The following is a 50,432-nucleotide window of genomic DNA, read 5'->3' on the forward strand; positions in this document are numbered from 1 at the left end:
CTTACAGGACGAATATAATAGTCATGGTGTTAATAATATAAAGTCCGAATGGAACCCAGCGAGCCTTGTAAGAGTTTTTATGGATAAAGGAACGGCAATTTAATAATTAAGCGAGTCACAGAGATATTTATTTTATGTATTTAGTGACAATCTAAAAATAATTTGCCCTAAAAATGAATATTATTTTAGGGCAAACTATAGGTGGTACATCAAATAGTTTATTTCCAGAAACGATTAATTTGCTCACGCAACGCTTCCGCGGTTTTTTTGCCTTTTTCACCCACTAAGGCACGGCCAGCAATAAAGGCTTTGGCTTTAATGCCATTAAATAGGTGAATATCTTCAGGCACGATGCCACCAGTTATTGATAGTGCTAGCCCTAAACTAGATAACTTACGCATCTTTTCGATATCTTCATCGGTCCAGCCAATACCAGCGAGCTCGGCATCACGGGAACGGTGGTAAATAGCTTGAGTGATACCTAAATCTACCCAATTTTGTGCATCGTCAAATGTCCAATTGCCGTAAATTTCAATTTGAATTTCACGCTTAAATTCGTCAGCGACTTTTTTACAGGCCGCAATGGTGGCAATATGTGCCGCCGCTGACACCGTGATCCAATCTGCACCTGCCTCAAATGCCATTTTCGAAAGAATTGCGCCACCGTCAGTGGTTTTCATATCGCAAACCAGAATGTGATCTGGATATCTTTGGCGTAACGTCGACACTGCATTCATACCATCAGCAAACGCTAAAATTGTGCCTACTTCAATGATATCAACAAAAGTGTGTACATTTTCAGCAACTTCCAGTGCCGCAGGTAAGTTAGTTTGGTCTAACGCGATTTGGATCAACGGTTTAGTCATGGTTTTATCCTTGAATTTTTTCTCGTATCAAACGGGCGAGCCCATCGTGATTGTTATCGGTGGCACAGATAGCATTGGCTTGCGCTTTGACTGCGTCATCAGCGTGAGGCATCGCAACACCCAGCCCTGCGTATTGGATCATGGAAATATCATTATGGTTATCGCCGACGGCAATCACTTGCTCAGGCTCGAGGCCGAGTTGGTTAACGTATTGCGCTAAGCGCATGCCTTTGTTGTTGCCTTTACAGGCGATATCAATGCGGTTGACCCATGAACGTTCGGCAGTGAATTTGTCATTCACCCACGAGACATCCATTAATTGTTCAATGGCATTAGGGTCACCTTCAACAACAAATTTCCAAACGTAATCGGTATCACGAACCTGTTCTTCAAATGAATCAATACGGTAGATTTTAGGGGGATGAGCAAGGCTTGGATCCGCTGCCCACTGTTCCATATCTTTCATGTAGTCAATCGGTTGTGATTTTGAATAGGTCATTTCATTGGTGGTATACAGCACCAATTTAAATTGTTTTTTTTGTGCCAATTCAATAAAGGCTAAGGCATCGTCTTTGGCAATTGATGTTTGTGTGAGCACCTTTTCGTTTTGATAATCATAGATATAGGTACCATTACAGCAAATAACTGGCGTGGTTAACCCCAGTTCATCGTAATAAGGGCGCGCAGCGGTGTGGTGACGTCCCGTGACAATCATTACATGGCAGTGTTTCGCCGCATGTTGAATAGCAGACCTCACTTCTGGGTGGATTGTGTGTTGAGCTGTCAGAACCGTCCCATCTAAATCTAATGCGAGCACTTTATACATATCAATGAATCCTTTTAAGCATTTTTCGCGAGTGCCTCATCAATCACGCGATATACATCGTCGGCTGTGTGGCATTGGCGTAGTTTGTTAAGATCGACACCCGTTTCACTATCTTCATCGTCAAGAACTTGGGTGACCTCCATCAATCCTTCCATATGTTCGTCCGAAGAGCTACCCGCAAGTGTAATTAAAACGTCGACAGGTTCATCTTCCCCATCAAAAATAACGGGTTTTTCTAAGGTGACTAAGGCAAAAGCAGTGCGAATAACGCCATCTTCAGGCCGCGCGTGGGGTAGGGCTAGATGCGGGGCGATGCAGATATACGGGCCCAGTTTTTCAACACTGCTGATGATGGCGTCATGGTAAGTCGGTTTGATTGCACCAGAGGCAACCAGCATATCTGTGCCAATTTTAACAGCATCGCGCCAATGGGCTGCATTGGCATGGAGTTGAATAGAATTATTGTCGATTAATGATTGTTTGAATCCCATTATGACTTCCTCTTGGGTGATAATTGCCTCGATAGCTATGGGGGGACGTTTATCGAGGCATCAACATGATTAATTACGAATAAAATTGGTGTGAATGATATTTAGCAACTCGTCACCGAATGAATTAGGATTGAGCATGTTTTGTACGCCAAGGACGAACTTACCTTCACCTGGGTCCATTTCTGAACTTAAATGTTTTGACGAGACGATAATGTCTGTTGCTGTTAATTTCGATTTATAGTCGGATACCGCACAGGAATCCATAACGTGTGGGATACCTTTTTTCTCAAGGTATTGGCCAATTTTCATTTTCATCATCATAGAGGAACCTTGCCCATTACCACATACTGCTAAGATGCGCACTGGTTTAGCACCACTGTGTTCAAGTGGGGCTGATTCAACGTCTTCTTCTATTGTTTCAATGGCTGCTTCAAGGGCACCTTCGGCATCCTCTTCTGCTCGCAGTTTTTTCGCGGCAAAGTACATGTAGACAAGGGCAAGAGCGACAATCACAAAGAAGAACATTTTTGAGAATGACAAGCCTTGCATAATCACTGGGAACGCTAATGCCCAGTCGGCCATACCCATCCAGCCACTAAAATCCGTGCCTTGGCGGTTGATTAAGTCAATCGCCCATGCAGATCCTAAAATTTCGATGACGCCCATCACAAAACAGACTTTCATCACGGCTTTCCAACCGCCAAAGTGGTTAGCGAAAATACCGATGGTCGCATTGGAGAAGAACATCGGAATAAATCCTGGGATGATCATAATGGGTGAGTTGAAGGCTAACATACCCAATACAGCAGCAAACTGGCCGATTGCACCCCACATAAAGCCGAAGACCATCGCATTTGGCGAGAACGCATAGATAGCGGCACAGTCGATGGCGAGCACGGCATTAGGAATAACGCGCTCGGAAATGCCTTTAAATGCTTCAGACAGTTCTGCAACAAACATTCGCACACCTGTCACGATGATTTGAATAGCAACGGCAAATTTCAGTCCTGTTTCAATAATGTAGATAGTCCAATGCGTGGTGCCTGCCATGGTTTGCAGGTTAGTCAGACCAAAAGAAATCAAAATAACGCCAAAAAAGAGCGTCATTACAATGGCCGTCGCGGAGATGCTATCGTGGAAAATATGCAGCCATTTTGGCAATTTTAAGTTATCAACACTGTCTTTTTTATCACCAAGTTTTGGGGCAACCTTAGTGGCTATCCAGGAGGCAAACTGCTGCTGGTGACCGATAGAAAAACCAGCACCGCCAGTCACTTCTTGCGTTGGCTTAAACATAATATTGGAGGAGATCCCCCAGTACAGCGCCATCAAGACTGCAGAGTACAAAATAGTTTCCCACATGCTTGAACCTAGCACAAAATAGAAAACAGCAATCAAGCCAGCTTGCTGGAACATGATATGGCCTGTCAACATGATGGTACGAATACCCGTGATGCGGCGAAAGAGCACTAAAAGAATATTAATCGCGAGAGCTAACAACACGGTATAGCCGACCCACGAATAGTTATCACCCATGGTTTCCATGGTTGCCATCATTGAGGTGTATGGGTCGATAACTGAACCTGTGAGGCCATGATATTCAGACATTTTTTCAATAACAGGTTTAAAGCTAGATACCAAGGTGCTGGCTCCGACACCCACTAACATAAAGCCAACAATCGTTTTGATTGTTCCCTTGAGAATTGTTGTTCCATCGCGCTTTAGCAACCAGTAACCAATAAAAGTGACTAAGCCGAGTAACAGAGGCGCTTTAGTCATTACTTGGCTGTAAAAAATATAGAAAGCGTCGTATAAAAAATCCATATTTTTACCTCTAATCAAATTGTATTTGTAATTTATAGGGGTCAGAGATTAATCATATTGATCGTATCTGGTGTTATTGCGATATAATCATTTAAAATGGATAAACGGTCGCGCAAAAATCAATTATGATCAAATGTAATCACGAATTGCTCTTTTATGATTGTTTGCATTTGTCTGTTTTTTTACCAGTAAAAAAATAAATAAATGGCGACTTGATCACGTAAAATTTAAAATAATGTTTTAAATCAATATGATAATTTTATTTATATCAAATATCAATTTTTTGCTTAGGCAAAGGTTGACAATATTGGATGAGATAAATAGAATCAAAACTAATCACCAATAATCATTTTCAATCATAAGTTGTCATTGATGTGATTATTTCTTAATAAGGCGATAGTTATGAATGAAGTGCAAAGACACAATGAAATCTTGTCGTTATTAGAAACGCAGCGGGTGATTAACGTTTCTCATATTACCGAACAGTTTAATGTGTCTCCTGCTACTGCGCGTCGTGATATTTCAAAGCTTGACGAGCAGGGTAAGTTACGGAAAGTCCGTAATGGTGCAGAACGAATTGAAACGAAAAAGCGTAAGTGGACACCACTCAATATTAATAGTGCTGATCATTACGAGGAAAAATCAGAAATCGCGATTAAAGCGGCTGAACTTTGCCTACCAGGGGAAAGTGCAGTGATTAACTGTGGTTCAACCGCCTTTATGTTAGGGCAGCAGCTTTGTGGTAAAAACGTACAGATTGTGACCAATTATTTTCCACTGGCCAGTTATTTGATTGATGAAGACCATGAAGACGTCATTTTAATTGGTGGGCAGTATAATAAGGCACAAAACATCTTTTTAAACCCAGCCCTCAATACGCTGATGGGCTACGCAGGTAACTGGATGTTCACGTCAGGGAAGGGGCTAACAGAAGCGGGTTTATATAAAGCTGATATGTTAACCGCTGTGGCAGAGCAACAGATGCTAGATCAAATAGACAAGTTAGTGGTGGTTGTTGACAGTTCCAAAGTGGGGCATCGAACGGGAATGTTATTTTGCCCAGCTAATAAAATTGATGTTCTTATCACGGGAAGAAATGCCAATCCTGAGGTGATTAAAGGAATTCAAGCGCAAGGGACGCGAGTGATACTCGTTTAATCCCATCCACTACCTGATTTATTGAATTTAAACCAATTTGCCTTCATGCCTTAATTCTCTCATTAAGGCATCGGGCTCCCGACATCTAAAATTCTGGAAAAAGGTATTATCACTATGAGCAAAGTCAATGAAATTACACGTGAATCTTGGATTTTAAGCACGTTTCCTGAGTGGGGAACTTGGCTAAATGAAGAAATTGAAAAAACGGTTGTTGAGCCGAATACATTTTCAATGTGGTGGTTAGGTTGCACAGGTATTTGGTTGAAAAGCGCAGGTAATACGAATATTTCCATCGATTTTTGGTGTGGAACAGGGAAAAAAACGCAAAAAAATCCACTCATGAACAAGCAGCATCAAATGATGCGTATGGGCGGAGTAGAAGCATTGCAACCCAACTTACGTACAGCAATTTTCCCTCTTGACCCATTTGCGATTAAAGAAGTCGATGCCATTTTAGCGTCCCATGACCATGCTGATCATATCGACGTGAACGTGGCGGCGGCCGTACTGCAAAACTGCGGTGATCATGTTAAGTTTATTGGCCCACAAGCGTGCGTGGATTTATGGACAAAATGGGGAGTGCCCGCTGAGCGCTGTATTGTCGCCAAAGTCGGTGATGTACTCGAAGTGGGGGACATGAAAATCCGCGTATTAGATTCGTTCGACCGCACGGCGCTAGTGACACTACCTCAAGGGGTCTCTTCTTATGATAAGGACATTTTGGATGGCATGGATTCACGGGCGGTCAACTATTTAATTGAAACCACTGGCGGCTCGGTTTATCACTCAGGTGATTCACACTATTCAAACTATTATGCGGCACACGGTAATCGTTACAATATTGATGTCGCACTGCTTTCTTTTGGTGAAAACCCGCGTGGTGTGACCGATAAAATGACCTCATCGGATATTTTACGTGCAGCTGAATCATTAGATTGTGAACGGGTTATTCCATTCCACCATGATATTTGGGCAAACTTCCAAAATGACCCGCGGGAAATTGAAGTGCTGTGGAATATGAAAAAAGAGCGCTTGCAATACACCTTTGCACCGTTCTTCTGGCAAGTGGGGGGCAAATATACTTACCCAACGGATAAAGACCGTATGCATTATCAGCATTTTCGTGGTTTTAACGATATCTTTAAAAATGAACCTGAGTTGCCATATAAAGCATTTTTATAATTAACCTTGTTATTAAAAGCAGCATTTAAGGAAACTTAGGTGCTGCTTTTTTTATTGTATTTAAAAAAACACATATATTAAAATGATATGTATTTTAAATATATTTATTATTTATGCGGTGTTGTTTTTTATTAATTTGTTGGTATTGACTGCCTTAATTTAATGCTTTTTAATCTTAGTGTTATCAATATAGATAACACTAAGATTAAATTAAATTAATTCAAGGTGGAAATATGAAATAATATTGCATGAATTAACTGAACGCATCTCTTCAATTAGCGAAGAAATTGCGATGTATAATGAGGATGAAGAGATTGAATTAGACGAATAAATGTTAAATCAATGCCGCGGTAAGCGGCATTATAAAAGGGGAAGTAAATATGTATAGTTTAATAACAAAGCCAATTATAAAACGCTCTCATCATGTTATTGAGTCTGATAATGGGGATATTTGTATTGGTGAAATTCCAGGTAAGGCTAAAATAATCAAGTCTCCTCCGGAATGGGTGAAAGTTGTATTGTCTAAATTAGATGGCGAACATACATTACCGAGAATAATAAAGGAACTGTTAAATAGAAACTTAAATGTTGAAGAAAATGAAATAATAGATTTTATTAGGAAAATGATATCATGTGGTTTAGTTGAAGATAATATTATTTCATCTGAACTACTTACTTCTAGAGAAATTGAACTGTACGATCGTCAATTGCTACAATTTTCTTTAATCGATAATGATAATTTACCATCGATAAAGTATCAGGAACGTTTAAAAAAAAGTAGAGTTCTTGTGCTTGGCATGGGCGGGTGGGGAACATGGTGCTCATTACAACTTGCATTAATTGGTGTTGGAACATTAAGAATTGTTGATGGTGATGTTGTCGAATTATCAAATCTAAATAGACAGGTCCTATATACAGAAGATGATATCGGAAAAAGTAAAGTTGATTCAGCGGAAAGTGGAATATATAGGCATAATAAGTATACTAAAATAGAAAAATATTTTGAATTTTTAACACCAAATGAAAATAGAGTTAATGATTTACTTGATAGTGTTGATATGATTTTGCTCGCATGGGCAAGTTTAGGTTATTACAAAAAAAATACGGTTGAGGATATAATACATAAAGTTGCTATTGATAAATCGATACCTATCATTGAGCTAGGTGGTGATCCTCATGAAATATCTATAGGTCCTATTTATTTAAATAATAAAATAGGGAAAACATACTTTGATGTTAAACATCAAATTAAAAAAACATTTTATAGTGATGACTCGACAGTAAAAGATTTCCAAGAGGCGAGAATGAAGCAACAGTTTTTAAATGGGGTAAGAAAAGTTAATGCTTGGCAAAGCTCGCCGTCACTAGCTGCAATGTCGGGGTTAGTGGTTGATCAAGTAGTTAAAGCCATCACTAAGTATGACACTATCTCATTGGAGGGACGAAAAATCAAAATATCGCTTAGGGACTTTAGTTTTGCAGAGGAGATACTGTTTAATGGGAATCAATAGGCATAAAAAAGAGTTTTTGAGTAATGGGTATACTAGTTTTACAATAAAAGATTTTTTTCCTGACTTTAATATTGACTTGAATTTAATCAGTAGTATTGAAGAAGATAAATGGAGTTTTATTATAAGAAATAGACAGGGGGTGAGCGATTTTTATCTTTCTGATACTGATATAAATAGTATTAATGATGAAAAAAAAAGTGCATTTGAAGATAGAGATAATGGCGAGTTTTCATTTTCATTTAGAAGAATATGTTTTAATGAGATAAAAATAATTTATGCTAATTTAATTTCAGTTGTTAATGATGTTAAATTTAAAAGTTTTTTAGAAAACCTAACGGGAAGTAAAATAAATATTATATCAAACATGTACTTAAGCAGGTTTGATAAAGATGATTTTCTAACTACACATTGCGACTCCGATGATGGGATAGGTATTGTCATTAATCTAACCAAGGAATGGGAAGCAAATTATGGAGGATTAACGATGATTTTAGATAAGGATAAAAAGACAATTTTAGATACTTTTATCCCGTCATATTTAAATATTTTAATTTTTGATACAAAAAAAAGAAAAATCCCACATTTCGTTTCCGCAGTGACATCTAATAGAACAAGTAAAAGAATGGCATTAGTTGTGAGGTATAATGAAAAAAATTAAAGTACTTCTTTGTGCTGTTTTAATATCATTTATATGGGGGAGTGCATTTCCTATATCAAAACTAGCGATTGACCAAGTAGGTGTTTGGGCTTTTAGAATCTACTCACTAATTATCTCAGTTGTTTTTTTGTGTTTTGTTTTTTTCTTTTTTAGTCGGTGTCGGTTTAATTTGCGAGATTTTGTAAAAAGTATTCCACTTGGTTTTTTAAATGTTTTTTTAGTTCCTATATTAAATAGTTTGGCGTTAAAGTATACAGAAGCGGTAAAGGCATCTGTACTTGTTTATACAATGCCAGTAATGGCAACAGTTGTATTGGGTGTAATGAATAAACATATTGAAACTAGGTCAGTATTTGTATCTTTGTTATGCATTAGTGGTATTTTTATCTTTATATCACCAGTTGGTATAAGTATTGGTGAAGTGATAATTTTATTAAGTGCATTTATGTGGGCACTAGGAACTATTTTATCTGAAAAAATCACCTTGAAAATAAACCTAACTTCAAAAGTATTTTATCAAAATGTAGTGTCATTTGTTTTTTTTATTTTATTAATTCCATTTTTAAATGTTGATTTAAACATATTGAGCAATATACATTCTGAGTTTTTTATCAGTGTATATATACCAATTATCTATATGGGGCTAGCTAATGGCGTGATTGTTTATGTTCTTTGGTATTATATGATAGGGCATGGTGGCGCAAAGCTTTCATCATACTCAATCCTTATTTCACCAATCATTAGTGTGATGATTTCATCTTATCTTTTAGATGAGTCGATGACAATTTCAATGATAATTGGTATGTTATTTATTTTGCTAAGTATGTTAATTGTACTTTCAGAAAAAAATAAAAATTGATATTTAAGTCACCGATAATATGCTTTTAGTGATTATTTTCTTATGGGTGCACATTTCCCCTCCGCCCTTTTGGGCGAAGGGGAAATGTGCTATTCACAATGCTAAGTTTCCCTTGTTACCTAATGACATTTAGTATTATTCAAAGAGTGGGATATTACTCAAGAATAAACATGCCATATGGGTGGATCTGCAAATAAAGATTTTCGCCAACAGTAGGTTGTAACTGTATTGCATTGATCTGTAGCAACATGGATTGGCCATGCCAATCAACAGTAACTTCGTATTGAGGCCCCATATAAGCAACGTGAGTAACCGTACAACGTTGGCTATCTTCACCCTGTAAACTCAAGGTAATGGCTTCAGGGCGAACACCCACAGTGACTTGTGTTTGTGTTGAGGTAATTTGCGCAGGACGAGGCAAGCGATAATTAAAGATATCCACAGAATCCGCGGTCAATGTTGCAGGGAAAATATTGGCATCCCCCATAAAGCTCGCCATAAATTTCGACGCTGGCTGGCGGTATAACTCTTGAGGGGAACCTAGCTGCATGATTTTCCCTTTGTTCATCACCAACACCATATCAGACACCGCAAAGGCTTCACTTTGGTCATGGGTAACGTACAAGGAGGTGATGTTAAATTGCTGCTGTAGCTCGCGAATTTTCTCACGCATGCTACGGCGTAAGTTGGCATCCAAGTTACTTAACGGCTCATCAAATAACAGCACTTTTGGCTTGAGGATCAACGCTCGAGCTAAGGCGACACGCTGCTGTTGTCCTCCCGAAATTTGGTCAACAAAGCGGTCGGCAAAGCCAGCTAAATCCACCAGCTCTAATGCTTCATCAACGCGTTTTTTGATCTCAGCTTTCGGTAACCCTAACATTTTCAAGCCATAGCCTACGTTATCCCCTAAAGACATATGGGGGAACAAAGCGTAGGACTGGAACACCATACAAATATCGCGCTGTTGTATTGAACGGTCGGTTACATCTTCCCCATCAATAAACATACGGCCTTCGGTCGGCTTTTCGAGCCCTGCCACTAAACGTAAAACGGTAGTTTTTCCGCAACCCGATGGACCTAATAAGGTCACCATGCTGCCTTGGGGAATGGACAAACTTAAATCATCGATAACCGTGTTGCTACCAAAGCGTTTAGTCACATTTTTTAATTCAACAAAACTAGTTGTTTCACAAGAATTCGGTTGTGTCATGTCAGTTACTCCATGATTACTGTGCATTTTTGGCTTTGGAACGTGAAACACGGGCTTCGCCAATCAAATAGTCAAATAAGAAGATAATTGCGAGCATGACCACAATTAAAATGGAGCCATAAGCAATCGCAACACCATACTCACCATCCTCAACACGGTTAAGAATGTAAGCGGTGGCTACGCGTGTATCAGGAGTAACCAAGAACACAATTGCACTAACAGTGGTAATCGCTCGTACAAAACTGTAAATCAGCGCGGATAAAATCGCAGGGCGCAAGAGCGGCAGTAAGATAAAGAAAATAGTACGCATAGAACCTGCTCGTAAGCTCAGCGACGCTTCATCTAATGATTTATCAATTTGGCCTAATCCTGCGATGCCAGCACGGATCCCCACAGGAACGTTACGCATAGTCATCGAAATAATTACGATGGCCGCTGTACCTGTTAAATAGAACGGTGTGTCGTTAAAGGCTAAGATGTATGACACACCCGCAACTGTACCAGGTACGGCGAAACATAACATGGTGGTGAATTCGATGGTTTTCTTACCGCGGAAATCTTGGCGTACCACGATATAGGCAATTAATAGACCCAGAATTGCGGTGATCGGTGCGGCAATTCCTGCATACAGAAGGGTATCGAGCAATGAAGGCCATGCGCCATCACTCATACCTTGACCGAATAACTTAATAAAGTTATCTAACGTTAAGGTGTAATCCACACCCCAGTTCACCGTAAAGCTTCCGTAGAAAATGCTACCGTATAACAGAACGTTAAAGGCGACCCAAATCGCTAAGAATGTCGTGACAGTGGCAATTAAAGATGATGGTAAGGGTTGGACATCACCACGATAAGATTTACCCGAAACCGTGACGTACGAACGTTTACCAATCCACATATATTGCACACAGAATACCAACAGAGAGAAGACTAACAAGGAAGCGCCCAAGGTACTGGCTGCTTGGTAATCTAACTGAGAACCTGTGATATAGAAATAAATTTGCGTCGCTAATACATCGAAGTTACCGCCTAACACTAATGGGTTACTAAAGTCGGCCAGTGACTGAACAATAACAATTAAAAATGCGTTAGCTAATGCAGGTTTCAATAATGGCATAAACACATTAAAGAAGGTTTGGTAACGATTAGCGCGCAGGGTATAAGAGGCTTCTTCCAATGATGGGTGAATGGTTTTAATCGCACCATCCAAAATCATAAATGACATTGGGGTAAAGGCCAGAACCTGTGCGAGCCAAATTCCCGTAAAGCCATACAGCCAGTTGGTATTTTCTAACCCCATGTAAGTCGCGAGAAATTCAGTAATATAACCTGAGCGACCCATCATCAAGGTGACACCAAGGCCCACAACAAAAGGTGGTGTAACGATAGGTAGGATAGAAAATACGCGACCAATAATGGCAGAACGTTTCGCAATACGTGTGGTGTAGATAGCTAAAATTAACCCAAAGAAGGTACAGCCAGCTCCCACTGCTAAAGAGAGAAATACCGAGTTAATGATAACCTGAACAATATGGGATTGCGTTAAAATTGCCACAAAGGCAAATGGCGCGAAATCCCCATTACCATCGGTAAACATGGGGATAAAAATCGCTACACTTGGGAAGACGATAAACAACGTGATCAGTGCGATAACGGTGATAAGCGACCCAATGACGAATTGGTCGCCACCCAGCCACTCAAGGCGGGTTAACGCGTGCGTCATCACCATACCTAGGGCAATAAACAGCACAATGGCGGAATAACCAAGGCCCTTACCATCAAAGTAAGCCGTGATGATCACCACAACGGCAGTGATAGCCGCGACAGCAATATCGAAGTAATGGCGTGTTTTATGATAACGATCCGCTGGTGTTAACGGGCGAATAAACAGTACAGATGGCAAGAGATACCAAAGCCAACTAATGTTTATGCTGCTCCAACCATAAGCGGCGAGGATTTCATCTTGTGTTGAGTCAAGTAAGCCATAATCAAGGCTCCAAGACGGTAACAAGGCGAAACCAACCCATGCCAATAGCAGCCAAAAAAAGGTGCTATCTCGCTTTTTAGGTGGTGTCAGAGCTAGGGTTTGAGACATAGATCCCCCTAAGCTCGTCATATTTTGCGCTGTCACAGTGTTGGCTGCGCTCTGTTATCCTAGTCACATACTTGTGTATGCTCCTAGGAATAACGTCACTTACCGCCTTGTGACAACCCAAACTATTTAGAGCTTAATGATAATAGTTAGAATTTTTATCTAGTTATATTTTGCGCTGTCACGGTATTGGCTTTGCTTTGTTATCCTAGTCACATGCTTGTGTATGTTCCTCGGAATAAGGTCGCTTGCCACCTTGTGACAACCCAAACTATTTAGAGCTTAATTAAATTAATTTTTATTTTAGTTAAGTAAGTGCTCAGTGCGGCGCGTTCACGCCGCACAGGGTGGTTATTTGCTCATTTTGACTTCAGTAACCCACTTGTTGATTAAATTCTTACGGACATCGGCATCACCGTATTTGTCCATATCGTAATTAATCAGGTTCAGGTCGTTCAGTTTTAACGAAATTGGGGACGATTCCGCCGTAGTATTGGTGAGGATTTGGTAAGATTTACCTTCTTTCCAACTCAGCTCTTGGGCTTCTTTAGACAACACGAAATCCACGAACAGTTTAGCATTATCCATGTTACGGGCATTTTTCAGGATACTGATCCCGCCAATTTCATAGCCCGTACCTTCACATGGTGCGATTAATTCTAATGGTGCGCCATTTTCCACTTCTAATGAATAATCATGTAAGAAGCCGATACCAATGGCAGACTCACCACGTGCGGCATTACGTGCTGGGGCAATACCTGATTTGGTGTATTGAGAGATGTTAGAGTTTAATTTTTTCAGGTAATCAAAGGCTTGCTCGTTACCCCAAAGTTGGTCAAATGTTGCTAGTGCGGTATACGCAGTTCCTGAGCTTTGTGGGTCAGCGATTTGAATTTCACCTTTATACTCAGGTTTGGTTAAATCTTTCCAGCAAGTTGGAATAGGTAAGCCTTTTTCTTTTAAGCGATCTTTATTCACTCCAAAGCCTAAAATTCCGATGTAAACCGCAGAGGAATAGTTACCTTTGCGTTTTGCAGGGTCTTGGAATTGAGGCATAATTTCATCGAGTTTTGGTGATTTGTATGGCTCAAGTAAATCCATTTCTCCTGCTTGTGAATGTGGGTCTAATGTACCGCCATACCACACGTCTGCTTGTGGGTTACGTTTTTCAGCTTCGATTTTAGCTAAAGTACTGCCTGAGCCGTTACGTACAAACGTAGTTTTCACATCATATTTTTTAGCGAATGCTTGGGTTTCTGTTTCGCACATCGCGTTGGTTGCACTACAGTAAACCACAAGGCGACCCGCCGCACTTGCAGTGGTCGAAATTGCGGCGAGGGATAAGCCTGCTGCGATTAGAGTAGAGAGAGTTTTCAGTTTCATTTTCAATCCTTTATCAGATTTTAATTATCAGAGGGTGAAACAGATCCTGCCATGTGCTCTCGTTTGCTGACATTCGCAATCAAAAGCGGCATAAGCAGTAGCCCCATCAAGGCAGCGGCACTGGCTAGTAAGGTAAACATCCCTGACCAACCGTAATGTGCGATGACTTGAGAGAGCGGCCACCCTGCAATTGCAGCCCCTAGATAGGCATACAACCCAAGGTAACCCGTTACCGCGCCCGCTGCTTTTTTATGACAATATTCTGTTGCAGCGAGACCGATTAACATTTGTGGTCCAAAAACAAAAAAGCCGATAGCAAAAAAACACACTGCGAGTAAAGCGTAATGATGAATAGGGGTAAGCCACAAAGCACTGACTGAGATACACAACCCCAATGAAAACAGCAAAATCATTGGTGCCCGCTGCCCGCGAAACAAAATATCAGAGCCCCATCCTGAGCACAGTGCGCCAAGTAGCCCACCTAATTCAAATAACGACAATGTTGCGTTGGCACTGAGTAAATTGGTGCCGTGTGTTTCTGTTAACCAGAGATTTCCCCAGTCGTTTATCGCCATGCGAATGAGATAAACTAAAATATAGGAGAAGCCTAATAACCAAATCATGCGGTTGAAAACAATCGCGTCTTTTAAAATCACCCACATTGGCATCGGGGGGGATAAACGCTCTTGGCGTAGCTCCAGCACATCTTGGCGCCATTGCCCAACACTGGGTAGTTGCTCTTCTTGTGGTGTTCCTCGCAGCTGGCGACATAACCAAAGCCCAACCCCCACACCAATCAACCCTGGCACTATCAATGCCATTTGCCAACTATATTGCGTTGCTAACAGCGCAGTGAGCAAAGGCAACAGCATGCCGCCGAGATTGATGGAGATATTCCACAACCCCCACCAGAAACCACGTTCATTACGTGAGTACCAGTGAGTGAGAATTCGTGCACAAGGTGGCCATCCCCAACCTTGGAAAAATCCGTTTAGCGTCCATACCAACAAAAGGGCAGGGAACGATAAACAATAGGCAAAAATGATATTCAGTAGCCCCGTCATCACAAGACCTGCACCCATAAACCAGCGGTAGCCTGTGATATCGTGGAAAATACCCGATAAAAACTTGGAAATGCCATAAGTCAGGTAAAACGCCGTGGCAATCCAGCCAATATCACTTTTGTCGAGCAGCAATTCGCTCTGCATGACAGGCATGACAAAATTGAAGCTTTTTCGCGTCAGATAAAAGGTGGCATAACCCACTATCATGAATAACATCAGTCGGCGGCGCCAAAAGCGATAAGTGCTATCCAAATCCAATGTATGTTGACCTGTCATGATGGTATTTCTCGTGTTTGGCAAAATGTAATCAAGTTTTTAACAAAAGGGATGAGAGAAGGTATTAGAGGACTAGGAATAATTCCTATTTTTGTGATGTTTTATCTTAAAATGTGGGCAAGTTAACAATTATTTGCGTACCGTTTTGTGTGGTGAGAGTCCAATCTCCCCCTAAAGCTCTAACGCGTTCTTCAATACCGCGTAAACCAAAGCCACTCGTGCGTTTGCTAAAGGGAATACCCACGCCATTATCATCAACAACAAGCTGGATCGAGTCACCTATTTGCGCTAGTGAAATGTGGATTTGTGTGGCTTTTGCGTGTTTGCTGATATTGTTAAGTAATTCCTGAACAAGGCGGTACAACGTAAATAGAACGGTTTCATTGACGGGGGTTTCTTGTAGCGCATAGCGAAAATGGCATTGAATATTATTTTCAGGAAAGGAAAATTCTGCGATTAAATGGGTGAGCGCATTCTCGAGGGACATCTCATCCAATACAGGCGGACGCAATTGGCGCAACAGTTGCCGAGTCGATTGGTGAATTTGCTGAGCAAGCTCATTAATTTGGCTTGCCGCTTGGTGGCTTAATGAGTCTGGCGCTGTTTTCTTGACTAACATGGATTGAATCTGAATGGCGGTAATATTTTGCCCAATTTCATCATGCAATTCGCGGGCGATGGCTTTTTTGATATCTTCTTCAGTATGAACTAATTGGCGCATCAGATCACGTCGTGCTTTTAGCTCTTGTTCTAAGCGTTGTCGATAACGTTGTAGGTTATTGGCGAGCTGTTTTTGGCGGCTAATGGCAATCCCCAGCCCAATACCGATTAAGGCTTGAGTGCTGAGAAACATTTCCAGTTCTTCTAAGTCTGCAAAAGCACCGTGAAATTGCCGCGCAAAAGTAATAATTAAACTGCCTAATAATGCGGAAAGCACCCCTCCTTGCCAACCATAGCGGTAAGCCATAAACACATTTGGAATAAACACCAGTAAAACAATCAAACGTTCGATTTCAGGTGCGAAAAAGACTTGGGCACTTAATCCCACTACACAAAATAAAAAACACCAAACAATCAAAGAAGTACGTAATTGTTTGTCGGGAGTTCCATAGTCAAGCAACATTTGGTAGTGCTGCTCATGCAGGTATTCATAGATAAGGTAAACAAATGGGGAGAGTAATATCCCCCCAGTGAATGTCGTTAAAAAGAGTTGGCTAATGGAATAGGATGATAGCCAGCCAAACAGCAATGCATGAAGCACACTGTTTGCAGCGACACCAGCTAGCAACAATAATAAACGTTGCCAATATAAAGTATAGCGCCACCAAATATCTTGAATAACAAAAGCCACACCAAGGCTTAATAGTGGAGATAGCAGTAAAATCGGTTGGAAAAGCAGTTGCTCCCCAGATAACCAAAAATTCAAAATACCTTCGCTAAGTAGCAAAGTAGGCCAATAGCGCCGCCACAGGATGATCATTAAAGCAAGGCGCAACCCTTGCGGCAAAAATAAGGTTGCCTGAAAGCTGTTTTCACTTAAATAAAAACCAATGATCCACAACCCAATCCACAGCAATGAGTAGGTAAAGAGTAGAAAAATAGATTGAAGTGTTAAACGCAGGTTTTTACTCATGCCATTAAGACCTTGAAATAAGGTTGTGCTCTAGTGCGTAGTGTACGAGGTCAATGGTGTTTTCGCATTGCAATTTACCGAGCACATTAGCGCGATGGACATGCACTGTTTTATGGCTAAGCTCGAGTTGTTCTGCAATCACTTTAACGCTGAGGCCTGCTACGAGTAAATCAAAAATCTCCCGCTCCCGAGGCGTTAATTCTTGCATCCCTTGATGTTGTTGCGGCGAATGGCGTAGCGCTCGCATGGCGTCTGCGCATAAATAGCATCCCCCTTGGTGAACAGAACGTACCGCTTGTACCAGCTCTTCTGGCCCGCAGCGTTTGGTTAAATAAGCGCTGGCCCCTGCGTCTAAGGCGCTTTGTACAAAAGCAGGGGTATCGTAAATACTGAGAATAATGGTTTTGAAGTCTGGCTTTTTTTGGCGAAGTCGTGATAACAACTGCAAACCATTTTCATCTGGCATGGAGATATCCATAATAGCGACATCAATCTCTAAATTAAGAAGCTTTGGCAATGCTTCTTGGGCGCTAGCATACTGTCCGACAACGGAAATATCGGGTTCTAGGGTCAGCAACTGTGCGAAACCAGAGCGCACAACGACGTGGTCATCAACTAAGGCGATTTTTATCATGTTGTTATATTCTGTGATGAATAGGGTATTGAGAAATCTTATATCAAGATGAGAAAGGATAAGCTAGGAAGAAGGTTGAGAATTCTGAAGTGTATCAGAAATGTCGGTGGTTTTATTCAATGAATAAAATGCCTACCTATCACTTGTACCCTAAGGTCGGCATTCATTGGTTTAATCAAATTATATAGGTATAGCTTCAAGAATATGAATATGACAATGGGTATCGATTATTCTGTTAAGTTTAAGATCCGCATTGCTTAATAATGTCTCAAACTCACTGATAGTATGTTCGCCACCTTCGGGTGAAAGGCTTAAACAAATTAAGTCTATATCGTTACCAATATTTACTTTGTTATCATCAGCGACGATGCAATCAATGAGCAAGAGTTTTGATGTTGTTTTCATCGCACGGCGAATGGTTTTTAAAATATTAATTACACTGTCTTCTGGCCAGTCATGAGTAATGTATTTGAGTAAATAAATATCAGCTTCAGGGCATTTTTCGAAGAATGAACCGGGGTAGGTGGTCCAGCGCGAATCGTCACCGAGTAGAGGTAATATTGTTTGTTTTAATACATGAGGCTGATCAAATAGAATGCCTTTAGTGGTGGGGTTTCTTTTTAATACCTCAAAAAGTAATGCTCCTAAGCCTCCAGCAATATCTGCAATCACAATATTTTCTGGGAATTGATATGCATTAATAACGTATTCATTTTCAATGCGTGACATAGATGACATGCCGACATCAAAGTTGTCAGGTAAGTGAACATTTTTCTGCCAGTATTCAAAGAATGTCCCTCCAAACATATTTTTAAATACAGGTTTGCCAAGAATAATTTCATCAAGATTATGTATAGGCATCCAGAAAGTCTTATCTGTTAGCATGAGTATCGCTTGACGTAATGAATAAGGATGGTCAGGAAGTAAAAACTCAGCTTCGGGGGTTAAGGCAAAGTGCAAATCATCCTGTATTTTAAAAATACCTTGAGTTGTTAATATACGTAGTGTTTTATGGATAACTTTTGGTTTGCCATTAATAATTTCTGCTAACTCTTGTGACGTTTTAGGCCCATCTTTTAAATATTCTGCAATGTTTAATTTGACTGCTGCCCGTAATGCTGCTTGAAACATGTAACCCGTCACTTTTTCAATGACTCGGACCGCAATGTCAATATTTTCTGCTTTGTTTGAAGTTTCTGAAGTAGGATTCATACAATCTCCAATTATTAATTTCAAAGTGAGAACATGCATCGATTATCAATATTAAGTATTGTTTAAATTTGTTAAAGTGTAAAGGTAAATAGTTATTGAATTGCTTTATTTGAATTTAATTGATTAACTTAGTGTATTATTTTGGTTTTTATGTTTTTTTTATTGTGAATTTTAAGATTAAGGTGGGGAATGTTTTTTGTGAAACTATAAATATTATTAATTATTTTTTGGTGAAAAGATAAAATAAGCAGCGTAGAGTTAGCGTTTTTTCCTCGTTGTCTAAAATTAGCGACAACACCCCATATGTACTGTCGCCAAAAGGAGACATTTATCTCTATGATAAATAAAGTTTTTATAAATTGAGCTTTTGAGTGTCTTAAATTAGCGACAAACTGAAGGTTCGGATAAACCGTTTCAGCGTATTCAGAAAGAGTTAAAAGAAGTAATAAATTTAATTTGCTTATTTTTTAATGGGTTAGATATTTACTTGAAAAGTTGGCATGAGTTGTGCATAATAATATGCAGTTGCTCATTCAATTCATTATGTCGGTCCAAAAATAGTTGGGAACATACCACATAAAGCCAGAATGACGCCAAAGTAAGGTGCCTACCGTCCAACAGCACAGATACTCGCCTTCGGGCCTTATCAAACACAGGGCGACACGTGGAGTGAGGCACCACCTATATGATTATCTTTAATGTAAAGACATAATCCTATACAAGCAGTAAATCATCGCTGGCGGAGTTAAGGTCGATCCTTATCTCCGCCTTCCTATGTCTGTTATAATTCGAACCACAACGTCGTTACCCGCGCTCAGCTGCAATCCGAATTATTTAGAGGATATTAATAAATACTCTAAAATATTCCCTCTTAGGGTATACCTCACTGAAAATACTCATTTTTATACAAAAATTGGCACGTTCATTGCAGCGGCTCAGTCATAGTTAGTCTGATTTTTATGCTATGGAACTCAGAACCCGAATTCACCTTTTCGCACGGGAGAGAGTTCTGCTACCATTGAAATACGTTTAATGGGTATGAGATGAATGTATTGAGCAAATGGCGTTTTTTCCCGCGTTCCTTGCGCCAACTGGTTGTGATGGCATTTTGGCTCGTCTTGTTGCCTTTATTAGTTTTGGCATATCAAGCGTATCAAAGCTTAGAACAACTGAGTAACCAAGCCGCAAATATCAATAAAACTACTTTACTGGATGCTAGGCGCAGTGAGGTAATGAGCAGTCTCGCATTGGAAATGGAGCGAAGCTATCGACAATATTGCGTATTACAAGATGCAGCTTTGCAAACTCAATACCAAAAACAATTTGCCGATTATGAACAAATGTTTGAAAGGCAAAAAACCATTTTGCCTCAAACATCTGACACCTCAAAGCTCACTGCAACATTAACACAACTTAAAATAGTGGCATGTGAAAATAATGAGCCTACCGCGAAAGTCACTCAAGCCTTGGAGCAATTTTCAGCAGAAAATACCGCACTTGTACAGGAAACTCGCGATGTGATTTTTAGCCGTGGGGAACAGTTGCAAAAAGCAATTGCAAATAAAGGGCAATTATTCGGTTGGCAAAGTTTGATCTTGTTCTTACTCAGTGCACTATTAGTGACTTTATTTACTCGAATGATTATTGGGCCAGTGAAAGTCATTGAGCGAATGATCAATCGCCTTGGTACTGGCCGAACTCTAGCCAGTAACATTGAACGCTTTAAAGGACCAAGAGAGCTTCGTACAATCGCTCAGCGTATTATTTGGCTAAGTGAGCGCTTGGCTTGGCTTGAGTCTCAACGACATGAGTTTCTACGTCATATTTCCCATGAGTTAAAAACACCACTCGCCAGTATGCGAGAAGGCACCGAATTACTTGCTGATGAAGTCGCAGGGCCATTAACTGACTCTCAAAGGGAGGTTGTTGAAATTCTTGATCATAGCAGTAAGCATCTTCAGCAACTTATTGAGCAGTTACTCGATTATAATCGTAAATTGGTTGATGACCCACCAGAAGCCCAATTAGTTGACCTAAATAAATTGATTGAAGATATTGTTAATGCACATAATTTACCTGCTAGAGCCAAAAATATTAAAACGGAAGTCCGTTTAAAAGTCGAAAGCTGTTTAGCGGAACCCACTTTACTTGGGCGAGTTATTGATAATATCTACTCCAATGCGGTGCACTATGGTGGCGAATCAGGTAATATTTGGATCACGAGTCGTCAAACAGGCAATAAACTGCTGATTGAAGTTGCAAATACAGGTACGCCAATTCCCGAATCTGAGCAAAGCATGATTTTTGAGCCTTTTTACCAAGGGTCCTTGCAAAGAAAAGGTGCGGTGAAAGGGAGTGGGTTGGGGTTAAGTATTGCACAAGATTGTATAAAACAAATGGGCGGAGAACTCTCACTAGTCCCATATAAATCAGCAGATGTCTGTTTTAGAATTGAACTGCCTCTAACAGCAGAGAATGAATAATGGTCAATCGGTCTACAGATTTTTTGGCAGTGCTTTATCGTAAAGCACTGCCAAATAAACTTAATCAAATAAGCCCATTCGTGATGAGACGAACAGGGGTCAGCTTTGGGGCGGTATTCTTTACCCTTATCCTAAGCGGGTGCGTAGCAAAAAATGGTCAATCGCCACTGGAAACGCTGGCACAAGTGGTTGTGCCTGAAGTGAAAGTGACTGATTATCGTTATGCATCGTGCGATACGATTTGGGAAAATGACCAGCCTGCTGCTCGTGAAAATGCGCTATTTTGGTTGCGTATGATGGATTGTGCAGATCGCACAGAAACTTCACAAGCACGTGAAAATGCAAGCAAAATAGAGGTTACAAATTGGTCAGATGCATTTCAACAAAATATACTGTTAAATTCAGCTGACCCAACGATTGCTGAGCGGCGAAAAATGCTCGACAGCATTAATACATATAGCCTCAGTTTTCCAACTGCGGTACGCCCTTTATTACAGTTATGGCGTGAGCAACAAGTGCAAATTATTAACCTTTCAGATGCAGGTGCGCGCTATAAACGCTTACAGCAAGAAATGGATACTAAGCTTGATCGCTTAAAAGAAGACAACGCTAAGTTAGCTTTTGAACTGAACACAACATCGCGCAAACTCGAAAACTTAACAGACATTGAGCGTCAACTTTCCTCACGGAAAAAAAGCACTAATGAAACGGAAAAAGAAGTCGAAAGCGTTGTTGAAGGCGATAAAGAAACCTCATCTGACGCAGCAAAACCCGCAGAGCCTCCTGTAGAACAACCTTCATCGGAGAACGCGAAATAATGACAAACCGTAAGTCGGCAAGTTTACTGCTCGTTGATGACGACCCTAGCTTACTTAAGTTACTTGGGATGCGGTTAAGCAGTGAAGGGTTTAAAGTGACCACTGCGGAAAGTGGCCCTGAAGCACTTAAAATCTTACAGAAAGAAAAGTTAGATTTGGTGATAAGTGACTTACGCATGGATGAGATGGACGGAATGGCGCTGTTTGATGAAATTCAAAAAGCGCATCCTAATATGCCAGTTATCATCTTAACGGCACACGGTTCAATCCCTGATGCCGTTGCTGCGACACAACGTGGCGTGTTCAGCTTTTTAACGAAACCTGTTGATAAAGATGCTTTATATAAAGCTATTGATGAAGCACTTGCTTTATCTTCTTCACCGATGAGTGATGAAGAGTGGAGTTCGGGGATAGTCACCCGCAGCCCTTTAATGATACGTCTTCTTGAACAAGCCCATATGGTGGCACAATCAGACGTTAGTGTACTGATTAACGGCCAAAGTGGAACGGGTAAAGAAGTGTTAGCGCAGGCCATTCATAAAGCAAGTCCGCGCGCCCGTAAACCCTTTATTGCTATCAATTGTGGCGCATTGCCAGAACAACTTTTAGAATCTGAACTATTTGGTCATGCAAAAGGTGCCTTTACGGGGGCAGTGAGTAACCGCGAGGGGCTGTTTTTTGCCGCAAGTGGTGGCACACTGTTTCTTGATGAAATTGGCGATATGCCAATGCCCTTGCAGGTAAAACTATTGCGGGTGTTACAAGAACGCAAAGTTCGCCCATTAGGGAGCAATCGCGACTTAGACATCGATGTGCGTATTTTATCTGCAACACACCGTAATTTACCCAAAGCGATGGAAAAAAATGAGTTTCGTGAAGATCTCTATTATCGCCTGAATGTGGTTAATTTACGTATTCCTGCATTAAATGAACGTGCAGAAGATATTCCATTATTAGCAAATCATTTATTGAGAGAATCTGCGTCTCGGCATAAGCCCTTTGTTCGCAGTTTTTCAAGTGATGCGATGAAATGCCTGATGACAGCAACTTGGCCAGGTAATGTACGCCAGTTGGTTAACGTGATTGAACAATGTGTAGCGTTAACAACATCTCCTGTTATTAGTGAAGCCCTTGTTAGCCAGGCGTTACAAGGTGAAAATACTGCCTTGCCAACCTTTGTTGAAGCACGTAATCAATTTGAATTGAATTATTTACGCAAGTTATTGCAGATGACGAAAGGCAATGTCACACAAGCCGCACGCATGGCTGGACGAAATCGCACAGAATTTTATAAATTACTTGGCCGCCACGATTTGGAAGCTAATGACTTTAAAGAATAATTAACTATTATTCACCTATATAATCTACGTGGACAAGGTAAACCGTATTCACGCTTCGGGAGAAGAAACACGTTATGAGCCGTAAGCTTAATATTTCACTCGCACAACTTAACTGGTTAGTCGGTGACATCGAAGGTAATTGCGATCGCATGTTACAAGTCGTGAGTGAACAAGCCTCACAAACCGATATTGTGATGTTTTCAGAACTGTCTCTGACGGGCTACCCGCCTGAGGATTTAATTTTCCGTGCAGATTTTGAAGACAGATGTGAAGCTCAGCTTGAACGTTTGCAAAAGGCGAGTGCAGAAACGGCAATTATTGTCGGCCACCCTTGCTATGAAGGGGACGAAATTTTCAATGCACTTTCTTTCTTCTATCAAGGGAAATTGCATGCTCGCTATTTTAAACAAGAACTACCAAACTACGGTGTTTTTGATGAACCGCGCTATTTCAGCGCAGCTGAAAAAACCTGCGTGGTAGAATTCAAAGGCTATCAATTAGGTTTATTGATTTGTGAAGACATTTGGTATGACGAGCCTGTTGATGCGGTGAAAGGTGCTGGAGCCGAGTTATTACTAACTATCAATGCATCACCGTATGATATTCACAAGGAACATATCCGTAGCGACTTACTGGTTGACCATTGCCAACGCACTCACATGCCTATCGTTTACCTCAACCAAGTGGGTGGACAAGACGAGTTGGTATTTGATGGTGGCTCGAAAGTCATTGCAAATAAAGGCAAACAAACCTTTAAATTACCCGAATTCAAAGAACAAGTTGTTACGGTACAATTTGATGAGCTGGAATTGGTAAGTGAAGGTAGTGTGTTTATTGAAAATGATCCTGTCGCGCAGGTATATCAAGCCTTAGTGATGTCGACTCGCGATTATATCAATAAAAACGGTTTTAATGGTGCAATCCTTGGGTTATCTGGAGGGATCGACTCTGGTTTAACAGTGGCTATCGCGGTAGATGCTATCGGTAAAGAACGTGTGCAAGCGGTGATGATGCCGTTCCGTTATACCTCAGAAATGAGCATTCATGATGCCAAAGAACAAGCTGAGTTGTTAGGTGTGGAATTTGATATTGTCTCTATCGAACCGATGTTTGATTCATTCATGGCGCAATTAAGTCCAATGTTTGAAGGAACTGCGGTTGATACCACCGAAGAAAACTTACAAGCTCGCTGCCGTGCTGTTATTTTAATGGCGATGTCCAATAAACGCCGCCGTTTAGTCCTGACGACCAGTAATAAGAGTGAGTCTGCAGTGGGTTACTCAACACTGTATGGTGATATGGCTGGCGGCTTTGATGTGTTAAAAGATGTGCCAAAAACATTGGTTTTTGAACTGGCAAAATATCGCAATACACTTTCACCCGCTATTCCACAGCGTGTGATTGATAGGCCGCCATCTGCAGAACTGGCTCCAGGGCAGTTAGACCAAGATAGCTTGCCGCCTTACGATATATTAGATGCTATCTTAGAAGGTTATGTTGAAAAAGACTTATCCGTGAATGACCTTATCAAGCTAGGTTTTGATAAAGAAGTTGTCCGTAAAGTGGTGCGCTTGGTTGATCTGAATGAATATAAACGCCGACAAGCACCTGTTGGGCCGCGTATTACCATGCGGAATTTTGGTAAAGACCGCCGTTATCCGATCACCTCAGGTTTTGGCCGTAAAAATTGGTCATAACAGGAACTATTTATGAAAAAAATTGATGCAATTATAAAGCCATTTAAACTTGATGATGTACGTGAAGCACTGGCGGAAGTCGGGATCACAGGGATGACGGTTACGGAAGTGAAAGGGTTTGGTCGTCAAAAAGGGCACACCGAACTGTATCGTGGTGCGGAATATATGGTGGACTTTTTACCGAAAGTCAAAATTGAAATAGTTGTCCCTGACGATATTGTAGAAAACTGCGTTGAAACTATTATGCAAACAGCGCAAACAGGTAAAATTGGTGACGGTAAAATCTTCGTTTATGATGTTGCACGTGTGATCCGTATTCGTACGGGTGAGCAAGATGAGGAAGCAATTTAACTTTAGGGTTAAAAGGCGGTAACGGTAAATACACAGGAATGGGATTAGAACAGTGTATTTTTTATGCGGCCCGTTACCGCTAAGCTGTGAAAAAACTTCAAACACCAAGCCATTAGAACAGTTTCTTTTGGCTGATACGTTTCAGGAAATGCTCTTCTAAACCGAAGAGCATTTTTTTATCTATTAATTCAGGGACAGCACTTTATGTGGGCCAAAGCACTCATAATGGATAGCATCGGCATCAACACCCATCGAAATTAATTGTTGACCCACATGTTGCATAAAGCCTACTGGACCACAGAAATAGAATTGCATATTCGGTTGGTCAATCCATTCACGTACTTTTTGTAAATCCATTAATCCTTCATATTGGTAATCAAAGCCGAGGCGGTCATTGCCTCGAGGCTGGTTAAACCAAATGGCAGAATGCCCCATTTTTTGTTTGGCCATCAATTGCTGAATTTCGTGGTTAAACGCACGAACAGCTCCATTTTCAGCCGCATGTAGCCAGTTGATCGTTGCTTCATGGCCTTGTTGCGTCAGGTGGTTTAGCATGCTTAACATTGGCGTCAGGCCAACGCCTGCTGAGATGAGTGTGACGGGCGTTTGGTTATCAACATCGATAAAGAAATCACCACATGGTGGTGCTAAATAAATACTATCCCCTTCATTGATGTGCTGATGCAAGAAATTAGACACAGCGCCTTGGTCTTCGCGTTTTACTGCGATACGGTAACTTTGGCCATTAGGTGCTGTCGTTAAGGAGTATTGGCGGATCTCTTGGTTCTCGAATCCATCATGATTAATATAAATTGTGATGTATTGACCTGGGCGATAGCCTGCGACGGGTTTTCCATCAACAGGGACGAACTCAAAGCTAGTAATAACATCGCTTTGTGGTTGTTTTTGTTTCAGTTTAAATTCGCGTAAACCTTCCCAACCCCCATTTTTATCGGCATTTTCTTGGTAAATTGAGGCTTCACGACCAATAAAGATATCGGCTAATACCCCGTAGGCTTTGCCCCATGCATCAAGCACTTCTTGACCAGGATTGAGGAGCTCATCAATGGCAGCCAGTAGGTTTTCGCCGACGATAGGGTAATGTTCAGGTTTAATATTTAAACTAACGTGTTTTTGCGCAATCTTTTCAACGGCAGAAATTAATGCTTCAGGGGTTTCAATATGCACAGCATAAGCGCAGATTGCATTAAATAATGCTTCACGTTGCGCACCATTAGCTTGGTGAGTCATATTGAAAATATCTTTTAATTCAGGATGTTGATTGAACATTCTGTCATAGAAATGTGCGGTAAGTTTTGGTCCAGTGGCTGCGATAGCAGGAATGGTTGATTTAACGATAGCGATAGTTTGGCTGTCTAACATACAGGTGCTCCTGAATTTTTTTCATGTTCTCTGTTAGGAAGAGTTTGGCATTTTTTCTGAAGCATCCAAAAATATAGCACTTAATTTTCAGTGGGATAGCTGAATTTTGTGCCGAAAATCTTCACTTTTATGAGAGACATAAAGTTTATTTATAAACATGTATTTTAAATACAACTTATAATATTTAAGGGTATCTGTAAAGATGCAAATAGATAAAATAGGGCAAAAATAGGCACATAATGAGAAGGGACTCGCAATACTAGATATTCCTCCGTCAAAATTTAAAATTTGAGCTATTTTATAATGAGGCTGAAAGTGGTAAATGACGTGAAAAAAATTAATGCAATCGTTTGCGTATATTTTTTCTTTAGGGCTATCTCAAGAACGAAAAAGAGTTTACACTGTGTGCTATTGCGATGAATTGATTGTCAACCTATTGAATTGCTGAGGCAGGAGAAGCGAATGTTAAAGCGTGAAATGAATATTGCAGACTATGATCCAAAATTATGGGAAGCAATGGAGCAAGAAGTACAACGTCAAGAAGAACACATTGAATTAATTGCTTCTGAAAACTATACCAGTCCACGAGTCATGCAGGCTCAAGGTTCTCAGCTAACCAATAAATATGCAGAAGGGTATCCAGGCAAACGCTATTACGGCGGTTGTGAGTATGTTGATGTCGTTGAGCAATTAGCGATTGACCGCGCAAAAGAATTATTTGGTGCAGACTATGCAAACGTGCAGCCACACTCTGGTTCACAAGCGAATGCGGCAGTTTACATGGCATTGCTACAACCAGGTGATACTGTGCTGGGTATGAATTTGGCGCACGGCGGCCACTTAACTCACGGTTCCCCAGTTAACTTCTCTGGTAAATTGTACAATATCGTTCCTTATGGCATCGATGAAAGCGGTAAGATTGACTACGACGATATCAAAGCGCAAGCTGAAAAACATAAACCAAAAATGATTATCGGTGGTTTCTCTGCGTATTCAGGCGTGGTTAATTGGGCTAAAATGCGTGAAATCGCAGATGCTATCAATGCTTACTTATTCGTTGATATGGCACACGTTGCGGGTCTGATTGCGGCAGGTGTTTATCCAAACCCAGTTCCACATGCTCACGTTGTGACAACCACAACTCACAAAACATTAGCGGGTCCTCGTGGTGGTTTGATCCTCGCGAAAGGCGGCGACGAAGAGCTGTACAAAAAAATCAACTCAGCCGTATTCCCTGGTTCGCAAGGCGGTCCTTTAATGCATGTTATTGCAGGTAAAGCCGTAGCACTTAAAGAAGCCATGGAACCTGAGTTCAAAGTCTACCAACAACAAGTTGCGAAAAATGCGAAAGCAATGGTCGATGTTTTCCAACAACGCGGCTATAAAGTTGTTTCTGGTGGAACTGAAAACCACCTGTTCTTAGTTGATTTAGTTGACAAAAATATCACGGGTAAAGATGCTGATGCTGCATTAGGTCGTGCGAATATCACCGTAAACAAAAACAGTGTACCAAACGATCCGAAGAGCCCATTTGTCACTTCAGGTGTGCGTATTGGTTCTCCAGCAATTACGCGTCGTGGCTTTAAAGAAGCTGAAGCGCGCGAGCTAGCGGGCTGGATGTGTGATATTCTAGACAACCTCAATGACGAAGCGACCATTGAGAGCGTGAAACAAAAAGTATTAGCAATCTGCAAAAAATACCCAGTTTACGCATAATATAACGACTTTTAGTTACCTAAACCCGCTTCTACTGTTAAGTATGAGCGGGTTTTTTGCATTGAAAAATGGAGGGATGATGGTCATTCCATCAACGCGCTGGCTAGCAATTGATTATTTTACCTACTTTTTTGCATACAGTATTTTTTTGCCGTTTTGGTCTGTTTGGCTACAGGGTGAGGGCATTGATGCCGAAATGATCGGTGTTTTGCTTGGTGTAGGCCTTGCGGCTCGTTTTCTTGGGGCGATGTTTATCACTCCATTAGTTAAAGAGCCGTCAAAATTAATTACTGCATTGCGGTTGTTGGCTGCATCATCCTTAATTTTTTCCATTGGCTTTGCTTTTGGTTCCCATTGGGCATGGCTGCTTTTTGTGATGATTGGTTTTAACTTATTTTTCGCTCCAATGGTTCCATTAGGGGATTCATTGGCAGGAACATGGCAGAAACAATTTACGTTTGATTATGGCAAAATCCGTGTTTGGGGTTCGATAGCCTTTATTATTGGTTCTTCATTAATGGGTTATCTAGCTGGGGTTTGGGGCCATAAATCAATTATGGTTGCTTTGATTATCAGCTGCTTAGCTTTATTGTTGGGGGCGATGTTGAGGCCTACAATAATGCCTGCGGGGGCGGCAAAAGCAGATAATGGTAATAAAGTTACTTTTAAACAACTGATTGCTGATAAAAATGTGGTCAGATTTCTGATTTGCGTGACTTTATTGCAAGGTGCTCACGCAGCTTACTATGGTTTTGCCTCGCTGTTCTGGAAGGAAGCGGGATATTCAGACTTAGTGATTGGTAACTTATGGTCATTGGGTGTTGTCGCAGAAGTTATTGTCTTTATGCTGAGTCACCGTTTATTTAGGCGCTGGAGTGCACGTAACTTACTGTTGTTATCCGCATTCTGTGGAATAATCCGTTGGGGAATGATGGGGGCATTTACCGCATTACCTATGCTTATTATCGTGCAAATTTTACACAGTGGAACGTTCACTGTTTGTCATCTTGCGGCAATGCGTTTTATCAGCGCGCGTAAAGAAAATGAAATTATCCCATTACAGGGTGTCTATTCGGCACTGGCGACGGGTGGTGGTCTAGCGGTATTAACAATTATTGTCGGTTATATTTATGAGCGTGTTCCTGCTCATCATGGCGTGGTCTTTTATTTGATGGCGCTACTTGCTGTACCTGCGTTATTTATTCGCCCTAAAGTGACTGCACAGTCATAATCTTCCCATCAAAGAGCTATAAATGTAGTGAAACACCTTCATTTATAGCTTGGTTTGATGCTCAATTTGCTGCCCAGTATCATCAATATAAACCACGGTAATATTTTCTCCATTAACCACTTTTTTCCCCGAGGGGATTGTCTGAGTCGAAAATGGTGCGATCATTAAACTTTTAGCAATAAGCTCATTGGCGTTATTTGCTGTGTAGATATTGGCAATGCTGAGAAAATAAGGTGTTGGGTTATTCACGGCTAATAGCCCGTTATCGGCATAAAATTTAGCGCTATCCAATAATGTATCTGGAAGGGGTAACAGCGAAATAGGGCGGTAAAACACTTTAATTCGAGTTTGGATGGCAAACTGGAGCGTATTCATACCCTGGGTGTTTTTAGGCTTGGGTGCGATATCCAAAACATTTAAATAATAAACAGACTCTCTATCCATGGGTAAGTTATTACCAAGAAAACGGATGCGGAGCTGAACGCCTTCATTAGCGGCTATTTTGTTGATAGGCGGCGTGACAATAAATGGCGCATTGGTTGTTTCGGGTGTCGAATTAATATTCCCTTCATCTATCCAACTTTGGATTAACGTCGGCTGTTCACTGTAATTAGTCATCTGAATGCTAACCATTTTTTTATCACTGGGAAAAATAACCCGAGTTCCTTGTAAAACAAGGCTTGCTTGTGTTTGTAAACTTATCAGTAATAAGGCAATTCCTCCTAAGTATTTCATCATCGCTCCTTTTTTAGTTGTAAGACATTACGACGGTTGCCGTACCAGATACCGCCCCTTGAGTGACAATATTGGGGTTATAGGGATAATAATAAGCCCCTAAATTGACGGAAAAGGATGGTGAAATGGGATTGCCTTTTGGGACGAAAAAAATACTTGTGGCGGTATTTTGTGCCGTTACACTGTCTGAAAGGAATAAAGGGGCGGTGAGGTTATCCGTTTTGACGAGCCGAAAACCGACACCTTTAGCACCTTGGGTTAGGGTATTGTTTATCGTGGTTTTATCATTTGCCAGTAAGCTACCGCTGGATAAAAACATAGACACATCGCGAGAAGCGGTGCTACCCGCGAGGAAATCTTGGCACGTGAAATTCAATGTGAATGGCGTGTAGCCTGCTCGAGTCACATTTTTGACAGTATTGATACTGACAGGCGGAAGCGAAACGACTAATCCTTGATTAGTAAAATTACAGGTTGTTAGGATTGGGTTATAGGTTAACTGCATCGGTTGGTAAAACATATCCTCAGCATGTGTTGGCCATTGCAGGGTTAACAGAAACGTGACTAAGTCTGAGAGAAGGCGCAGTAGCCAAGGGATAAGGCCTAATGCCGTTACATCCGTTGCCATCATTACTGGGCTGATTAACACACTGTTACCTGCAACTTCTTTATAATTATTTGCGGGTGGGCTGCTGAGTAATTTAAATTGAATCGTAAAATTTGTATCTAGATTAGAGGCGGGGTAGGTACCTGGGGGAATATTAGTCACGCTTGATTGACTAATACCGCTGACCGAGATAGAAACCACTTGTTTCCCACCATTAAAGCCAATCGCAACTGTTGATTGGCGAAATGGGCTATCAATGCCCACTGTATTTGATTGAAGTAGCCCTGGTGCTACACAGGTATACTGACCTGTGAATCCTGTTCGGGTTGATTTGTTCACGGTGGTTGATGTGCTTGTGAGTTCCGTGGATATATCAAAATTCAGTGGCGGTGCATTTTTTTCTCCCGCATTACTGCAACTGGCAGCAACATCATAGCTTGCGAGTAATAATGCGGGTAAGAGAAGTGCCAGTAGCGTCTTTTTCATCATAACGTCCTTTATCGACAAAAATTATGGTTTTTATCCATGGTATTAACGGGGTCTTTAATTACGCACTCTGATTTTTCCTTAGAATTGAGCTTGATGTACAAAATGGAAGGCCATTGATCGCTCTTAATGTAGATCACTCCAGATTGCCCCACATAACCAATATTTTGTTTTTGTTCATTATTTACCTCAGTACCAAATGGCAGACTTTCCCCATTGGCCAGTGAGGCTCTAAATATGTAAGTTTGACGCGTGTCTGTTTCGAGTTTGATATAATTCACGGCACCTTGATACGGGCTCACATTAGCCATATTGCCAAGGACTTCTGCGCCTGATGTTTTGTCAGTATCAGAAAGGGTATAGGTATTTGTTCGATAAGGTGTTGAATTCGCAACCAATACGACACCTTGCTGATTGGTGAGGGTGGTTTTATCTGAATTGACCATCATGTTATTAGCCAACGGCGCTTCGATAATGGTGTAGGTTTGGCCTGTTTCTCCTGAAAAAACGATATGTTCAGGAATGGCGACCACCGTTCCTCTGGCCCCTAAACCCGCTTGGCGGTAGTTATTGGCTTCAGTATATGAACCTGACAGGGTCGTCGATGGCAGTTGATAGCTGGCATTTGCCCCCACTAAATTATTCCCGCCACTTTGGTTGGTCGCTGTCACTGTGTAATTGACTTGATCATTTTTACCCGCAATGCCGCTAACGCTCAACGCTGTTTGTTGGTAATGTGAATCGGTAAAGTAACTGCCGAGATTAATATTGGCGCGTTTTTCAAACAAAGAGAATGGCACGCTGACATTCGCATACATTCGTGTTTCTTCTTTATTATCATAATTACGAATACGAGAAACCGATACACTGTAGGACACATCATTGTAGTTATTGGCATAGCCCGCTTGGTATTCACGGCTGCTGCCATGGGTATTCCAATAATCGCGATGGGTGCCAGAAACAAAGACCGAACCGTAACCATCGGCGAGCTGTTGATTCAAATTCAACGTAAAGGTATTTTTTGCACGAGACCCGCGCAGGGCATCAAAATTGGTTAATGATAAGTCGGAAGGTGCATCATTCCCCAGTTGTTGGGAAAGGTCATCTTGATAAGATTTCCACGCGCGATAGTTATCTTGGGCGTAGATAGTATCCATAAAGCTATAATAACCGCTCGTTGAGTAACGGTAAGACGCCAACGTTAAATTGGTTGAGGTTGAATTAATGTATTTGCTGTAAGTCAGTCGGTAACTTTGCCCACTCTGAGAGCCAGCGTCTAGTTTTGCATTTGCGTGTGTCACATCAGCGGAAATAGCACCAAAACTGAAGTTCCAACCACTCCCCACAACGCCGGAATAATATTTCTCACTGAACAACATACCCGCATAGAGAGTGACGAGGTTATTCAGGCCGTAGTGTATTTCACCTTGTGTAAAATTAGGCTGGTAGTGTGTGCTTTCAATGTTTGTTTTTCCAGCAAGAAGGTTGTAGGTATAAATGCCTTCTTTAAGCATATCAGGAACCGCAGAATAGGGGACGGTGAAGGTTTCTTTGCGGCCATCCGCCTCTTGTACAACGACAAATAAATCCCCCCCGCCTGCGCTGGGTTGAAGGTCGTTAAAGGAGAACTCACCCGGTGGGACGTTTTCTTGGTAAACTAAGTTATTATTTTGATAGACGCTGACCAATGCGTTGGTCTGAGCCACGCCGCGAATGATAGGAACAAAATTTTGGCTCGAGTTGGGATACATCCCCATTTCGGTCGCCAGCGCAATCCCACGAATACGCAGGCTGTTAAATAGCGCCGCAGGGGTGTAAAAATCACCGATTTTAACCCCTGATTTTATTTGGCTAATGGGACGATAGGCATAACGCGTATTATTTTTCCATTTTGATGAACCATGGGAACTGTTGCGATAACTTGATTCATCCCTAAATTGCCACGCCCCTAAATTGACACCCGAATTGAGTGTTGCATAAAAATTATCGCTACTGGTTTTGGCATTTTTCTTTTCTTTATAGCTGTAATAATTTGTATTATAAGAAAAAATAATTGCAGGTTCACCGTAGTTCCATAAGCTTGGGTCGACATAGTTGGCCTCAGATTGTTTTAATGCCACTTGGGGCACCGTCATGTCGAGTCGTAATTCATTGATATTGAATTTGTAATGAACATTTGGCACTAAAGAATCAATAGGGATAACATCTTGCTGTTGAATTTTTTCAATCACACTTGGCGATAAGTTTAAATTTAACTTTTTAACATCGTTAGAGGAAAGGCTGATGACTTTACCGTCATGATCAATCTCAATTTCAAATTGGCCTTTCCAGTTATTATTTACATAAAGATCTGCTAGTTGTTTTCCTGAAGGAATTTTACTGTCCGTATAAAATCGTGAAATATCACCCTGTGCGGATTTACCGACTAATAGGGATGTCTCAAATTCATCTGCTACCGCGTTTTTGAGACAGCTTTGCAGTCCTAATAAAATTAGGAAATAGAGATAGTTTTCTTTTTTCACGATGATATCTTCTTTTAAAGTTTAATATTGTGAGATTTGAAAACGCCATAATCATCGACATAAACTAAAACAAGGTCACGATTTTTTAATACCTGTTTTAACGGAAACTCAAGAGAAGACATTGGAGATATCATTCCTGAATCAATCAGTGAGTTTTTTTTATCATTGGTTGTTGTCAATGCAGCAACCGTAAAGTGATATTGCGAGTTGTTTTTTATTAATAGGGTGTTATTGTTTAATTGGTAATTAATTTTATTAATAACATCGTCAGGTGATTCGGTTAATTCCACAGGACGATAAAAAATTTTTATTCGAGATCGCGTGGCTAACTGAATCGTATTTTTACCTTTAGCGGTATCGGGTGTTTTAGGAATATCCAGTACATTTAAATAAAATACACTTTCAATATGGTTAGGTAGAGTTTTATCTATTTTTTTTATTTTAAGTTGCTGTCCTTGTGAGCCTTCTATTTTTACAATAGGTGGCGAGAGATAAAAGGGTGCATCTGAATTCTCAGGGGTCGAATTTTCATCTCCACTATCAATCCATGACTGAACAAGAGAAGCTGTTTTACTATTGTTTGATAATTGTACTGCCATACTCTCAGCATCTGAAGGATAGATAATTCGAGTTCCCGTAATAATAACATTGGCAAATAAATTATTGGAAAATAAAATAACGAATAATAGAAGTGCTTTTTTCATCATAATATCCCTGTAAAGCCAGGCTAATAAAAGCCTGGCTTAGACGCTATTTATAAGTAGGAAACAGTGTAAATGACGTTAGATTGCAAAGCACCAACTTGGGCTGCGGTTGTATTCGTTTTATAATAACTTGCAATAAGGTTTAATGTTGCACCTGTTGCTCCAGTTGTATTTGCTGCGGTTAGGGCAGTATCAAATGTTGTATTTAACGGGATAGCAACAGTTGGCGATGTGGTTTGTGACAAGCTAAACCCCACATTACGAGCAACCGTTGGGTCGTTTTCATTCACGGTGGTATTCACCAGATATAGACCAGAAGGCGAGATATTACTGGAAGAAAAGTGCAGTTTTAACGTACCAGTAGGCGTACCCCCTCCAACTTGAGCACAATTCGAAAATGTTAATGCAAATGTCTTTTGGTTTTTGGTTATTACTGTATTTGCCGTTGTTCCAGCGTCAGTTGCAATAATTGGATCTAAGGCAATAGACATATCAGCACTATTACCACCATTAATAGTACAGGTAGTATCACTTATAGCGCCTGAGATTGAAATAATACCTCCAGGGCTGTTTGTTACTGCGAGTGCTGAACCTGATACAACAGATAAAGAAAGTAAAGACAGAGGTAGTATATATCTAGACATAGTTAACCCCATTAAGGTCAAGTAGAATAAAGTTATATAACTTTGAATGGCCGCCTGTTAATAATTAGCTGCCTTATTTCATGCTAGATATAGTTCTTATATTTTTCAAATATAAATTTAAAAAATAAAAAAATGAGATTGCCGTCTTTTGTATATTGATGAAAATAATGAAAATGTATTTTTAATTTTAAATTGTAAAATACACTTAATAAGTGTGTTTTCTGAATATTAAGATATTAATGTGAATGCTTCAGATGTTTTTGTCATTAGCGTGATTGTTTTTTAGGGAGTTAAGAGCTAAGTTTAAAATAAATTCACGAAATTTTTAAATAGTGTAATTGTGTTACTTTGAAATTAATAATTCTGATTGTTTTTATTTTAATTAATCTATAAAAATTATAAATGTAAAAAATGGTGGCTAGAATTATATCTAGCTACCATTTTAGAGGCGTTGTAAATTATAAACTAGGTAAAAATGTGGTGAAGAATGGCATGAATGTAACTAATAATAAAACCACAATTAAGGCAAAGAAGAGTGGCATAACTTCACGGATAAAGTCGGCAATGCGTACACCTGTAATTGAAGTTGCAACAAACATGACTGTGCCCATTGGTGGTGTTAAACAACCAATTGCGAGATTGAGTATCATGACGATCCCAAAGTGAATAGGGTCAATTCCCAATAGTTTAACAGTAGGCATTAATAATGGAACAAGTACAATAATGGCGGCATTCCCTTCAATAAACATCCCTAAAATTAATAAAACGGCATTAACAATCATTAAAAATACGTAAGGATTATCAGAGAAGCTCGTCATCATTCTGGCGACATCTTGTGCGACTTGCTCGTTAGTTAACACCCATGCTAAAGCAGAGCAAGTCATGATAATTAGCATAATACTTGCGGTTGAACGGGCAGTTTCTAAGAATGAAGCTGCAATATCTTTTAATTTCATTTCACGATAAAAGAACGTGCCAATAATGATGACGTATAATACTGCGATAGCACCCGCTTCGGTTGGGGTGAAAATGCCAAATCGAATGCCACCGATAATGACTAATACTAATAAAAAGGCAGACATTGCCCCTTTACCTGTTTGATAAACTTCAGCAAAAGTCGGTGCTTTATCACGAGCAGGTTTATAACCTCGTTTTTTAGCAATAAGATAAATTGCAACCATTAATGCGACACAACACATTAAGCCAGGAATAATGGCAGCCATAAACATTTTGCCAATAGAAACATCGGCAACAAAACCATAAATAATTAGGGCAATCCCTGGGGGGATAATTGGGGTAATAAGTGAGCCAGCCGCGGTAACTGCGGCAGAAAAGCTTTTTCCATAGCCTAATTTGGTCATTTCTGGCACTAACATTTTAGACAGCATAGCGCAGTCCGCAAGGTTAGATGCAGAAAGCCCGCCCATCATCGTGCTGAGCAAAACGTTTGATTGCGCCAAACCGCCAGGATAGTGGCCAGATAATGTGCCTGTAAACTTCAACATTCGGCTTGTTATTCCAGTGTAATTTAACAAGTTACCTAGCAAAATAAAAAATGGGATTGCGAGTAAAGTAACGTTCTCACCAGCACCAATAATACGCTGTACAGCGATGAGTGGCGAAATATCCCCAGCGGAAAAGAAATATGTTAATAACGCGATTAATACACTTAAGAAAATTGGAACATTAATTAAAAAACAAAAAATTAAGACAATACAGGCGATAACTACTGACATGGTTTATCCCCTTTAATCAGTTTGCTCATATCTTCCAATAAATGCTGAACGGAAAATAACACCATAATGGATGCACCAATAGGAACGGAGAGGTCGATGTAATAATAAGAAACGCCGATTATTGGAGTGATCTTATCTTCGGCGATTAGAGAGAGTTCATAGCCAAGGTAGCCAAAAATAGATAACGCAACGATGGCCATAATATGCGTTATTACAGCGATAGATAATTGTATTTTTTGAGGAAAAAGAGATGTAATTGCATCAATGCTAACATGCATCCTTTTTCCAGCAGCTGAAGCAGCGCCGATCATGACTAACCATATGTAGCAAATGATGAGAACCTCTTCACTCCACATTAGCGGATCATTCAGCAGCCAGCGCATGAATACAGCAAGAATTGTGATAATGACAATCGCAGCGACAGCTAACGATGAAACAATATCACTTAGTTTCCCTAGAAATTTAAACATAAAAGATCCTTGCGAAAGTCATAAATAACCATTTATTAATTTAAAAATATTGGCGGTTTAACCGCCAATATAGATGGTTAGTTATTAATAATATCTTGTGTTTGTTGATATAAATTCGCAGACCATTCAGGGAATTCGTTATAGAATGGTTTTGATTTTTCTTTGAAAAGGGTACGGTCAACTTCAACAACAGTGACACCTTCACTTTTCATTTTCTCAATAATTTCTTTTTCTTCTTTCAGGACTAATTCGGTGAGGTATTGACCAGCTTCATTCCCCGATTCAACCAAGGCGAGTTGGATATTTTCAGGTAATTTATTATATGTTTTGCTACCCATAACTAAGTTAGTAACGTTTTCAACGTGGCCAGTTAAAATTAAGTATTTCGCTGCTTCATGGTGTTTTTGACCATATAACACAGGAATTGGATTCTCTGCACCATCAATAATTTTAAGATTAAGTGCAGTATAAACTTCAGCTAATGGCAATGGTGTCGGTGTAGCTCCCATTGCTTCTAATCCTTTAATTTGGATTTTGTTGTTCGGTACGCGAATTTTTAGACCTTTTAGATCATCTGGAGTTTGCACCATTTTATTTGCTAAAATATGACGAGACCCATACAACCAATCTTTAGAAACAACATGCAACCCTTTTTTGTCTAGCTGCTGTTCCAGCGAGCTATACCAAGGAGAGGCATTTAATTTAAAAATATCCTTATATGACAGGCCTAGATATGGGCCGAACATGATGCCGTAGTCAGGAACATAATCTGAAAAGAAAGCACCATCGGCGAGAGTGATAAGTGGACTACCTAATTTCATCTGCTCAATGACATCTTTTTTCGAACCTAATTGTGAGCTTGGGTAAGGAATAAGTTCACCTTCACCATTGGTTTTTTCATTGAATTTTTTTGCCCATTCATGAATAGCGAGATCAAAAGGTTCTCCAGGGTTATTTTCGTAAGCGACTTTAAGTTTATACTTTGCTTCTGCAAAAGCGGTTCCTGCCATACTGCCCATTAAAAACATGGCGCTGAGTGTTAAGCCTAGAATATTCTTCCCGTTTAATGTGCTCAGTTTCATAAGTGTATCTCCTGTAGGGGGACTTATTGTTTTAAATAGTTATTGTTTATTTGGTGTATCGTGCTTCAAGTATTGCTTGAGTGCCACTGCGTAAAATATGTGTAACCTTTAAGGCGATATCCTCAGTTAACGAATCAATTTGATTGAGATCTATTTCCCATAAATCTGACATGGCGAGCACATTGTAAGTGAGCTGCGTAATATCGGTATCATAGAGTTCGTCCCAAACCTTAAATCGTTCCAGTAAATATTCATCATCCTTCAATGGAATAGTCAGATGGTTGAATTTGCCACGATAAAAGACAATTAAAGCTGCAAGTGAAAATGAAATACAATAGGGGATAGCATTACGTTGTTGAGAATACGAAATTAACTGGGGTAATAACCGCGTTTTAAATTTAGTGAGCGAATTAAGGGAAATGGAAAGTAATTCATGCTCAATGTAGGGATTATTAAAGCGATCAATAACATCTGCAGCAAACTGATTTAACTCAGAGGGTTGTTGGGATAAAACAGGGATAACTTCATGAGTGATAAGCTCATTAACATAGGCCAAAAAGGTTAGGTTGGAAGTCACCTCTCTGACGGTTTTTATGCCAGCTAAGTAAGCAACAGGCACCATTGAGGTGTGAGCACCATTAAGAATAGCAACCTTACGTTCTTTATAGGGTTTAATGTCATCAACAATTTTGATATTTAATGGAAGAGAATTCAGCTTCAATTTTTCCTCTAAGATCTTTGGACCTTGTATGACGAATAGATAAAAATATTCAGCAGTAACGAGAAAATCGTCTTTGTAGCCTAATTCGCTTTCTAATTTTTCAATTTCGTTTTTTGGGTAACCAGTGACTATTCTATCCACTAATGTGGAGCAAAAGGTATTGTGTTCATTTAGCCAAGTAACAAACTCATCTGGCAGATCCCAATCTTGTGCATGTTGAAGAACAAATTCTTTAAGCTTTTCACCATTATAATCAATGAGTTCACAAGGTATAATAAATAAGCCTTTATTTTTATCCCCTTTAAAATATTGGTAACGATGGAACAAAAACTGGGTCAATTTGCCTGGGAAGCTCTTTGCTGGTTTTTCTTCAAAACAGACATCATGATGATACACAATGCCAGCTTCAGTGGTGTTAGAAAATATCCATTGCAGTTCAGGATTTTCTGCACATTTTATAAATTCATCATATTCAGAATAAATAAGTATTTCTCTATTAACTGAATTTATAATTCTAATATCAGCAACTTGTTGCTGTTGTTCGTTAAGTCCCCTGGTGATGGCAGTGTATAGGCCATCTTGTTTATTGATTGATGGGTGAGCAGAGTCAATGGGCCTCACAAGTGTAATGCCGCTATTGAAATCTGTTTTTTCATTAAGTTGGTCAACCATCCAATCAATAAATGCACGTAAAAAATTACCTTCCCCAAATTGAAGAATTTTTTCAGGGTATTGCTTTGTCACCATTGACTTTCGGTTCAGGTAATAATTCATAGCCATTCCTCTAGTTATTATGCGTATATGTGTTCTGGTGTGGACTCAGACTAGAAGTATTTAGAGAAAGGCACTATTAATTGCATCAATTTTGTGGATTAAATGGCTTTTTCATGCTTTTAATCTGTTTTTTATGAGTAAAAAACAGTTTTTAATTTAAAGTTGATTGGAGTTGTTTGTTTAATTGATTGATATTAAATTGATTTTTCTTTATTTCGCTTTGTTTTTAAAATGTTATTTATAGTTTATTTGGTTTTTTTAAGGAAAAATCCAGATAAAAACAAAATAATGAAAATAAGAGTAGATGAGAAAAATCAATTGTTTCCCTATGGTGATATAACAAATTATTTATGGTTCGATTTACTCGTAAGTTTGTTGAATAGAATTGATCATAGTTCGTTTAGCGGTATCTAAATGGTGGCGAAGCTCATTCATTGCCACAAGGTCATTACGACTAATTAGTGCACTGAGAATGGTCATATGTTCTTCAATTGCAAGCACATTTCGCTCTTTTAGGTCTGATTCATCCCACTGATATTGGAAGTGGAAAATAACAGTAATTATTTCAAGTGACTGATTAAAGAAAGGGTTATTAGCACCTGATAAAATTAAACTGTGTAATTCATAGTCAAGTTGAGAGAAGTCCCGGTAATTGATTGTGACGGTTTCCCTCAGGGCGCGATGTTTTAAAAGTAACTCTTTCGCTAAAATCCAGCGGTGGTCATCCGCGGGTAAGTTTAAAAAGTGTGTTAGTGCATTGGTTTCAAGTAATTCTCTGAATTCAAATAATTTTTCTGCATACTCGCGGGAAAATTTCATCATGTGCCAGTTGCCGCGATGGGTGTTTTTAATCAGACCATAACGTGAAAACTCAACTAAAAACTCACGTACTACACTGGAATTCACATGGCTTTTTTTAGCTAATTGAAGTTCAGTAAATGTGTCACCTGGCATCAATTCCTTTTCTTTTATCATTTGATAAAAGGCTTTTTCGAATAAAACGATTTGTTGATCGGGGAGGCTAGACTCAACGGGGAAGAAATCATTTTTGTTAGGGTATCGGGAAACATGATATTCACTCCCTTGTTTTTCAATGATTTTCTTTTCTAGTAAATATTCTATCGTATGTCTTACCGTCGTACGACTGATATTAAACATCTCAGCTAAAGATGATTGTGAAGGAAATGGCGAAGACAGTAGATTTTTATGAATAGCGTCTAGGAATTCATTAATTGAACTGTAACGTAAGTTTTTACTTCTTACCATCTTCAGTATCCCTCTATGATTTTTATGTTTAAAAAACCGATTTAATACCGATTTGAAAACATTTAATCACAAAAATTAGTTGTTTAATACCTAATTTATGTTTTTTAAATTAAAAAAGACGGATTAATTGATGGAGGGTGATATGAAGCAATTGATTTGTCAGGAACCAAAAAAATTAGTTTACCAGCAAGTGGAAGAACCTGTTGTTAAGGCTGGGCGAGTCAAAATAAAGATACATGCGGTAGGAATTTGTGGAACAGATATTCATGCGTGGGGAGGTAATCAGCCCTTTTTTCAGTACCCACGTGTCTTAGGGCATGAAATTTCGGGGACTATTTGTGCAGTTGCTGATGATGTAAAACAATGGAAAGTGGGGCAGCGTGTTGCTGTAATGCCTTATGTGGCATGCTATGAATGTGGTGCATGTAAAAGCGGGAAAACCAATTGTTGTGAAAAAATTTCAGTGATTGGTGTGCACGAAGATGGTGGGTTTTGTGAATATCTGAATGTCCCTGAAAAAAATATATTAGCCATTGAAGACAGCGTGTCTGATATCGATGGGGCGTTAATTGAACCTTTCGCTATTAGTGCCCACGCGGTGAGACGAGCACAAATTAAACCAAATGATGCCATTCTTGTAGTCGGTGCGGGGCCTATTGGTCTTGGCGTTGCAGCTATTGCAAAAGCAGATGGAGCAAATGTTCTTGTTGCTGATACTAGCTTGGCAAGACGCCAACATGTTGAAAAAGTATTGGGTGTAAAAACCTGTGATCCTGCTTCTGAGGACTATCTGGCCGTCATTGAAGCCTATTTTGGCGGGATGTTAGCCGAAAAATTGATTGATGCCACGGGTAACCCGCATGCGATGAATAATACCGTTAATTTAATTCGTCATGGTGGGCAAGTTATTTTTGTGGGGTTATTCAAAGGCAACCTTTCATTCTCTGATCCTGATTTTCATAAAAAAGAAACCACAATGATGGGCAGTCGTAATGCGACCCCTGAAGACTTTAATAAAGTTGCTAGACTGATGGCTGAAGGTAAAATATCAAGTGAAATGATGCTTACTCACCAGTTTGATTTTGATTCCATTGGCGAGCGTTATGAGCAAGATGTGATCAATAATCGTGACTTAATCAAAGGTGTTATTTTATTTTAAAATGGCCACAAAAAAGCCCACATATGAAGTGGGCTTTAACGAAAAGAGAAATTAACGTTTTAACGCTTCAGATAATTCATCTTTCATGATGGACAGCATATCGCGAACAACGCGTGGGCTACCTGCAACTAAGTTACCAGAAGCTAAATAGTTATGGCCACCGATAAAGTCAGTCATAATCCCACCAGCTTCACGCATGATGAGCTCGCCGCCTAAAAAATCCCATGGTTTTAAACCGATTTCAAAATACGCATCGACACGGCCAGCAGCCACATAGCATAAGTCTAATGCTGCAGAACCTGTACGACGGAAATCCGCACATTTATCAAACATCGCTGTCATGATGTTCATAAATACAGGTGCGTGTTGTTTTTGTTTGAATGGAAAGCCTGTTGCAACGATAGCACCGTCAAGGTCACGTTTCTCATCAATACGGACGCGGTAACCGTTCAATTGCGCGCCTTGTCCACGGACGGCACTGAATAATTCATTGCGCATTGGATCGTAAACCACAGCAACTTCAGTACGGCCTTTAACGCGTACAGCGATAGAAACAGAGAAGTGAGGGAGACGTTTTGTGAAGTTGGTAGTGCCATCCAGTGGATCGATTACCCATTGAACATCATCATCTTTACCTAATAATTCACCACTTTCTTCAGTGATAATTGTGTGGTCTGGATAAGACTTACGGATGATTTCAATAATTAATTGCTCAGATTCTTGGTCAACGTTAGTAACGAAATCGTTCGTTCCTTTCTGAGTGACTTTAATATTGCTAGGCATTTCATAGTTTTTAGCTATGTGATTACCGGCCTTACGTGCGGCACGTATGGCGATGTTAAGCATCGGATGCATGGGCTTTTTCCACTGGAATGTTAAAGAACAAAAAACTTGAGAGCAGAAGTATATAGATGTTCGTCACAATAAGCAATTTTGTGTTAAGCTATGCCGATAATTTTTTCATTAAACGTATAAACCATGCTAGAAAATATTCGTATCGTTCTTGTTGAGACCTCACACACAGGCAATATGGGTTCCACCGCCCGTGCAATGAAAACCATGGGGCTTTCAAATCTGTACCTCGTCAATCCTCTTGTTGAACCTGACTCGCATTCAATCGCACTTTCTGCAGGGGCGAGCGATGTTATTGGTAACGCGACCATCGTCAAAACGTTAGATGAAGCCCTTGAAGGATGTAAGTTGGTGATTGGTACCAGCGCACGTTCGCGGACGTTGTCTTGGCCGATGGTTGAGCCACGGGAATGTGGTGTAAAATCTGTTGAGCAATCAAAAGAATCGCCAGTCGCGATTGTTTTTGGTCGTGAACGTGTTGGTTTGACCAACGAAGAATTGCAAAAATGCCAGTATCACTTGTATATCCCAACTAACCCTGAGTATGGTTCTTTAAACCTTGCTATGGCGGTACAATTGGTCAGTTATGAGATCCGTATGGCGTATTTAGCCATGGATGAAAAAAATCCCGTGACCTCAAATGATGATGAGGTAGAATATCCCCCCTCTGAAGATGTTGAACGTTTTTATGTGCACCTTGAAAGCGTATTAAATGAATCGGGCTTTATTCGCAAAGCGCATCCAGGCTTAATTATGAATAAGTTACGTCGTTTATTTACTCGTGCGCACATTGAAACCCAAGAGCTACACATTCTGCGCGGTATCTTAACGTCGATGGAAAAATGGGCGAAAAAGTGAGGCGAAATCCGTGGTGAAAGTCAGTGAATAATACTTGAGTAAAATAGTCAGGTAAATAGTTGACTAAATTACTCAGGAATGTCACAATTCAGCCATATTTTACCACGGAGTAATATGTTATGAGACTCACTTCCAAAGGACGTTACGCAGTAACTGCGATGTTAGATGTCGCGTTACACTCTCAGTCTGGTCCAGTACCTTTAGCTGATATTTCTGAACGTCAGGGAATTTCCCTCTCTTATCTTGAGCAACTTTTCTCTCGTTTACGTAAAAACGAGCTAGTTTCTAGCGTTCGCGGTCCGGGCGGTGGTTATTTGCTTGGTAGAGACGCTGACCAAATTTTTGTTGCTGAGGTAATCGCTGCGGTTGATGAATCGGTTGATGCAACCCGTTGCCAAGGTAATAAAGAAGGTTGTCAAAACGGCGACCGTTGTTTAACGCATGCATTATGGCGTGACTTAAGTGACAGAATCACCAGTTTCCTTAGCAGCATCAGTCTTGATGAGCTCGTGAAAAATCAAGAAGTGATGGTTGTGGCTGATAGACAAGATAATGAACAACGTAAAAGTATGCCAAACGGCATCACGCCTGAATCCATTATCAATGTACGTGCTTAAAATATTATATTAAAAATTGCAGTCGATACCGAGTAGTGAGTGCCTAGACGAAGAGCTAAGTTCCGCCATCGGTGTCTTTAGAAAATTAAAGGCAAGTTAGCTTGTCCTTTGGAGTATGTGAGCAATGAAATTACCAATCTATCTTGATTATTCAGCAACAACACCGGTTGACCCGCGTGTGGCTGAAAAAATGATGCAATGCTTAACAATGGATGGGAACTTCGGTAACCCTGCATCCCGTTCTCATCGCTTTGGCTGGCAAGCCGAAGAGGCGGTTGATATTGCACGCAACCAAATCGCTGAATTAGTGGGTGCTGACCCGCGTGAAATCGTCTTTACGTCAGGCGCAACGGAGTCTGATAACTTAGCCATTAAAGGCGCAGCGAATTTCTATAAAAAGAAAGGCAACCACATTATTACCTGTAAAACGGAACATAAAGCCGTTTTAGACACTTGTCGCCAATTAGAACGTGAAGGCTTTGAAGTGACCTATTTGTCACCACAAAGCAATGGCTTAATTGCGATGCAAGACCTAATTGACGCTATTCGCGAAGAAACCATTCTGATTTCTATCATGCATGTGAACAACGAAATCGGTGTGGTTCAGGATATCGAGGCTATCGGTGAATTATGCCGTAGCAAAGGCATCGTTTTCCACGTGGATGCAACACAAAGCGTGGGTAAATTACCTATCGACTTAAGTGCGTTAAAAGTGGATTTAATGTCATTCTCTGCACACAAATTGTATGGCCCTATGGGTATCGGTGCGCTGTATGTTCGCCGTAAACCGCGTATTCGCCTTGAAGCACAACAACACGGTGGCGGTCATGAGCGCGGTATGCGTTCAGGGACATTACCTGTACATCAAATCGTGGGCATGGGTGAAGCTTACCGTATCGCTAAAGAAGAAATGGCAGCGGAATCTGAACGTCTGCGTGGCCTGCGTTTACGTCTGTGGAATGGCATTAAAGATATCGAAGAAGTTTACCTCAATGGTGATTTGGAACACGGTGCGCCGCACATTCTGAACGTCAGCTTCAACTATGTTGAAGGTGAATCACTGATGATGTCATTAAAAGATTTGGCTGTATCTTCAGGCTCTGCATGTACTTCTGCAAGCTTAGAACCTTCTTATGTACTGCGCGCTTTAGGGATGAATGATGAGCTAGCACACAGCTCAATCCGTTTCTCTTTAGGTCGTTTCACGACAGAAGAAGAAATTGACTATGCAATCAAAATGATTCATGGCGCAATTGGCCACTTACGCGAGCTGTCTCCTTTATGGGAAATGTTTAAAGACGGCGTAGATCTTAACAGCATCGAATGGTCTCACCATTAATCAGACGGTTTCAGGAGTTTAAAAATGGCTTACAGTGAAAAAGTTATCGATCATTATGAAAACCCACGCAACGTTGGTTCATTCGACAACAGCGACCCAAGCGTCGGCAGTGGGATGGTAGGTGCACCTGCTTGTGGTGACGTCATGAAGCTGCAAATCAAAGTTAGCGATGACGGCATTATTGAAGATGCACGCTTTAAAACTTACGGTTGCGGCTCAGCAATTGCATCAAGTTCACTGGTGACTGAGTGGATGAAAGGCAAAAGCTTAGACGAAGCGGAGTCAATCAAAAATACAGCGATTGCAGAAGAGTTAGAATTGCCGCCAGTGAAAATTCACTGCTCAATTTTGGCAGAAGATGCAATTAAAGCTGCTATTGCAGATTACAAAAGCAAACGCCAAAGCAAATAAGGTTTAAATCAGTTTATAGGGCAACCCATATTAATAAATAACAAAAAGTTACCGCCCTATATCTGGTCAAAATATCGCTCATCCAACATGTTGAATATCGCTAAGTAAGTGATTACTTATCAACGGGGTGAAAGGTATAAAAATAATTTGAAGGCGGATGCGACAATTGTGTAGCATCTGCCTTGTTTGTTTCTAAAGTGAGGTTTGCAATGTCTATTTCTCTTACAGAAAGTGCAGCGCTGCGTATTCAATCTTTCCTGCAAAATCGCGGTAAAGGTGAAGGCTTGCGTTTAGGTGTAAGAACTTCAGGTTGTTCAGGAATGGCATATGTTCTTGAGTTCGCTGATATAATCAATGAAGAAGACACAGTTTTCGAAGATAAAGGTGTAAAAGTCATTGTCGATGGTAAAAGCATCGTTTATCTAGATGGTACCGAGCTGGATTTCGTCAAAGAAGGCTTAAACGAAGGGTTTAAATTCAATAACCCTAACGTCAATAGCGAATGCGGATGCGGTGAAAGTTTTCACGTATAATGCCTTCATAAACGCATGATTTTCGACCAATGTAGCTGATACTGTTAAACAACGTGTTTGTTGCATTGGTAACCGGTTCGAGACACTAAGCACTTATGGATTATTTTACTCTCTTTGGGTTAACCCAAAATTACGCAATTGATAGCGAACAACTCACACAGCGCTTTCAAGATTTACAGCGTCAATACCACCCTGATCGTTTTGCTGCCTCCTCTGAGCAGGAAAAAATGCAAGCCCTTCAAAAAGCCGCCACGATCAACGCGGCTTACCAGTCTTTACGTCATCCGCTAAAACGCGCGGAATACCTGCTTTCATTGCATGGTTTCGATATTAATAATGAACAACATACTATGCATGATACTGTATTTTTGATGGAACAACTTGAGCTACGTGAAGAGCTCGACAATATCGAAAACAATGCCAATTCGCTTGACTTATTGGCGGTGTTTATGAAGAACGTCAAAAAAATGCAGCAAGATAGAAACTTGCTAATGGTCAACGAATTAGATGCGATGCAGTGGGAAAAAGCCGCTGATACTGTGCGTAAGCTGCGTTTTCTCGATAAGTTACAGCAACAAGCTGAGCAGCTCGAAGAACGGTTACTGGACGAATTTTAAGAGAAAACGATTATGGCCTTATTACAAATCAGTGAACCAGGTATGACCGCTGCGCCGCACCAACGCAAATTGGCGGCGGGTATCGACTTAGGTACGACGCACTCGTTGATCGCCACGGTACGTAGTGGTGAAGCAGCCGCACTACCAGATAGCCAAGGGCGTGTTTTGCTGCCCTCTATCGTCAATTACCAAACTACGGATAAGCGTGTAGGTTGGGATGCAAAGCAACTTGCAGAACAAGACCCCGTGAATACCATTATTTCTGTAAAAAGAATGATGGGACGTTCATTGGCTGATATTCAAAAACGCTACCCTGATTTGCCTTATCAATTAACCGCGAGTGAAAACGGATTACCGTTCATCCATACAGCGACAGGGCAAGTTGACCCTATTCAAGTGTCGTCCGATATCTTAAAAACACTGGCAAAACGCGCAGAAAACACCCTTGGCGGAGAAATGGATGGCGTGGTGATCACGGTGCCCGCCTATTTTGATGATGCGCAGCGTCAAGGAACCAAAGATGCGGCTCGTCTTGCGGGGCTGCATGTGTTGCGCTTGCTTAATGAGCCGACCGCCGCTGCAATTGCCTATGGTTTAGATTCAGGGCAAGAAGGGGTAATCGCAGTTTATGATCTCGGTGGCGGCACATTTGACGTGTCTATCTTACGTTTAAGTCGTGGTGTGTTTGAAGTATTAGCCACGGGAGGCGATACAGCGCTTGGTGGTGATGATTTTGACCACGTTCTTGCGCAGTGGATTGCCGACCAAGCTGGTGTTTCACTGCAAGGTGACCACCATTTAAATCGCCAGTTATTGAATATTGCCACTGACGTAAAAATTGCATTGAGTGATGCAGACACAGCCACTATTGAGCTGGCTAGTTGGCAGGGGAAAATTCATCGCGAACAATTTGAAGCATTGATTGAAACGCATATTAAGCGCACGTTAATGGCATGCCGTCGTGCATTAAAAGACGCGGGCGTAGAAGCGGATGAAGTGCTAAATGTCGTGATGGTCGGTGGTTCGACGCGTGTGCCACTTGTGCGTCAAAAAGTGGGGGCGTTTTTTGGTAAAACACCACTGACCTCCATCGACCCTGATAAAGTTGTCGCCATTGGCGCGGCTATCCAAGCCGATATTTTAGTGGGTAATAAGCCTGACAGTGACATGCTGCTTCTGGATGTGATCCCTCTTTCCCTTGGTTTAGAAACCATGGGGGGGTTAGTGGAAAAAGTTATACCACGCAATACCACTATCCCAGTTGCCCGCGCACAAGAGTTCACAACATTCAAAGATGGTCAAACTGCAATGAGTGTTCATGTGGTACAAGGTGAGCGTGAAATGGTGGCAGATTGCCGTTCTTTAGCGCGTTTTACTCTGCGTGATATCCCCGCTATGGCGGCAGGTGGTGCGCATATTCGTGTCACATTCCAAGTGGACGCCGATGGCCTGCTCAGCGTGAGCGCCATGGAAAAATCCACGGGAGTAGAAGCCTCAATTCAAGTTAAGCCATCCTATGGTTTAACAGACAATGAAATTTCAAACATGATTAAAGATTCAATGACTAACGCGCAAGATGATTTAACTGCGCGCCGCCTAGCGGAGCAAAAAGTTGAAGCGGCAAGAGTGCTTGAAAGTTTAACGAGCGCATTAGCCCAAGATGCAAATTTACTGACGCCAAACGAAGAGTCAGAAATTGATAATGCGGTCAATGAGTTAATTAAAGCGGTTGAGGGTACTGACCCCATCGCAATTGAAAATGCCATTAAACAACTGGATAAGCAATCGCAGGATTTTGCTGCGCGTCGAATGGATGCATCTATTCGCCAAGCGTTGTCAGGCCATTCTGTGGATGAGATATAATTATGCCTAAAATAGTTTTTTTACCTCATAGTGATTTATGTCCAGACGGTGCTGTAGTTGAAGCACAAGAGGGTGAGTCGATTTTAAACGTGGCACTGCGTAGCGGTATCGAACTGGAACATGCCTGCGAGAAATCCTGTGCCTGCACAACCTGCCATTGTATAGTGCGCGAAGGCTTTGATTCTCTAGAAGAAAGCAGTGAATTAGAAGACGACATGCTGGATAAAGCATGGGGCCTAGAACCTGAAAGCCGACTGAGTTGCCAAGCAATGGTAGCGGATGAGGACTTAGTGGTGGAGCTGCCTAAATATACTATCAATCACGCCCGCGAACACTGATTTTTGTCATACTTCACGCCGTAGCGTTGTTGGCTTCTTTCGCTAACCCTAGTCACATACTTTTGTATGCTCCTAGGGATTAGCGCAATTTGCCGCCTAGCTACAACGTGAATTATTTAAAAAATCCAAACGCTCATCATACTTCATGCTGTAGCGTTGTTGGCTTCTTTCACTAATCCTAGTCACATACTTTTGTA

Annotated in this window: 46 protein-coding genes (1 of these 46 cut by a window edge); 23 read left to right on the forward strand and 23 right to left on the reverse strand. The window is 40.6% G+C overall.

Annotated features, from left to right (window positions below; translation table 11 throughout):
• A protein-coding gene (locus AABS66_RS15835; RefSeq protein ID WP_430225159.1) for a calcium-binding protein crosses the window boundary here: on the forward strand, nucleotides 1-103 show its final stretch. It extends 2,546 nt beyond the left edge of the window; the window shows 103 of its 2,649 coding nt (coding positions 2,547-2,649); the start codon falls outside the window, past its left edge; the stop codon is at nucleotides 101-103.
• 115 nt (nucleotides 104-218) lie between these two features.
• Here AABS66_RS15835 and AABS66_RS15840 read toward each other — a convergent pair whose 3' ends face one another.
• The 4 genes from AABS66_RS15840 to AABS66_RS15855 form a co-directional block, all read right to left on the reverse strand.
• Entirely contained in the window at nucleotides 219-866 is a 648-nt protein-coding gene (locus tag AABS66_RS15840) for a 3-keto-L-gulonate-6-phosphate decarboxylase UlaD (protein WP_206082500.1), read from the reverse strand.
• Between the two features lie 4 nt (nucleotides 867-870).
• The gene (locus AABS66_RS15845; RefSeq protein ID WP_272539185.1) at nucleotides 871-1,692 is read right to left on the reverse strand and encodes a Cof-type HAD-IIB family hydrolase; all 822 of its coding nucleotides are present in this window, start codon (nucleotides 1,690-1,692) and stop codon (nucleotides 871-873) included.
• Nucleotides 1,693-1,706: 14 nt separating this feature from the next.
• Nucleotides 1,707-2,183: a PTS sugar transporter subunit IIA gene (locus tag AABS66_RS15850; RefSeq protein ID WP_206082498.1), complete on the reverse strand. Its 477-nt coding sequence runs from the start codon at nucleotides 2,181-2,183 to the stop codon at nucleotides 1,707-1,709.
• 69 nt (nucleotides 2,184-2,252) lie between these two features.
• Nucleotides 2,253-4,007, reverse strand: coding sequence for a PTS ascorbate-specific subunit IIBC (locus AABS66_RS15855; protein ID WP_206082497.1), 1,755 nt, complete (start codon nucleotides 4,005-4,007; stop codon nucleotides 2,253-2,255).
• A 402-nt stretch (nucleotides 4,008-4,409) separates the two neighbouring features.
• Between AABS66_RS15855 and ulaR the strand changes: the two genes are divergently transcribed.
• The 6 genes from ulaR to AABS66_RS15885 all read left to right on the forward strand — a co-directional run bounded on the left by ulaR (nucleotide 4,410) and on the right by AABS66_RS15885 (nucleotide 9,375).
• The gene (gene ulaR / locus AABS66_RS15860; protein ID WP_206082496.1) at nucleotides 4,410-5,165 is read left to right on the forward strand and encodes an HTH-type transcriptional regulator UlaR; all 756 of its coding nucleotides are present in this window, start codon (nucleotides 4,410-4,412) and stop codon (nucleotides 5,163-5,165) included.
• A 114-nt stretch (nucleotides 5,166-5,279) separates the two neighbouring features.
• Complete coding sequence (ulaG, locus tag AABS66_RS15865) at nucleotides 5,280-6,347, forward strand: L-ascorbate 6-phosphate lactonase (protein WP_206082495.1); 1,068 nt, start codon at nucleotides 5,280-5,282, stop codon at nucleotides 6,345-6,347.
• Nucleotides 6,348-6,561: 214 nt separating this feature from the next.
• Nucleotides 6,562-6,678, forward strand: a complete 117-nt coding sequence (locus tag AABS66_RS15870; RefSeq protein WP_430225169.1) for a pantocin A family RiPP — start codon at nucleotides 6,562-6,564, stop codon at nucleotides 6,676-6,678.
• A 49-nt stretch (nucleotides 6,679-6,727) separates the two neighbouring features.
• A complete protein-coding gene (locus tag AABS66_RS15875; RefSeq protein WP_430225160.1) occupies nucleotides 6,728-7,858 on the forward strand; it encodes a HesA/MoeB/ThiF family protein in 1,131 nt (376 codons plus the stop codon).
• Nucleotides 7,845-8,516, forward strand: a complete 672-nt coding sequence (locus AABS66_RS15880; protein WP_430225161.1) for a 2OG-Fe(II) oxygenase family protein — start codon at nucleotides 7,845-7,847, stop codon at nucleotides 8,514-8,516. Before AABS66_RS15875 ends, AABS66_RS15880 begins: the two co-directional genes overlap by 14 nt.
• On the forward strand, nucleotides 8,503-9,375 hold the full coding sequence (locus AABS66_RS15885) for a DMT family transporter (RefSeq protein ID WP_349415815.1): 873 nt from the start codon (nucleotides 8,503-8,505) through the stop codon (nucleotides 9,373-9,375). Before AABS66_RS15880 ends, AABS66_RS15885 begins: the two co-directional genes overlap by 14 nt.
• Before the next feature lie 154 nt (nucleotides 9,376-9,529).
• On the opposite strand, the gene fbpC is transcribed toward AABS66_RS15885, so the two are convergent.
• The 7 genes from fbpC to AABS66_RS15920 form a co-directional block, all read right to left on the reverse strand.
• Nucleotides 9,530-10,615: a ferric ABC transporter ATP-binding protein gene (gene fbpC, locus AABS66_RS15890; protein ID WP_206082492.1), complete on the reverse strand. Its 1,086-nt coding sequence runs from the start codon at nucleotides 10,613-10,615 to the stop codon at nucleotides 9,530-9,532.
• On the reverse strand, nucleotides 10,605-12,683 hold the full coding sequence (locus AABS66_RS15895) for an ABC transporter permease (RefSeq protein WP_206082491.1): 2,079 nt from the start codon (nucleotides 12,681-12,683) through the stop codon (nucleotides 10,605-10,607). The genes fbpC and AABS66_RS15895 overlap by 11 nt, the downstream gene beginning before the upstream one ends.
• Before the next feature lie 348 nt (nucleotides 12,684-13,031).
• Nucleotides 13,032-14,063, reverse strand: a complete 1,032-nt coding sequence (locus AABS66_RS15900) for an ABC transporter substrate-binding protein (RefSeq protein ID WP_272539189.1) — start codon at nucleotides 14,061-14,063, stop codon at nucleotides 13,032-13,034.
• 20 nt (nucleotides 14,064-14,083) lie between these two features.
• Complete coding sequence (uhpC, locus tag AABS66_RS15905; RefSeq protein WP_206082489.1) at nucleotides 14,084-15,403, reverse strand: MFS transporter family glucose-6-phosphate receptor UhpC; 1,320 nt, start codon at nucleotides 15,401-15,403, stop codon at nucleotides 14,084-14,086.
• A gap of 106 nt (nucleotides 15,404-15,509) precedes the next feature.
• Nucleotides 15,510-17,036, reverse strand: a complete 1,527-nt coding sequence (locus AABS66_RS15910) for an MASE1 domain-containing sensor histidine kinase (RefSeq protein ID WP_206082488.1) — start codon at nucleotides 17,034-17,036, stop codon at nucleotides 15,510-15,512.
• Nucleotides 17,037-17,040: 4 nt separating this feature from the next.
• The gene (locus AABS66_RS15915) at nucleotides 17,041-17,670 is read right to left on the reverse strand and encodes a response regulator transcription factor (protein WP_206082487.1); all 630 of its coding nucleotides are present in this window, start codon (nucleotides 17,668-17,670) and stop codon (nucleotides 17,041-17,043) included.
• Nucleotides 17,671-17,850: 180 nt separating this feature from the next.
• Nucleotides 17,851-18,882 (reverse strand): methyltransferase, encoded by a 1,032-nt coding sequence (locus AABS66_RS15920; RefSeq protein ID WP_272539190.1) that lies wholly within the window; start codon nucleotides 18,880-18,882, stop codon nucleotides 17,851-17,853.
• A gap of 1,043 nt (nucleotides 18,883-19,925) precedes the next feature.
• Between AABS66_RS15920 and AABS66_RS15925 the strand changes: the two genes are divergently transcribed.
• The 5 genes from AABS66_RS15925 (at nucleotide 19,926) to glnB (ending at nucleotide 25,571) form a co-directional block, all read left to right on the forward strand.
• Complete coding sequence (locus AABS66_RS15925) at nucleotides 19,926-21,365, forward strand: sensor histidine kinase (RefSeq protein ID WP_206082485.1); 1,440 nt, start codon at nucleotides 19,926-19,928, stop codon at nucleotides 21,363-21,365.
• Nucleotides 21,365-22,183, forward strand: coding sequence for a two-component system QseEF-associated lipoprotein QseG (qseG, locus tag AABS66_RS15930; RefSeq protein ID WP_272539191.1), 819 nt, complete (start codon nucleotides 21,365-21,367; stop codon nucleotides 22,181-22,183). Before AABS66_RS15925 ends, qseG begins: the two co-directional genes overlap by 1 nt.
• Nucleotides 22,183-23,523 (forward strand): two-component system response regulator GlrR, encoded by a 1,341-nt coding sequence (gene glrR / locus AABS66_RS15935; protein ID WP_206082483.1) that lies wholly within the window; start codon nucleotides 22,183-22,185, stop codon nucleotides 23,521-23,523. The genes qseG and glrR overlap by 1 nt, the downstream gene beginning before the upstream one ends.
• A 74-nt stretch (nucleotides 23,524-23,597) precedes the next feature.
• Nucleotides 23,598-25,220, forward strand: a complete 1,623-nt coding sequence (locus AABS66_RS15940) for an NAD+ synthase (protein ID WP_206082482.1) — start codon at nucleotides 23,598-23,600, stop codon at nucleotides 25,218-25,220.
• A gap of 12 nt (nucleotides 25,221-25,232) precedes the next feature.
• Nucleotides 25,233-25,571, forward strand: coding sequence for a nitrogen regulatory protein P-II (glnB, locus tag AABS66_RS15945; RefSeq protein WP_004912721.1), 339 nt, complete (start codon nucleotides 25,233-25,235; stop codon nucleotides 25,569-25,571).
• 183 nt (nucleotides 25,572-25,754) lie between these two features.
• Here glnB and hmpA read toward each other — a convergent pair whose 3' ends face one another.
• The gene (hmpA, locus tag AABS66_RS15950; RefSeq protein ID WP_430225162.1) at nucleotides 25,755-26,954 is read right to left on the reverse strand and encodes an NO-inducible flavohemoprotein; all 1,200 of its coding nucleotides are present in this window, start codon (nucleotides 26,952-26,954) and stop codon (nucleotides 25,755-25,757) included.
• 462 nt (nucleotides 26,955-27,416) lie between these two features.
• Here hmpA and glyA point away from each other — a divergent pair, with 462 nt between their 5' ends.
• Together glyA and AABS66_RS15960 are read left to right on the forward strand one after the other, a co-directional pair.
• On the forward strand, nucleotides 27,417-28,670 hold the full coding sequence (gene glyA, locus AABS66_RS15955) for a serine hydroxymethyltransferase (protein ID WP_430225163.1): 1,254 nt from the start codon (nucleotides 27,417-27,419) through the stop codon (nucleotides 28,668-28,670).
• Nucleotides 28,671-28,749: 79 nt separating this feature from the next.
• Nucleotides 28,750-29,901 (forward strand): 3-phenylpropionate MFS transporter, encoded by a 1,152-nt coding sequence (locus AABS66_RS15960; protein WP_206082479.1) that lies wholly within the window; start codon nucleotides 28,750-28,752, stop codon nucleotides 29,899-29,901.
• Between the two features lie 42 nt (nucleotides 29,902-29,943).
• Here the strand turns inward: AABS66_RS15960 and AABS66_RS15965 are convergent, their stop codons facing one another.
• From AABS66_RS15965 to AABS66_RS16010, 10 genes are all read right to left on the reverse strand, one after another.
• Complete coding sequence (locus AABS66_RS15965) at nucleotides 29,944-30,636, reverse strand: fimbrial biogenesis chaperone (protein ID WP_206082478.1); 693 nt, start codon at nucleotides 30,634-30,636, stop codon at nucleotides 29,944-29,946.
• Nucleotides 30,637-30,649: 13 nt separating this feature from the next.
• Nucleotides 30,650-31,729 carry a fimbrial protein gene (locus tag AABS66_RS15970; RefSeq protein WP_206082477.1) on the reverse strand — a complete coding sequence of 360 codons (1,080 nt, stop codon included), beginning with the start codon at nucleotides 31,727-31,729 and terminating at the stop codon, nucleotides 30,650-30,652.
• 11 nt (nucleotides 31,730-31,740) lie between these two features.
• Nucleotides 31,741-34,251 carry a fimbria/pilus outer membrane usher protein gene (locus tag AABS66_RS15975; RefSeq protein WP_430225164.1) on the reverse strand — a complete coding sequence of 837 codons (2,511 nt, stop codon included), beginning with the start codon at nucleotides 34,249-34,251 and terminating at the stop codon, nucleotides 31,741-31,743.
• Nucleotides 34,252-34,265: 14 nt separating this feature from the next.
• Nucleotides 34,266-34,958, reverse strand: coding sequence for a fimbrial biogenesis chaperone (locus AABS66_RS15980; protein WP_206082475.1), 693 nt, complete (start codon nucleotides 34,956-34,958; stop codon nucleotides 34,266-34,268).
• 47 nt (nucleotides 34,959-35,005) lie between these two features.
• Nucleotides 35,006-35,599 (reverse strand): fimbrial protein, encoded by a 594-nt coding sequence (locus tag AABS66_RS15985; RefSeq protein WP_206082474.1) that lies wholly within the window; start codon nucleotides 35,597-35,599, stop codon nucleotides 35,006-35,008.
• 458 nt (nucleotides 35,600-36,057) lie between these two features.
• Nucleotides 36,058-37,335, reverse strand: coding sequence for a TRAP transporter large permease (locus AABS66_RS15990; RefSeq protein ID WP_206082473.1), 1,278 nt, complete (start codon nucleotides 37,333-37,335; stop codon nucleotides 36,058-36,060).
• Nucleotides 37,326-37,805: a TRAP transporter small permease gene (locus AABS66_RS15995; protein ID WP_206082472.1), complete on the reverse strand. Its 480-nt coding sequence runs from the start codon at nucleotides 37,803-37,805 to the stop codon at nucleotides 37,326-37,328. Before AABS66_RS15995 ends, AABS66_RS15990 begins: the two co-directional genes overlap by 10 nt.
• 77 nt (nucleotides 37,806-37,882) lie before the next feature.
• Complete coding sequence (locus AABS66_RS16000; RefSeq protein WP_206082471.1) at nucleotides 37,883-38,887, reverse strand: C4-dicarboxylate TRAP transporter substrate-binding protein; 1,005 nt, start codon at nucleotides 38,885-38,887, stop codon at nucleotides 37,883-37,885.
• A gap of 46 nt (nucleotides 38,888-38,933) precedes the next feature.
• Nucleotides 38,934-40,382 carry a tagaturonate reductase gene (locus AABS66_RS16005; RefSeq protein ID WP_430225165.1) on the reverse strand — a complete coding sequence of 483 codons (1,449 nt, stop codon included), beginning with the start codon at nucleotides 40,380-40,382 and terminating at the stop codon, nucleotides 38,934-38,936.
• A 360-nt stretch (nucleotides 40,383-40,742) separates the two neighbouring features.
• Nucleotides 40,743-41,648 carry a GntR family transcriptional regulator gene (locus AABS66_RS16010; protein WP_206082469.1) on the reverse strand — a complete coding sequence of 302 codons (906 nt, stop codon included), beginning with the start codon at nucleotides 41,646-41,648 and terminating at the stop codon, nucleotides 40,743-40,745.
• A 142-nt stretch (nucleotides 41,649-41,790) separates the two neighbouring features.
• On the opposite strand from AABS66_RS16010, the gene AABS66_RS16015 reads away from it, so the two are divergent.
• Nucleotides 41,791-42,807 (forward strand): zinc-binding alcohol dehydrogenase family protein, encoded by a 1,017-nt coding sequence (locus AABS66_RS16015; protein WP_241016771.1) that lies wholly within the window; start codon nucleotides 41,791-41,793, stop codon nucleotides 42,805-42,807.
• Nucleotides 42,808-42,858: 51 nt separating this feature from the next.
• Here the strand turns inward: AABS66_RS16015 and suhB are convergent, their stop codons facing one another.
• Nucleotides 42,859-43,662: an inositol-1-monophosphatase gene (suhB, locus tag AABS66_RS16020; RefSeq protein WP_206082467.1), complete on the reverse strand. Its 804-nt coding sequence runs from the start codon at nucleotides 43,660-43,662 to the stop codon at nucleotides 42,859-42,861.
• Nucleotides 43,663-43,785: 123 nt separating this feature from the next.
• Here suhB and trmJ point away from each other — a divergent pair, with 123 nt between their 5' ends.
• From trmJ to fdx, 8 genes are all read left to right on the forward strand, one after another.
• A complete protein-coding gene (gene trmJ / locus AABS66_RS16025) occupies nucleotides 43,786-44,517 on the forward strand; it encodes a tRNA (cytosine(32)/uridine(32)-2'-O)-methyltransferase TrmJ (RefSeq protein ID WP_206082466.1) in 732 nt (243 codons plus the stop codon).
• A gap of 119 nt (nucleotides 44,518-44,636) precedes the next feature.
• On the forward strand, nucleotides 44,637-45,134 hold the full coding sequence (gene iscR / locus AABS66_RS16030) for a Fe-S cluster assembly transcriptional regulator IscR (protein ID WP_206082465.1): 498 nt from the start codon (nucleotides 44,637-44,639) through the stop codon (nucleotides 45,132-45,134).
• Between the two features lie 124 nt (nucleotides 45,135-45,258).
• On the forward strand, nucleotides 45,259-46,473 hold the full coding sequence (locus AABS66_RS16035; protein WP_225819018.1) for an IscS subfamily cysteine desulfurase: 1,215 nt from the start codon (nucleotides 45,259-45,261) through the stop codon (nucleotides 46,471-46,473).
• A 24-nt stretch (nucleotides 46,474-46,497) separates the two neighbouring features.
• Nucleotides 46,498-46,884 carry a Fe-S cluster assembly scaffold IscU gene (iscU, locus tag AABS66_RS16040; RefSeq protein WP_206082463.1) on the forward strand — a complete coding sequence of 129 codons (387 nt, stop codon included), beginning with the start codon at nucleotides 46,498-46,500 and terminating at the stop codon, nucleotides 46,882-46,884.
• 209 nt (nucleotides 46,885-47,093) lie between these two features.
• The gene (iscA, locus tag AABS66_RS16045; RefSeq protein WP_047756461.1) at nucleotides 47,094-47,417 is read left to right on the forward strand and encodes an iron-sulfur cluster assembly protein IscA; all 324 of its coding nucleotides are present in this window, start codon (nucleotides 47,094-47,096) and stop codon (nucleotides 47,415-47,417) included.
• A gap of 95 nt (nucleotides 47,418-47,512) precedes the next feature.
• Nucleotides 47,513-48,034: a co-chaperone HscB gene (gene hscB, locus AABS66_RS16050; RefSeq protein WP_206082462.1), complete on the forward strand. Its 522-nt coding sequence runs from the start codon at nucleotides 47,513-47,515 to the stop codon at nucleotides 48,032-48,034.
• Between the two features lie 12 nt (nucleotides 48,035-48,046).
• Entirely contained in the window at nucleotides 48,047-49,897 is a 1,851-nt protein-coding gene (hscA, locus tag AABS66_RS16055) for a Fe-S protein assembly chaperone HscA (RefSeq protein ID WP_206082461.1), read from the forward strand.
• A 2-nt stretch (nucleotides 49,898-49,899) separates the two neighbouring features.
• Complete coding sequence (gene fdx, locus AABS66_RS16060) at nucleotides 49,900-50,235, forward strand: ISC system 2Fe-2S type ferredoxin (RefSeq protein WP_206082460.1); 336 nt, start codon at nucleotides 49,900-49,902, stop codon at nucleotides 50,233-50,235.
• Nucleotides 50,236-50,432: the final 197 nt, after the last annotated feature.

The sequence above is a fragment of the Providencia sp. SP181 genome (assembly GCF_050446505.1).
Lineage (GTDB): Bacteria > Pseudomonadota > Gammaproteobacteria > Enterobacterales > Enterobacteriaceae > Providencia > Providencia vermicola.

Coding starts and splice junctions, on each gene's coding strand:
- AABS66_RS15995 (WP_206082472.1), bottom strand. CDS start 37,805: ATGTTTAAATTTCTAGGGAAACTAAGTGATATTGTTTCATCGTTAGCT.
- trmJ (WP_206082466.1), top strand. CDS start 43,786: ATGCTAGAAAATATTCGTATCGTTCTTGTTGAGACCTCACACACAGGC.
- AABS66_RS15900 (WP_272539189.1), bottom strand. CDS start 14,063: ATGAAACTGAAAACTCTCTCTACTCTAATCGCAGCAGGCTTATCCCTC.
- fdx (WP_206082460.1), top strand. CDS start 49,900: ATGCCTAAAATAGTTTTTTTACCTCATAGTGATTTATGTCCAGACGGT.
- iscA (WP_047756461.1), top strand. CDS start 47,094: ATGTCTATTTCTCTTACAGAAAGTGCAGCGCTGCGTATTCAATCTTTC.
- uhpC (WP_206082489.1), bottom strand. CDS start 15,403: ATGACAGGTCAACATACATTGGATTTGGATAGCACTTATCGCTTTTGG.
- hmpA (WP_430225162.1), bottom strand. CDS start 26,954: ATGTTAGACAGCCAAACTATCGCTATCGTTAAATCAACCATTCCTGCT.
- AABS66_RS15960 (WP_206082479.1), top strand. CDS start 28,750: ATGGTCATTCCATCAACGCGCTGGCTAGCAATTGATTATTTTACCTAC.
- AABS66_RS15880 (WP_430225161.1), top strand. CDS start 7,845: ATGGGAATCAATAGGCATAAAAAAGAGTTTTTGAGTAATGGGTATACT.
- AABS66_RS16010 (WP_206082469.1), bottom strand. CDS start 41,648: ATGGTAAGAAGTAAAAACTTACGTTACAGTTCAATTAATGAATTCCTA.
- AABS66_RS15875 (WP_430225160.1), top strand. CDS start 6,728: ATGTATAGTTTAATAACAAAGCCAATTATAAAACGCTCTCATCATGTT.
- AABS66_RS15855 (WP_206082497.1), bottom strand. CDS start 4,007: ATGGATTTTTTATACGACGCTTTCTATATTTTTTACAGCCAAGTAATG.
- glnB (WP_004912721.1), top strand. CDS start 25,233: ATGAAAAAAATTGATGCAATTATAAAGCCATTTAAACTTGATGATGTA.
- ulaR (WP_206082496.1), top strand. CDS start 4,410: ATGAATGAAGTGCAAAGACACAATGAAATCTTGTCGTTATTAGAAACG.
- AABS66_RS15850 (WP_206082498.1), bottom strand. CDS start 2,183: ATGGGATTCAAACAATCATTAATCGACAATAATTCTATTCAACTCCAT.
- AABS66_RS15840 (WP_206082500.1), bottom strand. CDS start 866: ATGACTAAACCGTTGATCCAAATCGCGTTAGACCAAACTAACTTACCT.
- ulaG (WP_206082495.1), top strand. CDS start 5,280: ATGAGCAAAGTCAATGAAATTACACGTGAATCTTGGATTTTAAGCACG.
- AABS66_RS15920 (WP_272539190.1), bottom strand. CDS start 18,882: ATGAATCCTACTTCAGAAACTTCAAACAAAGCAGAAAATATTGACATT.
- iscU (WP_206082463.1), top strand. CDS start 46,498: ATGGCTTACAGTGAAAAAGTTATCGATCATTATGAAAACCCACGCAAC.
- AABS66_RS15885 (WP_349415815.1), top strand. CDS start 8,503: ATGAAAAAAATTAAAGTACTTCTTTGTGCTGTTTTAATATCATTTATA.
- AABS66_RS16000 (WP_206082471.1), bottom strand. CDS start 38,887: ATGAAACTGAGCACATTAAACGGGAAGAATATTCTAGGCTTAACACTC.
- glrR (WP_206082483.1), top strand. CDS start 22,183: ATGACAAACCGTAAGTCGGCAAGTTTACTGCTCGTTGATGACGACCCT.
- AABS66_RS15985 (WP_206082474.1), bottom strand. CDS start 35,599: ATGTCTAGATATATACTACCTCTGTCTTTACTTTCTTTATCTGTTGTA.
- AABS66_RS16035 (WP_225819018.1), top strand. CDS start 45,259: ATGAAATTACCAATCTATCTTGATTATTCAGCAACAACACCGGTTGAC.
- glyA (WP_430225163.1), top strand. CDS start 27,417: ATGTTAAAGCGTGAAATGAATATTGCAGACTATGATCCAAAATTATGG.
- fbpC (WP_206082492.1), bottom strand. CDS start 10,615: ATGCACAGTAATCATGGAGTAACTGACATGACACAACCGAATTCTTGT.
- AABS66_RS15990 (WP_206082473.1), bottom strand. CDS start 37,335: ATGTCAGTAGTTATCGCCTGTATTGTCTTAATTTTTTGTTTTTTAATT.
- AABS66_RS15915 (WP_206082487.1), bottom strand. CDS start 17,670: ATGATAAAAATCGCCTTAGTTGATGACCACGTCGTTGTGCGCTCTGGT.
- suhB (WP_206082467.1), bottom strand. CDS start 43,662: ATGCATCCGATGCTTAACATCGCCATACGTGCCGCACGTAAGGCCGGT.
- AABS66_RS16005 (WP_430225165.1), bottom strand. CDS start 40,382: ATGAATTATTACCTGAACCGAAAGTCAATGGTGACAAAGCAATACCCT.
- qseG (WP_272539191.1), top strand. CDS start 21,365: ATGGTCAATCGGTCTACAGATTTTTTGGCAGTGCTTTATCGTAAAGCA.
- AABS66_RS16015 (WP_241016771.1), top strand. CDS start 41,791: ATGAAGCAATTGATTTGTCAGGAACCAAAAAAATTAGTTTACCAGCAA.
- hscB (WP_206082462.1), top strand. CDS start 47,513: ATGGATTATTTTACTCTCTTTGGGTTAACCCAAAATTACGCAATTGAT.
- AABS66_RS15895 (WP_206082491.1), bottom strand. CDS start 12,683: ATGTCTCAAACCCTAGCTCTGACACCACCTAAAAAGCGAGATAGCACC.
- hscA (WP_206082461.1), top strand. CDS start 48,047: ATGGCCTTATTACAAATCAGTGAACCAGGTATGACCGCTGCGCCGCAC.
- AABS66_RS15910 (WP_206082488.1), bottom strand. CDS start 17,036: ATGAGTAAAAACCTGCGTTTAACACTTCAATCTATTTTTCTACTCTTT.
- AABS66_RS15965 (WP_206082478.1), bottom strand. CDS start 30,636: ATGAAATACTTAGGAGGAATTGCCTTATTACTGATAAGTTTACAAACA.
- iscR (WP_206082465.1), top strand. CDS start 44,637: ATGAGACTCACTTCCAAAGGACGTTACGCAGTAACTGCGATGTTAGAT.
- AABS66_RS15980 (WP_206082475.1), bottom strand. CDS start 34,958: ATGATGAAAAAAGCACTTCTATTATTCGTTATTTTATTTTCCAATAAT.
- AABS66_RS15940 (WP_206082482.1), top strand. CDS start 23,598: ATGAGCCGTAAGCTTAATATTTCACTCGCACAACTTAACTGGTTAGTC.
- AABS66_RS15970 (WP_206082477.1), bottom strand. CDS start 31,729: ATGAAAAAGACGCTACTGGCACTTCTCTTACCCGCATTATTACTCGCA.
- AABS66_RS15845 (WP_272539185.1), bottom strand. CDS start 1,692: ATGTATAAAGTGCTCGCATTAGATTTAGATGGGACGGTTCTGACAGCT.
- AABS66_RS15925 (WP_206082485.1), top strand. CDS start 19,926: ATGAATGTATTGAGCAAATGGCGTTTTTTCCCGCGTTCCTTGCGCCAA.